At 58.5% G+C, this 56502-nt stretch carries 58 protein-coding genes (2 of these 58 running past the window's edge); 39 read left to right on the top strand and 19 right to left on the bottom strand.

Annotated elements, in window-relative coordinates; all coding sequences use genetic code 11:
• Window positions 1-224 carry the 5' portion of an ABC transporter ATP-binding protein gene (locus tag QP990_RS06580; RefSeq protein WP_284798748.1) on the bottom strand. 1666 nt of this gene lie to the left of the window's left edge, so 224 of the gene's 1890 nt are visible here — the first part of the coding sequence; its start codon is at window positions 222-224; its stop codon lies off the left edge, out of view.
• A 181-nt stretch (window positions 225-405) separates the two neighbouring features.
• Here QP990_RS06580 and QP990_RS06585 point away from each other — a divergent pair, with 181 nt between their 5' ends.
• Together QP990_RS06585 and idi are read left to right on the top strand one after the other, a co-directional pair.
• Entirely contained in the window at window positions 406-954 is a 549-nt protein-coding gene (locus QP990_RS06585; protein WP_239205090.1) for a hypothetical protein, read from the top strand.
• Window positions 951-1487 carry an isopentenyl-diphosphate Delta-isomerase gene (gene idi / locus QP990_RS06590; protein WP_239205092.1) on the top strand — a complete coding sequence of 179 codons (537 nt, stop codon included), beginning with the start codon at window positions 951-953 and terminating at the stop codon, window positions 1485-1487. The genes QP990_RS06585 and idi overlap by 4 nt, the downstream gene beginning before the upstream one ends.
• Here the strand turns inward: idi and QP990_RS06595 are convergent, their stop codons facing one another.
• The gene (locus QP990_RS06595) at window positions 1488-2786 is read right to left on the bottom strand and encodes a carboxylesterase family protein (RefSeq protein ID WP_239207882.1); all 1299 of its coding nucleotides are present in this window, start codon (window positions 2784-2786) and stop codon (window positions 1488-1490) included. It lies immediately after the preceding gene.
• A gap of 38 nt (window positions 2787-2824) precedes the next feature.
• On the opposite strand from QP990_RS06595, the gene QP990_RS06600 reads away from it, so the two are divergent.
• Window positions 2825-3040, top strand: coding sequence for a hypothetical protein (locus QP990_RS06600; RefSeq protein WP_200288770.1), 216 nt, complete (start codon window positions 2825-2827; stop codon window positions 3038-3040).
• The gene (locus QP990_RS06605; RefSeq protein WP_086588323.1) at window positions 3033-3272 is read left to right on the top strand and encodes a hypothetical protein; all 240 of its coding nucleotides are present in this window, start codon (window positions 3033-3035) and stop codon (window positions 3270-3272) included. Before QP990_RS06600 ends, QP990_RS06605 begins: the two co-directional genes overlap by 8 nt.
• Before the next feature lie 50 nt (window positions 3273-3322).
• Here QP990_RS06605 and malQ read toward each other — a convergent pair whose 3' ends face one another.
• Entirely contained in the window at window positions 3323-5446 is a 2124-nt protein-coding gene (gene malQ, locus QP990_RS06610) for a 4-alpha-glucanotransferase (protein WP_239207881.1), read from the bottom strand.
• A 94-nt stretch (window positions 5447-5540) separates the two neighbouring features.
• Here malQ and QP990_RS06615 point away from each other — a divergent pair, with 94 nt between their 5' ends.
• The 4 genes from QP990_RS06615 to QP990_RS06630 all read left to right on the top strand — a co-directional run bounded on the left by QP990_RS06615 (window position 5541) and on the right by QP990_RS06630 (window position 10173).
• Window positions 5541-7373: a long-chain fatty acid--CoA ligase gene (locus QP990_RS06615; RefSeq protein ID WP_239207880.1), complete on the top strand. Its 1833-nt coding sequence runs from the start codon at window positions 5541-5543 to the stop codon at window positions 7371-7373.
• A gap of 251 nt (window positions 7374-7624) precedes the next feature.
• Window positions 7625-8305, top strand: a complete 681-nt coding sequence (locus QP990_RS06620) for a hypothetical protein (protein ID WP_086588326.1) — start codon at window positions 7625-7627, stop codon at window positions 8303-8305.
• 366 nt (window positions 8306-8671) lie between these two features.
• A complete protein-coding gene (locus tag QP990_RS06625; protein ID WP_284798749.1) occupies window positions 8672-9037 on the top strand; it encodes a hypothetical protein in 366 nt (121 codons plus the stop codon).
• The gene (locus tag QP990_RS06630; RefSeq protein WP_284798750.1) at window positions 9034-10173 is read left to right on the top strand and encodes a hypothetical protein; all 1140 of its coding nucleotides are present in this window, start codon (window positions 9034-9036) and stop codon (window positions 10171-10173) included. The genes QP990_RS06625 and QP990_RS06630 overlap by 4 nt, the downstream gene beginning before the upstream one ends.
• A 240-nt stretch (window positions 10174-10413) precedes the next feature.
• On the opposite strand, the gene QP990_RS06635 is transcribed toward QP990_RS06630, so the two are convergent.
• From QP990_RS06635 to QP990_RS06645, 3 genes are all read right to left on the bottom strand, one after another.
• Window positions 10414-11286: a hypothetical protein gene (locus QP990_RS06635; RefSeq protein WP_284798751.1), complete on the bottom strand. Its 873-nt coding sequence runs from the start codon at window positions 11284-11286 to the stop codon at window positions 10414-10416.
• A gap of 219 nt (window positions 11287-11505) precedes the next feature.
• The gene (locus tag QP990_RS06640) at window positions 11506-12564 is read right to left on the bottom strand and encodes a CNNM domain-containing protein (protein WP_284798752.1); all 1059 of its coding nucleotides are present in this window, start codon (window positions 12562-12564) and stop codon (window positions 11506-11508) included.
• A complete protein-coding gene (locus tag QP990_RS06645; protein ID WP_239207877.1) occupies window positions 12564-13958 on the bottom strand; it encodes a hemolysin family protein in 1395 nt (464 codons plus the stop codon). The genes QP990_RS06640 and QP990_RS06645 overlap by 1 nt, the downstream gene beginning before the upstream one ends.
• Before the next feature lie 147 nt (window positions 13959-14105).
• Between QP990_RS06645 and hemW the strand changes: the two genes are divergently transcribed.
• From hemW to QP990_RS06685, 8 genes are all read left to right on the top strand, one after another.
• Window positions 14106-15245: a radical SAM family heme chaperone HemW gene (gene hemW, locus QP990_RS06650; protein WP_200288777.1), complete on the top strand. Its 1140-nt coding sequence runs from the start codon at window positions 14106-14108 to the stop codon at window positions 15243-15245.
• 59 nt (window positions 15246-15304) lie between these two features.
• Complete coding sequence (gene hrcA / locus QP990_RS06655) at window positions 15305-16354, top strand: heat-inducible transcriptional repressor HrcA (RefSeq protein WP_200288778.1); 1050 nt, start codon at window positions 15305-15307, stop codon at window positions 16352-16354.
• 69 nt (window positions 16355-16423) lie between these two features.
• Window positions 16424-17575, top strand: coding sequence for a molecular chaperone DnaJ (dnaJ, locus tag QP990_RS06660; RefSeq protein WP_200288779.1), 1152 nt, complete (start codon window positions 16424-16426; stop codon window positions 17573-17575).
• Window positions 17575-18336, top strand: a complete 762-nt coding sequence (locus QP990_RS06665) for a 16S rRNA (uracil(1498)-N(3))-methyltransferase (protein WP_284798753.1) — start codon at window positions 17575-17577, stop codon at window positions 18334-18336. The genes dnaJ and QP990_RS06665 overlap by 1 nt, the downstream gene beginning before the upstream one ends.
• A gap of 23 nt (window positions 18337-18359) precedes the next feature.
• Window positions 18360-19340 (top strand): PhoH family protein, encoded by a 981-nt coding sequence (locus QP990_RS06670; RefSeq protein ID WP_200288781.1) that lies wholly within the window; start codon window positions 18360-18362, stop codon window positions 19338-19340.
• A complete protein-coding gene (gene ybeY, locus QP990_RS06675; protein ID WP_200288782.1) occupies window positions 19337-19954 on the top strand; it encodes an rRNA maturation RNase YbeY in 618 nt (205 codons plus the stop codon). The genes QP990_RS06670 and ybeY overlap by 4 nt, the downstream gene beginning before the upstream one ends.
• A gap of 51 nt (window positions 19955-20005) precedes the next feature.
• Complete coding sequence (pdxY, locus tag QP990_RS06680; protein WP_200288783.1) at window positions 20006-20854, top strand: pyridoxal kinase PdxY; 849 nt, start codon at window positions 20006-20008, stop codon at window positions 20852-20854.
• A gap of 276 nt (window positions 20855-21130) precedes the next feature.
• A complete protein-coding gene (locus tag QP990_RS06685; RefSeq protein ID WP_200288784.1) occupies window positions 21131-22147 on the top strand; it encodes a formamidase in 1017 nt (338 codons plus the stop codon).
• Window positions 22148-22231: 84 nt separating this feature from the next.
• On the opposite strand, the gene QP990_RS06690 is transcribed toward QP990_RS06685, so the two are convergent.
• Window positions 22232-22612, bottom strand: coding sequence for a hypothetical protein (locus QP990_RS06690; RefSeq protein ID WP_284798754.1), 381 nt, complete (start codon window positions 22610-22612; stop codon window positions 22232-22234).
• Here QP990_RS06690 and QP990_RS06695 point away from each other — a divergent pair.
• The 4 genes from QP990_RS06695 (at window position 22611) to QP990_RS06710 (ending at window position 25464) form a co-directional block, all read left to right on the top strand.
• Window positions 22611-22757 carry a hypothetical protein gene (locus QP990_RS06695; RefSeq protein ID WP_234288166.1) on the top strand — a complete coding sequence of 49 codons (147 nt, stop codon included), beginning with the start codon at window positions 22611-22613 and terminating at the stop codon, window positions 22755-22757. The genes QP990_RS06690 and QP990_RS06695 overlap by 2 nt on opposite strands.
• 180 nt (window positions 22758-22937) lie before the next feature.
• Window positions 22938-23975: a GTPase Era gene (era, locus tag QP990_RS06700; protein ID WP_284798755.1), complete on the top strand. Its 1038-nt coding sequence runs from the start codon at window positions 22938-22940 to the stop codon at window positions 23973-23975.
• Window positions 23976-23981: 6 nt separating this feature from the next.
• A complete protein-coding gene (gene recO / locus QP990_RS06705; protein ID WP_284798756.1) occupies window positions 23982-24698 on the top strand; it encodes a DNA repair protein RecO in 717 nt (238 codons plus the stop codon).
• 10 nt (window positions 24699-24708) lie between these two features.
• Window positions 24709-25464, top strand: coding sequence for an isoprenyl transferase (locus QP990_RS06710; protein ID WP_200288787.1), 756 nt, complete (start codon window positions 24709-24711; stop codon window positions 25462-25464).
• Window positions 25465-25490: 26 nt separating this feature from the next.
• Here QP990_RS06710 and QP990_RS06715 read toward each other — a convergent pair whose 3' ends face one another.
• On the bottom strand, window positions 25491-25685 hold the full coding sequence (locus tag QP990_RS06715) for a helix-turn-helix transcriptional regulator (RefSeq protein WP_259825550.1): 195 nt from the start codon (window positions 25683-25685) through the stop codon (window positions 25491-25493).
• A 3-nt stretch (window positions 25686-25688) separates the two neighbouring features.
• On the bottom strand, window positions 25689-26138 hold the full coding sequence (locus QP990_RS06720) for a hypothetical protein (protein ID WP_284798757.1): 450 nt from the start codon (window positions 26136-26138) through the stop codon (window positions 25689-25691).
• Between the two features lie 138 nt (window positions 26139-26276).
• On the opposite strand from QP990_RS06720, the gene QP990_RS06725 reads away from it, so the two are divergent.
• Window positions 26277-26939: a CPBP family intramembrane glutamic endopeptidase gene (locus QP990_RS06725; protein ID WP_239205126.1), complete on the top strand. Its 663-nt coding sequence runs from the start codon at window positions 26277-26279 to the stop codon at window positions 26937-26939.
• 110 nt (window positions 26940-27049) lie between these two features.
• Here the strand turns inward: QP990_RS06725 and QP990_RS06730 are convergent, their stop codons facing one another.
• Both QP990_RS06730 and QP990_RS06735 read right to left on the bottom strand, forming a co-directional pair.
• Window positions 27050-27469, bottom strand: a complete 420-nt coding sequence (locus QP990_RS06730; protein ID WP_284798758.1) for a Fur family transcriptional regulator — start codon at window positions 27467-27469, stop codon at window positions 27050-27052.
• 70 nt (window positions 27470-27539) lie between these two features.
• Window positions 27540-27830, bottom strand: coding sequence for a helix-turn-helix transcriptional regulator (locus tag QP990_RS06735; protein ID WP_200288791.1), 291 nt, complete (start codon window positions 27828-27830; stop codon window positions 27540-27542).
• Window positions 27831-28013: 183 nt separating this feature from the next.
• On the opposite strand from QP990_RS06735, the gene QP990_RS06740 reads away from it, so the two are divergent.
• From QP990_RS06740 to QP990_RS06750, 3 genes are read left to right on the top strand one after another with little or no spacing between them, the layout of a single operon-like run.
• Entirely contained in the window at window positions 28014-29393 is a 1380-nt protein-coding gene (locus QP990_RS06740; protein WP_200288792.1) for a glycine--tRNA ligase, read from the top strand.
• Between the two features lie 2 nt (window positions 29394-29395).
• A complete protein-coding gene (locus QP990_RS06745) occupies window positions 29396-29905 on the top strand; it encodes a hypothetical protein (RefSeq protein ID WP_239207874.1) in 510 nt (169 codons plus the stop codon).
• Window positions 29905-30351 carry a hypothetical protein gene (locus QP990_RS06750; RefSeq protein ID WP_200288794.1) on the top strand — a complete coding sequence of 149 codons (447 nt, stop codon included), beginning with the start codon at window positions 29905-29907 and terminating at the stop codon, window positions 30349-30351. Before QP990_RS06745 ends, QP990_RS06750 begins: the two co-directional genes overlap by 1 nt.
• A 60-nt stretch (window positions 30352-30411) precedes the next feature.
• On the opposite strand, the gene QP990_RS06755 is transcribed toward QP990_RS06750, so the two are convergent.
• A complete protein-coding gene (locus QP990_RS06755; protein ID WP_284798759.1) occupies window positions 30412-32445 on the bottom strand; it encodes a TPM domain-containing protein in 2034 nt (677 codons plus the stop codon).
• A gap of 54 nt (window positions 32446-32499) precedes the next feature.
• On the opposite strand from QP990_RS06755, the gene QP990_RS06760 reads away from it, so the two are divergent.
• From QP990_RS06760 to QP990_RS06770, 4 genes are all read left to right on the top strand, one after another.
• Complete coding sequence (locus QP990_RS06760; RefSeq protein WP_284798760.1) at window positions 32500-33087, top strand: YdcF family protein; 588 nt, start codon at window positions 32500-32502, stop codon at window positions 33085-33087.
• Between the two features lie 202 nt (window positions 33088-33289).
• Window positions 33290-33862, top strand: a complete 573-nt coding sequence (locus QP990_RS12340) for an ABC transporter ATP-binding protein (RefSeq protein WP_349839670.1) — start codon at window positions 33290-33292, stop codon at window positions 33860-33862.
• On the top strand, window positions 33859-35622 hold the full coding sequence (locus QP990_RS06765) for an FtsX-like permease family protein (protein ID WP_248099617.1): 1764 nt from the start codon (window positions 33859-33861) through the stop codon (window positions 35620-35622). The genes QP990_RS12340 and QP990_RS06765 overlap by 4 nt, the downstream gene beginning before the upstream one ends.
• Window positions 35623-35672: 50 nt before the next feature.
• Window positions 35673-36965, top strand: a complete 1293-nt coding sequence (locus tag QP990_RS06770; protein ID WP_284798761.1) for a deoxyguanosinetriphosphate triphosphohydrolase — start codon at window positions 35673-35675, stop codon at window positions 36963-36965.
• Between the two features lie 150 nt (window positions 36966-37115).
• Here QP990_RS06770 and QP990_RS06775 read toward each other — a convergent pair whose 3' ends face one another.
• On the bottom strand, window positions 37116-37349 hold the full coding sequence (locus QP990_RS06775) for a barstar family protein (protein ID WP_023021008.1): 234 nt from the start codon (window positions 37347-37349) through the stop codon (window positions 37116-37118).
• 2 nt (window positions 37350-37351) lie between these two features.
• Window positions 37352-37813, bottom strand: coding sequence for a ribonuclease domain-containing protein (locus tag QP990_RS06780; protein ID WP_284798762.1), 462 nt, complete (start codon window positions 37811-37813; stop codon window positions 37352-37354).
• Between the two features lie 211 nt (window positions 37814-38024).
• Between QP990_RS06780 and dnaG the strand changes: the two genes are divergently transcribed.
• Complete coding sequence (gene dnaG / locus QP990_RS06785) at window positions 38025-39947, top strand: DNA primase (protein ID WP_200288799.1); 1923 nt, start codon at window positions 38025-38027, stop codon at window positions 39945-39947.
• A gap of 66 nt (window positions 39948-40013) precedes the next feature.
• Here dnaG and QP990_RS06790 read toward each other — a convergent pair whose 3' ends face one another.
• On the bottom strand, window positions 40014-40295 hold the full coding sequence (locus QP990_RS06790; RefSeq protein WP_023021011.1) for a hypothetical protein: 282 nt from the start codon (window positions 40293-40295) through the stop codon (window positions 40014-40016).
• Between the two features lie 432 nt (window positions 40296-40727).
• Between QP990_RS06790 and QP990_RS06795 the strand changes: the two genes are divergently transcribed.
• The 3 genes from QP990_RS06795 to QP990_RS06805 all read left to right on the top strand — a co-directional run bounded on the left by QP990_RS06795 (window position 40728) and on the right by QP990_RS06805 (window position 43977).
• Complete coding sequence (locus QP990_RS06795; protein ID WP_284798763.1) at window positions 40728-42008, top strand: phosphatase PAP2 family protein; 1281 nt, start codon at window positions 40728-40730, stop codon at window positions 42006-42008.
• 84 nt (window positions 42009-42092) lie between these two features.
• Window positions 42093-43307, top strand: coding sequence for a non-hydrolyzing UDP-N-acetylglucosamine 2-epimerase (gene wecB, locus QP990_RS06800; protein ID WP_284798764.1), 1215 nt, complete (start codon window positions 42093-42095; stop codon window positions 43305-43307).
• A 4-nt stretch (window positions 43308-43311) separates the two neighbouring features.
• Window positions 43312-43977 (top strand): DUF1707 domain-containing protein, encoded by a 666-nt coding sequence (locus QP990_RS06805; RefSeq protein WP_284798765.1) that lies wholly within the window; start codon window positions 43312-43314, stop codon window positions 43975-43977.
• Between the two features lie 55 nt (window positions 43978-44032).
• Here QP990_RS06805 and QP990_RS06810 read toward each other — a convergent pair whose 3' ends face one another.
• Window positions 44033-45250 carry an acetyl-CoA C-acetyltransferase gene (locus QP990_RS06810; RefSeq protein ID WP_284798766.1) on the bottom strand — a complete coding sequence of 406 codons (1218 nt, stop codon included), beginning with the start codon at window positions 45248-45250 and terminating at the stop codon, window positions 44033-44035.
• A 12-nt stretch (window positions 45251-45262) separates the two neighbouring features.
• The gene (locus tag QP990_RS06815; RefSeq protein ID WP_284798767.1) at window positions 45263-46033 is read right to left on the bottom strand and encodes an IclR family transcriptional regulator C-terminal domain-containing protein; all 771 of its coding nucleotides are present in this window, start codon (window positions 46031-46033) and stop codon (window positions 45263-45265) included.
• 115 nt (window positions 46034-46148) lie between these two features.
• Between QP990_RS06815 and QP990_RS06820 the strand changes: the two genes are divergently transcribed.
• Both QP990_RS06820 and QP990_RS06825 read left to right on the top strand, forming a co-directional pair.
• Window positions 46149-46892 carry a CoA transferase subunit A gene (locus QP990_RS06820; protein WP_023021017.1) on the top strand — a complete coding sequence of 248 codons (744 nt, stop codon included), beginning with the start codon at window positions 46149-46151 and terminating at the stop codon, window positions 46890-46892.
• On the top strand, window positions 46893-47534 hold the full coding sequence (locus QP990_RS06825) for a 3-oxoacid CoA-transferase subunit B (protein WP_086589098.1): 642 nt from the start codon (window positions 46893-46895) through the stop codon (window positions 47532-47534). It abuts the gene before it with no gap.
• 160 nt (window positions 47535-47694) lie between these two features.
• Here QP990_RS06825 and QP990_RS06830 read toward each other — a convergent pair whose 3' ends face one another.
• Complete coding sequence (locus QP990_RS06830; protein WP_284798768.1) at window positions 47695-49047, bottom strand: MFS transporter; 1353 nt, start codon at window positions 49045-49047, stop codon at window positions 47695-47697.
• Between the two features lie 398 nt (window positions 49048-49445).
• Here QP990_RS06830 and QP990_RS06835 point away from each other — a divergent pair, with 398 nt between their 5' ends.
• From QP990_RS06835 to QP990_RS06850, 4 genes are all read left to right on the top strand, one after another.
• Window positions 49446-51005 (top strand): pyruvate carboxylase, encoded by a 1560-nt coding sequence (locus QP990_RS06835; RefSeq protein WP_284798769.1) that lies wholly within the window; start codon window positions 49446-49448, stop codon window positions 51003-51005.
• Window positions 51006-51007: 2 nt separating this feature from the next.
• On the top strand, window positions 51008-51559 hold the full coding sequence (gene accB, locus QP990_RS06840) for an acetyl-CoA carboxylase biotin carboxyl carrier protein (protein ID WP_023021021.1): 552 nt from the start codon (window positions 51008-51010) through the stop codon (window positions 51557-51559).
• Between the two features lie 33 nt (window positions 51560-51592).
• Window positions 51593-52966: an acetyl-CoA carboxylase biotin carboxylase subunit gene (accC, locus tag QP990_RS06845; protein WP_284798770.1), complete on the top strand. Its 1374-nt coding sequence runs from the start codon at window positions 51593-51595 to the stop codon at window positions 52964-52966.
• 167 nt (window positions 52967-53133) lie between these two features.
• Complete coding sequence (locus tag QP990_RS06850; protein ID WP_284798771.1) at window positions 53134-54057, top strand: DMT family transporter; 924 nt, start codon at window positions 53134-53136, stop codon at window positions 54055-54057.
• Window positions 54058-54068: 11 nt separating this feature from the next.
• On the opposite strand, the gene QP990_RS06855 is transcribed toward QP990_RS06850, so the two are convergent.
• Complete coding sequence (locus tag QP990_RS06855) at window positions 54069-55136, bottom strand: PDR/VanB family oxidoreductase (protein WP_284798772.1); 1068 nt, start codon at window positions 55134-55136, stop codon at window positions 54069-54071.
• 465 nt (window positions 55137-55601) lie between these two features.
• Here QP990_RS06855 and QP990_RS06860 point away from each other — a divergent pair, with 465 nt between their 5' ends.
• Window positions 55602-56502 carry the 5' portion of an oxygenase MpaB family protein gene (locus tag QP990_RS06860; protein ID WP_284798773.1) on the top strand. 467 nt of this gene lie beyond the right edge of the window, so only the first 901 of its 1368 coding nucleotides appear in the window; it begins with the start codon at window positions 55602-55604; its stop codon lies beyond the right edge, outside the window.

Genomic DNA, 56502 nt, shown 5'->3' on the forward strand with positions numbered 1-56502 from the left:
GCGTCGGCAAGAAAAAGCGCCACAGCCAATAACAACACGGTGCGCAGCGCATCGCCGGCCGGGGCGTCCGTCTGCAGCGCCTCTACGATCGTATCGGTAGCGTGGCGCGTCAAAAAGGGCGATATCAGTGCTAGGACTGCGGTGACCGTGGCAGCTAGTAGCACGCCCAAGTAATAGGACCACAGGGCAGAAGCACTGCGAGTAATGCGCAAGATGGAATTCATAAAACCACACTCAATTCAAAAAGGCGGGTAGTGCGCGATTTTAAGGGAGGAGAGATTTAAGCGACTGCCTAGTATGCCACATGCGGGGTTCACGGGAGTAAATGCCTAAGTTCCGGAAAGATTAGGCTAAGGTACTTGTGCAGAAATACAACAATCTTCGCGTGCAAAGGATCCATCCACGGTGAAAAAATCTCACATACTCGGCGCAGGCGTGGTCAGCGCTCTCGCCGTGACCCTGACCGGATGTAGTGTTCTCCAGCCGGAAGAAACAGGGCTCGGGGACAATATCACCGTCTCCAGCTCCGAAGAAGCCCCGTACGAGGCCAAGGACACCGATGACAAAGAGGTCACTTCTAACCTTGCCGAGCCGGTAAAGGATAAGGGCTTGGGCGTGAGCTGGGAACTGCAGGGAGTGTATTCCGATAACAATTCCGGCGGCTCCGTAGTGACCATCCTGCTGAAGAATGAAAACGACGTTCCCTTGCCGGTCGACGCCTTTGAAGATCCCACCCTCGAACGCGCCGACGGCAATGGTGGCTGGGCCAAGATTAATTCCTTGCCCTATGACGAGCAGTCTGCCCCGGATGTGGAGCCACCAGGACTCGACCACCCGTTGGGAGCGGGTGCCTCGGTGAATCTGCAATACCGCTACGACGTCACTCCTGGCAACCTGTGGAATGCGCGCCTCCACGTAGGCAACGTGACCTGGGTAGGAGACCTTAATCTATGACGGAACTTGTAGTCTTGGCCTCTGCCGCGGGCGAACCCATCGGCACCGCTCCCAAGGCCGAAGTTCATACCTCCGATACCCCGCTGCACTTTGCCTTCTCCGCCTGGCTAACCTGCGGCGGCAAAGTGCTAGTCACGCGCCGCGCGCTGAGCAAACTCACCTGGCCTGGCGTGTGGACCAATGCTTTTTGCGGCCACCCCGCTCCCGGCGAGGAGAATACGGCTGCAGTACTGCGCCGCGCCTCCTTTGAGCTAGGCATCGCGCCTTCAGATCTATCCGCCCCGCGGCTTATCCTGCCGGATTTTTCTTATCGCGCGGTGGATTCTTCAGGCACGGTAGAAAACGAAATCTGCCCGGTATTTACCGTCGAGCTTGCCCCCGATGCGCAGTGGGAGCCCAATCCCGAGGAAGTAGATTCCTACCAGTGGGTCGAGCCGGCCCGGCTTTTTGCTGCCGCCGATGCCATGCCTGGCGTCTTTAGCCCGTGGATGATTGATGAGCTAGCGGACGAAAAGCTGCGTGCTGCGCTGTAATTACAGCTCCTCGTCGTTATAAAAGGCCGCGGCCACATAGTCCAAGGTGGCATAGGCTAGGCGACGCTCGCCCGTATCGAGGTCAAATTCCAGCACCTGGTGGTCATCGCCATATCTGGGGAATCCGGGCTCACCCGTGGTGGCAAAATGGCGTAGCCACTCGTTGAGCTCTTCGGCGGGGGCGTTGTTTTCCCCTTCGCTACCATTGCCGCCAAAAAGTGGGCCGAGCTCGGCGCAGTGCACTGCGGGGGCATTAGTGCGGGTAAATTCCATCATCCACGTAGGTCCTGGAGCATACTCGGCTACCTGGGCGGTCCAACGTCGCACTGCGGCATCACCGATAAGCCGGCCCATCGGCCGCTGCGGATCCACATAATGCGCCAGTTGCCGCCACTGCTTGAAGCGCCCCTGCGAAATCCCAAACTTGGGCGAAAGATAGCTGGTAATAAAGCCCGCCAGGGCCATCTTGTCAATGCGCTGGGCTGTGGGCATGTCATAGAACTCATCGCGGGTAGATGTCACCACGATAGGGATATCCGCCAGTTCTTCGGCCCGCAGTGGCGCGGGGCCCAACGCGACATCGAAGCGATATTTCTTGCGGAATTTGGCATACCCTTTGGCCAGCGATTCTGGGTCCATTTTTTCTAAAGCCTGGCGCGTGACCGGCACACCTAGAGCCTTGCGCAGGTCGGTGACGCGGTGCTCGAAGCGGTCGCGTGGGAATGCCGGCGAGAGCGCCAGCACGCGGCGGAAACCGCCCCGGAAGTGATCGCGGCGTGCGAGCCACAAGCTTATCGCCGCCCCAGCGGATTGGCCTACCAAGGTGATATTGGTTTTATCGCCACCAAAGGCCTCGATATTGTGCTGCAGCCACTCCAAAGCTAGGAGGCAGTCATCGATGGCGCGGTAGCGGTCCGCCTCATCGCCGTCAAAGCGCACGAAACCAGCCAACCCCACCCGATAACCGACGTTGACTTGGATTACACCGTGACGGGCATTCTTTGTCCCCGAAAGCCGCGGATCCTCGTGCGATCCGTGCTCGTAGCGCCCGCCGTGAACATAGACCACCACAGGGCAGTCGTTGGCATCGGCAGGAGTGGTAATGGACAAAGCAATATCTTCTGGGTGCGGCTCGCGGGCATCCTGATCGACGCTGCGATCATATGGCTCGGCAGGAGAGTAGGGGCTGGGGATGTTGCAATAGCGCACCGAATGGAAATAGTGCAGGCCATCTCGGCGCACGCCGGTGATCCGGCCGGAAGCGGTGGCGACGGTAACAGGAATCTGGGCGCTCGACATGTCAGCCAGACTACCGCGAGCAAGTAGGATAAGTAGCCATGGAGTGGTTGACGAGCTTGGGCAGCACGCTATCGCAATTGTTGGTGCAGGCGCCCGTGTGGATTCAAATGGTCATCGTGGTGGCCATCGCCGTGCCGCTCATGGTGGTCGTAGCGTGGTGCCTGATGTGGGTGGTCGACTACATAGCCAACCGAGGCAAACGCATGATTTCCCAGCAACGCAGCCACAGCACTAAAATAGACCACCATGGCTGAGGAAAATAACGAGCGCGCACGGCAAGAGCGCGCCGAGCTGCGCGCTAACCCCCGCGAGGGCCTTTGGGACCCCGAAGCCAAGCGCGCCGGCCAGTCTTCTACCTCGGCGGCCACGCCTGGTGCACAGCCCGTTAAACGCAAGCGCGCTCTGCCCAAATCCCGTGTCACGCTCACGTTGTGGACGATGATCGCGCTGGTGATAGTCGTCGCACTGATCGGCCTGTGGACCTAAACCTGCTCCACCCCGCACCAGCGCCTAGGCCCGGCGTTAGGCCTTCCGCTTTATGCTTTCCGGCTGGTGGCCTCTAAGCGCTGGAAGAATTCCAGACTAGGAAGATCCTCAATGAGCAGGGGAGCGCCGTTGGTATCACATAGCGGCACGCACCAATTGGGATAAAGATCGTGCGTGGTACCCGGCTGATTTTGTGCGCGCACATCACCCACCATGTCCACCAAGCTGGTGCACGCAAGAGCCGAAGGTGTACCTACGATATAGCGATGCAGCGCTTCGCTTATATCCTCCTCCGCGCCGCGAGAAGCGCGCTCTGCCGGATCTACGAGGTAATCGCGCTGTGGCAAGAGGCCACGGTCCGCCACGGTTGCGAGTACGCGGGCCTGCCACTCGATGTCATCGCGCTGCTCTTCTTCCACCGAGCGGGTAAGCACGCCTAGGTGCGCGCGTAGCGAAATATGATCGCCGCGCAGGTAGGCCAAGGTGGGCGGCAGATCATGCGTATTGACTGAGGACAGCGCCAGCTGGCGGTATTTCTCCTGCGGCAGCGGGGAGTAGTCATCATCGTCGCGTTCAAACCACACGATGGACGTACCCAGCACCGCCTTCTGAGCGAGCACATCTTGTACCCACGGCTCTACGGTGCCGAGGTCTTCACCAATGACCACGGCACCAGCGCGTTGCGCCTCCAGAGCCAAGATGCCCACCATGGCCTCAAAATCATAAGAGACATACGTGCCCGTCAGCGGGCTGGCCATGCGCGGGATCCAGTACAGGCGGAAAAGCCCTAAGATGTGGTCCACACGCACACCGCCGGCATGGCGCAGCACGGTGGAGAGCATCTCCCTCCACGGGGCGTAGCCGGCGGTGGCCAAGCGCTGCGGGTGCCACGGCGGCTGCGACCAATCCTGGCCTTGCTGGTTATAGTCATCCGGCGGGGCACCCACCGAGCACTGCGGTGCCAAGTATTCGGTGAGATTTACCGCATCGGCGCCACCTGGGTGCACGCCCACCGCCAGGTCAGTGACCAGGCCCAGGCGCATGCCGGCATCGAGCGCACGCTGCTGCGCGGCGGCTAGCTGCTCATCGCAGAGGAACTGCAACCAGGAATAAAAACGCGTGAGCTTGTCCATATCCAAGCCCTCGGCATGGCGCTGGCCCGATTGCGCCGCGGCATCGCGCTGCGCGCACCAGGCAGCGAAATCGCGCAGCCCGCGGCCCTCTTCGCGGGCATAGCTTACGAAAGCCTCTTCGCGCTCCGGAGTGGGCTGGTAATTAAAAAGCTCGCGCAGCACCTGCAGCTTGGCTTCAAAAATGGTGTCGCGCTCAATTTCATCTGCGCTGCGGTTGCGCTGGCGAAACTCTTCGGCCAGTTCGCGCACATCATCTTGTAAGTCCTCCGGCAACAGCTTGAGCTCCGGGATGGATTCGATGTGCAGGTAGAGCGGGTTGATAAAACGCCGCGTGGTGGGAAGATAGGGAGAATCCTCAATCGGCGGTAGCGGCTCGGCTGCATGCAGCGGGTTGACCAGCAAAAAATCCGCATGCGGGGCGAGTGTTTCAGCCAGCTGCCCCAAATCCTGGAAATCACCTATTCCCCAAGAAGACTCCGAGCGCACCGAATAAAGCTGCGCCATCACGCCGCTAATCGGGTGCTCGACAAACTCATCGGCCGTGGTGAGGTGCGCCGGGGTGATAATCAGCGAGCAGGCATGCTTGCCGATGCCCTCTGACTCCAGCACCAGCTCGTGGTAGCCCAGCGGCAGATCGCCAGGGATATGGAAGCTGGCCTCGCCCCATAGCGTGCCATCGACGTCTGCGTCTGGGGCGTCGTTGCGATCTTGGTAGACCTCGCGGGTGCCGCCTTCTTCCAATTCGATGTGTACGTTGGCGGTGTCGCCGGCATGTACATGCACAACGAACCCGCGCTCCTGACCCTGGGGTGCGACGACGCAGTGGGGAAGGGGCTGGGAGGAGCGGGTGAGGTAGTCGTCGTAAAGCAGCTGCGTCAGGGCTGCATCGTCTGGGTTATCTTCGATGGCCACGCCCAAGGCGCGCAGGGTATAGGTAATAGTGTCTTCAGCAACGTGGACGGGGAAACCAGACTGGGAGGCATAGCTGGTGGCCACGCCGTGGCGCTGAGCGAGTTCTTCAAGCAAGTCGCGGGTAGTCACAGGCCACATTGTGCCACGGGGACAACGCGCCTGCTGGGAAACAGATTGGTACAGTAGGCGGAGATTAATAAATAGCTGTTCGAAAGGACACCGCGTGACCCTGCAAGAAGTGCATACCCCGGCGCAATTTACTATCGAGCCGGGCGAAACCTGCCTGACCGCCCTGATGGACACCGCGAAGAAGCGTCCGCACGGCGTCATGTTTACCCGCCCAGCAAATTACGAGTGGGTCAATGTAACGGGCAAAGAATTCATCGATGAGGTCTTTGAAGTAGCCCAAGGGCTTATCGCCCTTGGCGTGCAGCAGGGGGACCGCGTCGCTCTCATCTCTGCTACCCGCTATGAGTGGTCCCTTTTGGATTTTGCCATCTGGGCCGCGGGAGCCGCCTCCGTGCCGGTCTACCCATCTTCCTCCGCCTCCCAGGTGCGTTGGATTATTGAGGACTCCGGCGCAGTGCTGGCCATTACAGAAACCCGCGAGCACTCCGAACTGGTAGAAAACCTGGTTTTGCAAGAAGATGGCGAGCCCAACCTCAAGGGCTCTCCTTCGCAGCTGCGCCGCGTATTGGAAATCAACTCCTCTGCCATTGACACCCTCAAGTTCGAGGGCCGCGGCGTGGCCGCGGAGGAGGTCTACGCCCGCATCAAGGCCACTTCCACCGATGACCTGGCCTCCCTGGTTTATACCTCGGGTACCACCGGCCGCCCCAAGGGCTGCATCCTCACCCACCGCAATTGGCTGGCCCAGACCCGCGGCCTGTGCACCAATCCCATTGGTATCTTTGCCGTCCCGGGCAGCCATACCTTGACCTTCCTGCCACTGGCGCACGTCTTTGCCCGCGCGGTATCCATTGCGGTGGCCATGCGCGGTGCCTCCCAGAACCACTGGTCGGACTTTTCCACCATTTCCATCGAGTTCGCCCGCTCCCGCCCGAACGTCATTTTGGGTGTGCCGCGCGTCTTTGAAAAGGTGCGCAATTCTGCCGCTGCTAAGGCCGCCGATTCTGCCATCAAGACCCTGCTCTTTGAGCAGTCCGAAAAGGTCGCCATCGAATACTCCAAGGCTTTGGACAAGCCGGAGGGGCCAGATCGCCTGCTGAAGGCCAAGCACAAGGTCTTTGACAAGCTGGTCTATTCCACCATCCGTAAGGGCGTGGGCGGCAACGTGAACTACTGCATTACCGGCGGCTCCGCCATGGGCCACGACCTGCTGCACTGGTACCGCGGCATCGGTATCCCGGTCTATGAGGGCTACGGCCTCACCGAGGTTGCCGCCGCGGCCGCGGTGGACTTTGTGGACCAGTCCATCGGCACCGTCGGCCCGCCCATGGGCGGCGTAACCTTCCGCATTAACGATGAAGGCGAAATCTGCATCAAGGGCGATATCGTCTTCCACGGTTACTGGAATAACCCGGAGGCAACGGCCGAAGCCCTCGAGGATGGTTGGTACAACACCGGTGACTTGGGTGAGATTGATGAGGACGGCAAGCTCGTTATCACCGGCCGCAAGAAGGATCTGATTGTTACGGCCGGCGGCAAGAATGTTTCGCCCGGCCCGATGGAGGATATCCTGCGCGGCCACCCGCTTATCTCCCAGGCCATGGTGGTAGGCGATGGTAAGCCCTTCGTGGGAGTGCTGCTGACGCTGGATCCGGATATTTTGAAGCGTTGGAAGCTGGACCACAATATTCCGGAAAATCGCTCTATGCGAGAGCTGGCCACCGATCCCACCCTGCGCGCGGAGCTGCAGGATGCCATCAACCAGGTCAATGCCACCGTCTCCCACGCGGAGGGCATCAAGAAGTTCTACATCCTTGAGTCTGACCTTACTGAGGAAGAAAATGAGCTGACCCCCACCATGAAGGTCAAGCGCAACGTGGTAGCGCAGCGTTATGCTGCGGCCATTGAGCATTTGTACAAGCGCTAGTCTGCGCGATGGGTACACCCGAGGACATGTCCTCGGGTGTTTCTTTTTGCCCTGCTTGGCGACGCCCCTTGTGCAGCTCAACCCGCCGCCCTCTGCTCTGGGCGGTCGAACCTGCCATAAACCTGTGAATGGCTTCGGAGTGTCGCGCGCCCGTGGCGGCGGATCTCGCATAGAGTCGTGAAGCGTTACAGCAAACCTCAACCTCTACTAGAGGTTAGAAATGGGACCGTGGAAGGAGTGGCTCGAAGCCAATGCACAAAATCGCCGCCGAGCTGCGCCACCGCGAGCTTACGCAAGAGATTTATAATATCGGCGACGAAGTCGCAGAATATCTCGAGCACCTCATTGAAGCCATCGAGGATTGGGACGAAGAGCTGTGCATGGATTGCCTGGCCGAGCTAGGCGATATCGTCGAAGATGCTCGCGTTGACTCCGGCCGCTGCGTGGGCGAGCTGATGGGCCTGCGCCAAGCTTTGGTTTCCGGCGTGCGCTCCGGCACGATTTCCGCCGCTTCTTCCGGTGTGAACGACGTGGAAGAGCCGGAACAACTCACCCCGCGCCTGCTGGATGAACGATTCCCCATCTCCAAGCCCATCGTGGTGCACGAGCTGGCCCAGTCCCTGCGTTACCGTACCCAGGCCGTGGCGGATTACCTGCGCGAGGTAGTCGAGTACGTGCTTGCGCAAACCGACGCCGTGGCCCGCAACCTCGACATGGTCTCCCTGCCGCACCTGTACAAGCGCACCGGCGAGTCTGCTCTCATTGCAGTCCAAGCGTGGAAGCACACGGTGCTTGATACCCACCCCGCCTATGTGCGCACGATGCGAGGGCATAACCCGCCGCAGTTCTTGGAGGAGCGTGCCCGCGTAGCGGCGGTGGTGGAAAAGGTTCGCGCTAAGCGTGAAGCGGCTCGCCGGGCTACTACTGCATAAATTATTGAGGCTTCCTTGTTTTAGACAAGGGGATGTTCACGGCCACCGAGATTCCCTCTCTCGGTGGCCGTTGAAGTTTCCAGTGGATTTATGCGTGGATTTCCGGAGGGATCTGCCCCAATTCGGGTAGAAATTTAGGAAAATTTTAGGTTAACAGCCGTTTCAGATGGTCCACGTTATGCCTGTTCAGCTGATTAGATCCTGTAGCCAGCGATGTTGTTGCCAGGTCACCCTTAAAATTTAAGTAGAAAATACTCTTAGAGCGCTGTAGGGTATTTTCCGTCCACGCGAACGCCGTGCCCTAGCATCATCTACACGCGGCGCGCGCAATTAAATTCTTCAACCATATCTACAGGGAGTCAAACCATGGGCGCACGCCGAACTTCTCGCCTCATTGCCAGCGCAGTGGCCGTAGTCACCTTCTCTTCCATTACCGTTGTTCCTACCGCCGTCGCTGCCGAGGACACTACCTTCGTCGAAGAAAAGACCACCGACGATACCGTAAGCCTCAATGGCATCGAATTCGATGAAGAAGGCAACCTGCTCGAGGAAAACAACGCCGGTGATAAGGCGATGAAAGAACTCGACGCGGAAGACGATGCCGCCGATTCCATCACCCCATATGCTGTAGATGGTGCTGAGGAAGCCACCGAGACTCCGGCCCCGAGAAGCCTGCAAAGCCGACCTCTCTTGATGAGCTCGCACAGACCGAGGCCTCCAATGACGACGTGAACGTCAAGGTGGTTAAAGACGAAAAGAAGGACCAGCTGGTCTGTGAGGTGACTGATGCCCCTGAAAAGGAAGGCAACCTGCTCGACCTCAAGCTTGCCCTAGCTAAGGCGTTCTACGATGGCGGCGAGAAGATTATCAAGACCGTCTGGGAAATCATTCCGGTAGTCGGTGACCTGGTTCCGGCCGATTTCATCGATAAGATTTCCGGTAAGACCTGGGATGGCATTGCCAAGCTGGTCAAGGAAGGCGAGAAGGACAAGACCGTTACCTGGGACCTTTCCCGTGCCCAGGGCATGGCCATCGGACGTATCGATAATGCCGATGCCGATGTTGATATGAATAACCCGGATGCCGCAAAGAAGACCGTATCCGGCCTGCTCAAGTTCGCAGACGGTACCTTTGGCAAGGGAACCAAGGTTATCTTGAAGCTCTTTAATGCAGCCGTTACCATCGCTGGCTTGGTTCCAGGTGCGAACGTCGCTGGCGACCTGAAGCTGAGCAAGGATCAGCAGAAGAGCATCGAAGACTCCCTGAACAATATCTCTACGGCGGCCTCCGACCTGGCAGCCGTCAACGCTCCGGCCGGCCAGCTGTGCTCCGATATGCTCAACGGCAAGAAGACCAAGGATCAGCCTGCTGAGGTCGATCCTTCCGAGGAACCTTCCTCCGAGGAAACCACTCCTGAGGAGTCCACCGAGCCTTCTACCAGCGAGGCTGTCGTTGTTCCCGGCAAGGATGGCCAGGATGGCGTAGATGGCCAGGACGGCCGCGACGGCCGCGACGGTCGCGACGGTCGCGATGGTAAGGACGGCGAGAACGGCCGCGACGGTCGCGATGGCCAGGACGGCGAGAACGGCCGCGACGGTCGCGATGGCAAGGACGGCCGCGACGGTGAAGATGGCCAGGACGGCAAGGACGGCCGCGACGGTCGCGACGGCCGTGACGGACGCGATGGTCGCGACGGTATCAACGGCAAGGATGGCAAGGACGCGGACCTATCTTCCGTGGCCGGCTTCTCCTTCCTTGCAGCCCTGGTAGGTGGCGGCACGGTACTGGGCATTCTGTCTGCCGTTGACTACCTCTACACCCATGGCATGCTGCCGAAGAACAGCGTCCCATGGCGCATCAACCAGTAAGACCATTCCTTAGGTCTTTAGCTGGAATCGGTAAAGCCTCCACGAGCATGTTCTCGGGGAGGCTCTTTCGATTTGTAGTCACTGTTGCGTCGCATCCCGAGAAATATTCTCACACCCTCCCTTCGCGCTCACCGGCGCGGCAGATTTCGTCGCGAAAGTGCTGCCGGTGAGCGCGAATGGCAGGGGAGGGAAAGATAGGGGAGAGGAAGTCAGATGTGGCGGCAGGTAGAAACCGCGGACTTAAGCGGAACGGGCGGCCTTCTGCCCAGCGGAGACGGTGGCGGTAAGGTCGGACAGAAAACGGTCGGGGTGGTCGACGAGCTGTCTCGGGGAATAACAAAGGACGGTGAATCCCGCCTTTCGTAGGAGCTGGTGACGCTCGCGTAGGTGGGGCAGCGCCTTCGCAGAGACGATGTCAACGAGATAGGCGTTGTTGATACACAGAGCGGTCGTGATGTCGGGAAGAGCTTTGAACTGTGCTTTGAAGAAAATAGGCCACGGGAAATCAGCCTCAATGATAAGGGCGCGGGCAAAGGACTCATATGGAGAACGGGAAAGCTCAGAGGCATGGTGGATCACAGCGCGGACGATGCGGCTATTGCGTACTCTTCCCATGCGGGCGAATTCTTGAGTGAGTTCTTCCCGGCTTACTCCGGCGCGTAGTGCCGAGTCGGCGGCGATGAGGCCATCGCGAAAGCCGTGGTAGCGGGCGATATCGATAACCGCGCGGGCTTTGGAAACACAGCGGGCGCCGTCCACGAGGACAGGTTCAGGCAGGGAAGCCTTGCGGTAGATGCGCTCGGGGTGGCGGCGGTCTTTGTGGGGGAGCGTATTGGTGGGAAGTGCCATCTCAATCTGTTCCTCGGCCGTGGCGATGACCCACAGGCCATGTACTCGGGCGGCGGATTTGGAGATGAGTACTGCGGTATAGGCACTGCGAGCGGCGGCAATGGCGCGCAGGCGCAGTTGGGACGGGAAATCGAGGCAATGATAGTGATCGCGCCGGACAGCGATGCGCGGTGCGAGCTTAAGGTAGGTGCCGTTTTTCAGGTCGGTCCAAAAGGTGGGGTGGTTAGCGCGGATGGAATCTTTATTGGTCAGTGGTGTTGTCATGCCTTTAAGCAAAGGACACGCTTCTGGCCGGCGCGAGGAAGTAACGGCCGGGCTTGTGGATAACGAGGAGGCTGAGATGGTCAAGTGCTCAAAGTGGCTGCTGGGGTAAGCAGGGGCGAACTTGTCCACAAGGTGGAGAGGCTGCACTTGCGCGAGGGCGGGAAATAGGAAAGGCCGCGCCGGCAAAAAGGGGCGGGCGCGGGCGGGGACGAGCGGGACTTAGACGGCCGGGGGAGGGGTGACCTTGTCTAGCTGCTCGGTAATCTGCGGCCACAGCTGGCCCATGATGTCATCCCAGGTAAGGATCCACACGGCATTGTCCTTATCGGCCTTACCCACCATGACGAGCTGCTCGTTGCGGGCCCGCATATGGTCCAAGGTCTTTTGCACGGTAGTAGAAGAAGACACGGACAGGGCAGGGCGGGAGAACTCGAGGACCGGGGTCTCCGGAGCTGCCAGCAAGGTATCGCGCACGTGGACTACGCGGGGAACGCGGGAGTCCTTAGGAAAGACCAGTACGCGCATGATGTTCTTGCGCACGACGAGGTCCTGGAGATCGTCCACGGTGGCGTCGGAAGGCAGGGGCACTACCTCGGAGCCATGGGCGCGGGCCATGGCGCCAACGGTGGAGTTTTCCAACTCGATGACATCGGAAATCTGGTTGGCGGAGTCATCATCCAATGCGCCGGTTTCGCGGGAATGCTCGACCAAGGTACGCAGGGTCTCGGCGTCGTAGCCGGCTGCACCGGCACGATCGACGGGCTCTTCGCCAGCTATGGCCACGAGCTTATTGGCCATGACATTGATCCATTTCAGCAGCGGGCGGAAGATCCACACGAAGCCGCGCGCGGGTACCGCGATGACCTGCAGTGCGGTTTCTGGGTGGGCGATCGCCCAAGATTTCGGCGCCATCTCACCCAGCACTAAGTGAAGGAAGGTGACGATGAAGAGGGCGAGGATAAAGCTAGCGACATCGGCAATGCCCAGTGGTAGGCCTGCAGCTTCGAGCGGGGCCATGAGCAGGTGGTGGACCCACGGTTTGGTCACGGCACCCAGCACGAAGGTAGCGGCGGTAATGCCCAGCTGCGCGCCGGCAAGCATGATGGTCAGTTCATTGAGCGAGCGCAGGCCGGCCCGGGCAGTACGGGAATTTTCCGCATACTCTTCCAAACGGTGACGGCGAGCGCCCATCAAGGAGAACTCGATAATCACAAAGAAGCCGGAAGCGGCGATGATAAGTAGGGTAACGAGGAGGTTAAACCACCAAGATTCGGTCATTATGCATCCTCCTTCTCGTCGTCATCATCGGACTGGTCGGGGTAATCCTCCACCAGCTCGATGGCAAGGACGGAGGGCACGTGGCGGTCCACCTCTTGCACGCGCAGGCGGATAGAGCGCACGGGCGCCTCATCGTGGTCCACCCAATCATCGGGCTCGGCCTCGAGCTGAATGGCGTGTTCCTCACCGACCTCTGGCAACGCGCCGGAGTGGGCGATGACGAGGCCAGCGACGGTTTCGAAGTCGCCCTCAGGCAGGTCGTGGCCGATGGCCCGCTCGATTTCATCAATGGGCGTATCGCCATCTACCACCCAGTGGGAATCGTCCTGCTCCGTGATTTCCTCGGTTTCTTCGATATCGTGCTCATCGGTGACATCACCCAAGATTTCCTCGGCCAAGTCCTCCATGGTCACGATGCCCACAAAGCCACCGTATTCATCGATAACACAGGCCATCTTCTGGTCGCTATCGCGCAGCTCCTCTACCACATCCGGCAGCGGCATCAGCTCAGGAACCACGACGGGTTCCTGCATGATGCTGGTGGCCTTGGTGGCGGCGGGAAGGTCGCTTCCCAGGACGTCGATAAGATGCACCACGCCCACCGGGTTATGTTCGTCATCGATGACGGGGTAGCGGGTGTGATCGGACGACATCATCTCGCGAACCTCACCAAGGGTGGTGTCCGGGTCAATGACGTCCACGCGGGAGCGCGGGATCATGGCATGCTCTACGTCGTGCTCAGGGAAATCCAGCAGGCGGTCGAGCACCATATAAGTATTCTCATCCAGATCGCCGGCCTCATGGGAGGAATCCACGATGGATTCCAAGTCATCGGCGGTGGCGGAGGAGTCCACGTCTTCTACCGGTTCAATGCCAAAAACCTTGAGGATGGCATTGGAAGAGTACTCAAAGAAGTGGATGAGCCAGCCGAATAGCCGCAGGTAAAGCTGCGTGGAGGAGGCCAGCCAGCGCGCCGTCTTCATAGGGGCGGCGATGGTGTAGTTCTTGGGGAAAAGCTCCGCGAAGAGCATGGTTGCAATCGTGGAGATGAAAAGCGCCAGGATGGTGCCCACGGTAATAGACACTGCGCTCGGCACACCAACGCCGCCGAGCAGGACGCCCAGTCCTTGGCCCACGAGCGGCTCGGCCACATAGCCGATGAGCAGGCCGGTAATAGTAATGCCGAGCTGCGCGCCGGAGAGCATGAAGGAGGTCTGCTGGGTAATAGCCAGCGCGCGCTGCGCCGTCTTATCCCCCTCAGCAGCCTGGGACCGCAGCTGTGTGCGGTCCACGGACATAAAAGAAAATTCCTGGGCCACGAAGTATGCATTCGCGACGATGATGAGGCCGATGACTACAAATCCGGCCAGGATCATCAAAATAGCCGATAACATGATTTACTCCCCACCGCCTAGAAGGAGGTAGGGACATCGACTGGGAGGTTCCACTGAGGGTGCCTTTCTACTTGGGAAGATGCAAACATACTACATGCTTAACCCCCCTTTCGGCCATTTTGTTCCCGCCCTATTAGGGTTTTATCCATGACTGAACCCTTCGGGCTGTATATCCACGTTCCTTTCTGTGCCACTCGTTGCGGGTATTGCGATTTCAACACCTATACCCCAGGAGAGCTCGGCAGCCCGCGCGATCTCACCGGGCCTTATCTGGATGCCTTGGACCGCGAGCTGGAGTTGGCGGCCGCGCGCGTAGGCCGCCCGGCCGAGACCGTCTTCATTGGCGGCGGCACGCCTTCTTTGCTGGGCGGGCAGGGGCTGACCCGGATCCTCAACACCGTCCGCTCCACCTTCGGCTTGGCGCCCGGAGCGGAGGTCACCACCGAATCCAACCCGGAGTCCACCTCACCGGAGTATTTCGCCCAGCTTGCCGACGCCGGCTATACCCGCATCAGCCTCGGCATGCAGTCCGCTTCCCCCGGCGTTCTCCAAGTCCTAGAACGCGCCCATACCCCTGGACGCGCCTTCGCCGCCGCTCGCGAGGCTCGCGCCGCCGGCTTCGAGCACGTCAACCTGGACATGATTTATGGCACGCCCACCGAAACGGATGACAATGTGCGCGAAACACTAGACCGCGTGCTGGAGACCGGCGTGGACCACGTCAGCGCTTACTCGCTCATCGTCGAAGACGGCACCCGCATGGCTCGTAAGGTCAACAAAGGCATCTTGCCCGCCCCTGATGAGGACGTGCTGGCCCGGCGCTACGAGATGATTTCTTCCACCCTCGAAGCGGAAGGATTTGAGTGGTACGAGGTCTCCAATTGGTCCAAGCCTGGTGGCGAGTGCGAGCACAACCGCATCTACTGGGTAGATGGCAATTGGTGGGGCGCAGGCCCCGGCGCCCACTCGCACTTAGGCAACGAGCGTTTCTTTAACGTCAAGCACCCCTCGCGCTATATCGACGCCCTTGGCCGCGGTGAGCTGCCCATTAAGGAAACCGAAGCGCTCACTGAGGCCGACCGCCACATGGAAAAGGTTATGCTTGGCCTGCGCCTGCGCGAAGGTATCCCGGAGGCTTGGATCGATACCCATGCCACTCCCGCCCTCGAGCGCTTCATAGGCCGCGGCCTGCTCGAGCGCGCCGGCGAACGCGTACGCATCACTAAGCCCGGCCGCTTGCTGGCCGATGGCATCATCACCGATCTCCTCGTCGCTGAAGAAACCTAATCTTCGTCCCGTCTACACTCGAAAGCACGTGAAAGAGCCAAGCGAATAGGAGCGACATAGTGTCTACCTCAACCGATGCCCGCCGCAAGGAAGTCCTGCGCGCCATCGTGGCGGACTATATTGCCTCCCAAGAACCGGTCGGTTCTAAAACGCTGCTGGAGCGCTACCAGTTAGGTGTTTCTTCGGCCACGATCCGCAATGATATGGCCGTGCTGGAATCCCAGGGCCTTATCGCCCAACAGCACGCCAGCTCCGGCCGCGTGCCCACCCAGCAGGGCTACCGCCATTTTGTCGACTCCCTCCATGAGGTCAAGCCGCTTTCGACCCCGGAGCGCCGCGCGATGCTCAGTTTTTTGGAAGGCGGCGTGGACTTGGAAGACGTGCTGCGTCGCTCGGTGCAGCTATTGGCGCAGGTGACAAAGCAGGCGGCCGTCGTCCAGCTGCCCAACCTTAAGGTCTCGCGCGTAAAGCACTGCGAGGTTGTGGCGCTGTCCCCAGTGCGCCTGCTGCTGGTGCTTATTACCGATAACGGCCGCGTGGACCAGCGCAACGTGGAGCTCGATGAAATCATTGACCAGGATCAGACCTTCCGCCTGCGTGACATCGTCAATAGTGCGCTGGTAGGCAAGACGCTTAGCGACGCCTCCGTGGAACTTGCCCACCTCGTCGACGAGGCTCCCTTGGATATCCGCCACCATGTGCTCAAGGTGGCCACCACGCTCATCGAGACCCTAGTGGAGCAGCCCTCCGACCGGCTGATTATGGCCGGTGCCTCCAACCTGACGCGCGTGGCCCGCGAGTTCCCAGAAGGTTTACCCAAGATTATTGAGGCGTTGGAAGAACAGGTCGTCGTCCTCAAGCTGCTTGCCCGTGTGCCGGATCTAGGCAACGTCTCCGTGGTCATCGGCGAGGAAAACGAAGAAGACCAGTTGCGCCAAGCCTCCGTTGTGGCCACGGGCTATGGTCTCGGCACCGGCGATGAGGTGGCCACGCTCGGCGGCCTTGGCGTGGTGGGGCCTACCTTTATGGATTACTCGGGAACAATCTCTAAGGTCTCTGCCGTTGCACGGTATGTGAGCGAAATTTTGGCCGGCGAGCAGTGCGAGTAAACTAGCTGGCCGCGCATTATTTTTTCAAGTTAACCCCAACAAGACGAATTAGAAGGAATATCTCTTACAGTGGCTCGTGACTATTACGGCATCCTCGGTGTTGATAAAAACGCAACTGACCAGGAGATTAAGAAGGCCTACCGCAAAATGGCCCGCAAGTATCACCCGGATCTAAACCCGGATGATGAAACCGCGGCTGAGAAGTTCCGCGATGCCGCGCTGGCTCAGGAGGTCCTACTGGATCCGCAAAAGCGCCAGATCGTGGACATGGGCGGCGACCCCATGGAACAAGGCGGCGGTGGCGCCGGTGCGGGTGGATTTGGCGGCTTCGGTGGCGGCGGCCTGGGCGATATCTTCGCCGAGTTCTTTGGCGGCGGTGCTGGCGGCTCCCGCGGCCCGAAGTCCCGCGTCCAACCGGGCAATGATGCCCTGCTGCGCACTCGCATTACCTTGGAAGAGGCCTATACCGGCTTGAAGAAGAAGGTCACCGTGGATACCGCCGTGCTGTGTGATACCTGCGGCGGCACCGGCTCTGAGTCCAAGTCCAAGCCGGTTACCTGCGATAATTGCAATGGCATGGGCGAAATCCAGGAGATGCAGCGCAGCTTCTTGGGCAACGTGATGACCACCCGCCCGTGCCCGAAGTGCCAGGGCTTTGGCGAGGTCATCACCGATCCATGCAACCACTGCGCCGGCGACGGCCGCGTGAAGAAGCGTCGCGATATTACCGTTAATATCCCGGCCGGCATCAACGACGGCATGCGCATCCGCATGGCGTCCCAGGGCGAGGTCGGCCACGGCGGCGGCCCAGCCGGTGACCTCTATGTTGAGGTCCACACGGAGGAGCACCCCGTCTTCCAGCGCAACGCCGATGATTTGAACCTCACCGTGCGCGTGCCGATGATTGACGCCGCCTTGGGCACCAACTTCACCATCGACCAGCTCAATGGCGAAGAGCTCACGATCGATATCGAACCGGGCACCCAGCCGGGTGAGTCCATCAAGGTCGACGGTGCCGGCATGCCGCGCCTGCGCACCGATGGCTTTGGCAACCTCTTTGCCCACGTGGACGTCGTCGTGCCAAAGGACCTGGACCGCAAGACCCGCGAGTCCCTGGAGAAGATTCGCAACTCCCGCGACGAGGGCGCGCGCGTGCGCACCACCGGCGACGGTCAAGAGGAATCCTTCTTCAGCCGCATCCGCGATAAGTTCCGCCGCTAATGTCGCTCCCCGTCTTCATCCACCCGGACCTTTCCGTCGCGCGCACCGGCGAGGCCTTCAGCCTCTCTGGCCCGGAGGCCCGCCACGCCGTGACGGTCAAGCGCATGGGGGAGGGCGAGCGCCTCGAGCTTATCGACGGCACCGGTATCCGCCTCACCCTCACCATCACCGCCGCCACGGGCAAGGACTCCCTAGAGGGCATGGTTGAGTCCATCGTCACCACGCCTGAGCCCACCCCGCGGGTGACCGTGGTGCAGGCCATCCCGAAGTCCGAGCGTGCCGAGCTCGCCGTGGATCTGGCCACCCAAGCCGGCGCCGATGAGATTATCGCCTGGCAGGCAGACCGCTGCGTGGCCAAATGGGACGGCAAGAAGGCACCAAAAGCGGTGGCCAAGTGGCAGGCGGCCGCAGATTCTGCGGCCAAGCAATCCCGCCGCGCCCGCATCCCCCAGGTGCGCGGCCCGCTGACCACCCCGCAGCTCGTCCAAGAACTCAGCCGCGACCGTGCCGCCGGTGATGCGGCGGCTGCACCCACCGTGCTTGTCCTGCATGAAGAAGCCACCGCCTCCATCAAGGATGTCACGCTCGCAGACGATGTCGTTCTGCTCGTCGGCCCCGAGGGCGGCATCGGTGACGCCGAGCTCGATCGCCTCAAGGAGGCCGGCGCCACGCCTATCAAGCTCGGCCCGGAGGTGCTGCGCACAGCCAGCGCGGCAATGGTGGCGCTGGCGGCAATCGGCATGCGCACCCAGCGGTGGTAGCCGGCGCTGGTAGCCTAAAGCACGTGCCTATCATCACGAAGAAATGTGAGCTAGATTCCGCCTACGTCAGCATCGTGCTGGGTAGCGCGGACGATAACTTGCGCGTGCTCAATAACCGCCTGGATGCGGACCTTTTTGCCCGCGGCAATGTCGTTACTATCACCGGTCCCGATTATGAGGTGGCCCGCGCCGCGAAGATCCTCGACGAGCTCGAAGCCATCGCCCGCCGTGGCCACGCCGTATCCACCGATACGGTCAAGCACACGATGGACATGGTGGCGGTAGAGGCGCCGCAGTCGGTTTCGGCGGCGCTGGCGGCGGACATCGTCAAGCGCCGTGGCAAGGCCGTCCGCCCAAAGACGGTGGGCCAGTCTGAATACGTGCAGGCCATCGACGATAATACGGTGGTCTTTGGTATCGGACCAGCCGGCTCCGGCAAGACCTACCTCGCGGTAGCCAAGGCGGTGCAGGCTCTGCAAACCAAGCAGGTCTCGCGCATTATTCTCACCCGCCCGGCTGTGGAGGCAGGGGAGAAGCTGGGCTTTTTGCCGGGCACGCTCAATGACAAGATTGATCCGTACCTGCGCCCGCTATACGACGCCCTGCGGGACATGCTCGATCCAGAGATGATCCCTAAGCTCATGGAGGCCGGCATCATCGAGGTCGCCCCGCTAGCTTATATGCGCGGCCGCACATTGAACGATGCGTTTGTCATCCTTGACGAAGCCCAAAACACCACGCCCGCGCAGATGAAGATGTTCCTCACCCGCCTGGGCTTTGGCTCCAAGATCGTGGTCACCGGCGACGTCTCCCAGGTAGACCTCCCGCATGGCCAGGTCTCCGGCCTGCGCATCGTGCGCCGCATCCTGCGCAACGTGGAGGATATTCACTTCGCGGACCTAGGCGCGAAAGACGTGGTGCGCCATCAGCTGGTCGGGCGCATTGTCAATGCCTATGAGACCTTTGATAATAAGAAAGCCGCAGAATACGAGGGAATGGAATGAGTATCGAGTTTCTCAATGAGTCCGGCTTCGAAGGCGTCAATGAGGAGATGCTGATTGACGTCGCCTCTTATGCCTTCGGCGCCATGGACATCAACCCCGATGCCGAGTGCACAATTACCTGCGTGGATTTGAAGACCATCGAGGATCTCCACGTGCGCTGGATGGACCTGGAAGGCCCTACCGATGTCATGAGCTTCCCCATGGATGAGCTCACCCCCGGTGCGATTGCTGGTGGCGGCCGCCCGGATGCCGCCGATCCAGGCCCGGCCATGTTGGGCGATATTGTGTTGTGCCCCGAATTCGCATTGCGCCAGGCCGATGCCGCTGGGCACTCCCTAGGTCACGAGCTTGCCCTGCTTACGGTCCACGGCTGCCTGCACCTGCTGGGCTATGACCACTCCACTCCGGCCGAGGAAAAGGAAATGTTCGGCCGCCAAAACGAGCTGCTTGCGGATTGGTACGACGATGTGGCCGATCGTGGCGTGGCTTATCAGCCCAAGCCTTCCGGGCCGAAGGCTTTTCCCGATGCCGCCGAACGCGCCAACCTGGACAAGCAGGTTCCCGGTGGGGGAATACCTGCGGTGGGAGAACCACAAGATCGCCCGGAAGAATAATTTTTCGCTTTCTTTTGTGAGCGCGTGCGCCGCATAGCACAATGGAAACCTATGACTATCCTTTCCATCCAGTCCCACGTCACCTACGGCCACGTTGGCAACTCTGCGGCCGTCTTTCCTCTGCAGCGCGCCGGCCATGAAGTATGGCCGGTCCACACGGTGAATTTCTCCAACCACACTGGCTACGGTGACTGGGGCGGGCCGATGATTCCGGCCAGCGATGTCACCTCCATTATCGATGGCATTGAAAAGCGCGGTGCCTTCCCACAGATTGACGCCATTCTGTCTGGCTACCAGGGCGGCGCCGACATTGCCGACGCCATCGTGGAAACCGTCCGCCGCATTAAGGCCGCTAACCCCAAGGCGCTTTACGCCTGCGATCCTGTAATGGGCAATGCTAAGTCCGGTTGCTTTGTCTCCGATGAGATCCCGCCGCTGCTGCGTGACCGCGTTGTGCCCGTTGCCGATATCATCACCCCCAACCAATTTGAGCTGGGCTACCTCACCGATTCCGAGGTCGGTACCCTCGATCAGACCCTCGCCGCGGTGAAGAAGGCGCAGGAAATCGGTCCAAAGACCGTTCTGGTTACCTCCGTCAAACGTCCCGAAACTCCAGAGGGCCAGATTGAGATGCTCGCCGTTGACGGCGACCGCGCCTTCCTAGTGTCCACGCCACTATTGCCGTTTAAGCGTAACGGCTCCGGCGATGTCACCGCCGCCTTGTTTACCGGCCACTACACCGAGACCAGCGACGTTAAGGAGTCCTTGCGCCGCACCGCCTCCTCTGTCTACGACCTGCTGGAAAACACCTATGAGGCCGAGACTGCTGAGCTTCAGCTCATCCAGTCTCAGGATGTATTCGCACACCCGCGCATGCAGTTCCACGCGGAGGAGCTTTAGGCCTGGGCAATCTCTACGGAAAGCCCATTGTTGCGGACCCTATCCAGTGAGAGGTTAGGTTGCCTAGCGCAGCACTGCGGCGTAATGCCACGCTAGGTCTAGCTTGATTTGGCCGAGCTGAGGATGCAGCCTCAGCTCGGCTTTCTTTATCTGCTCCTTGTATTACTTTCCGAGTCTCTCATATGAGACACCCACGCCTGCTTAAAAGTGGTATGGCGCACCATGCCCTATTAATATGGCGGCAGTCACGTTCTCATCAAGTAGAAGGAGCTCACCATGTCTAGTACCGGAAGCATCAGCGCCTCTCCCGACGGCCTTTTGATGGCACTCATTCAGTACCCCGTCCCCGTGGTTAACACCCCAGAGGACGTCCAAGCCAGCGTGGATGAAATCTGCCGCATGGTTGCCTCCACCAAGGCGGGCTACCCAGATCTCGATCTCATTGTCTTCCCGGAATATTCTTCCTCCGGTCTCAACACCAAGATTTGGTCCTATGATGAATTCCTCATTGGTCTCGATGATCCCAAGGTAGATCAGTTCAAGCAGGCTTGTAAGGAAAATGACGTTTGGGGCGTCTTCTCCATCATGGAGCCCAACCATGAGGAAGGAAAGCCGCCATTTAATACCGCCATCATCATCAACTCCGATGGCGAAATTGCGCTGCACTACCGCAAGCTCCAGCCATGGACTCCTATCGAACCGTGGTACCCAGGCGATTTGGGTATGCCGGTATGTGACGGTCCCAAGGGTTCCAAGCTCGCCGTGAATATCTGCCACGATGGCATGTTCCCCGAGCTGGCACGCGAGGCCGCTTATAAGGGCGCCAATGTCTATATCCGCATTTCTGGCTACTCCACGCAGACCCAGGATCAGTGGATCATGACCAATAAGACCAATGCCTTCCAGAACCTCATGTTCACTGCTTCGGTGAACCTGGCTGGCTATGACAACACCTTCTACTACTTCGGTGAGGGCAACGTCTGCAACTACGATGGCCACATGATTTCTGAGGGTCACCGCAACCCCGGTGAAATCGTCACCGCCGAAATCTTCCCAGAATTGGCCGATAAGGCTCGCATCAACTGGGGCCTTGAAAACAACATCTTCAACCTGGGTAACCGCGGCTACGTTGGCTACCCCGGCGGCAAGACCGAAAACTATCTCACCTGGGTCGAGGACCTAGCCAAGGGCGAGTACAAGCTCCCTTGGGCCGATGACGTCCGCATCAAGGACGGCTGGAAGTACTACCCAGACGGCCCGCAGCTTGGACCGCTGCCGGACGAGTTTAAGTAAGCTTCACTAATTTAGCGGCAAGCCCTGCACCCGTTTCGACGGGCGCAGGGCTTTGGTGTTGTCCAGCGTGCGGTCTTTTTGCTGCTAATACTCGTCGCCTTCTACCGCACCTGTATCGGCATCGGTTGGCGTATCTAACACTGCTTCAGACTCTGGTGTGTATCCGGCATCTACGTCGCCATAGTCATTAAGCGAATCTGAAGGCGGAAGGCCTCCATTGCACAGCTCGGCCCATTCTTCGGGGTACTTATATTGTCCGCCTGGACCACCGCAGACTTCTTCAGCCCGAACAGCTCTTTGTAGCTCTGGAGTGTTGCAGAGCTCAGTTGGGTGCCAAGAGCCATCGGAAAAATGGCCAAACGCGCCTAGCCCGTCATCGCAATACAGCAACTCTGGCTCCGCAGCTGCAGCCTCGGCCTGGGTCTCTGGCTCTGCAGCAACGCTATTTGCAGGTTCTTCAGGCATGCTCTCTTCGCCGCTGCTGGTAGCAGCAGAAGAGGCCGTACTCGAAGAGCTGGTGGCGGACGAAGAAGAGGTCGTCGCAGAGGTAGTGCTCGTCTCTGCTGATGGCTCGGAATCGGGGAGGAGCAGGCGGAGAGGAAGAGGGTAAGAGCAGCGCTCAAAATGAGCGCAGGAGAGGTGCGGGGCATGGAGGAGCCTTTCGGGGAGGCAGCACGGTTTGTGCTGGGGAGAGAGGTTTCTCCATAGATTAGTCCTATTCTGTGCCGCTGGTAGAAATTGGACGTGAACTAATCGGAGATTTTGGCTCTGTGGGCTATTATTGCGGGTAATGAGTTCTGATTTTGATGCACAGTTTGATGCGGCATTCGAGGGTCTTCCAGAAGACCCCGATGATGCCGTGCCGGAAGGCGCCGAGAATACGGCCGCCCCGCTTGATTATTCGCAGTACACCGACACCCCCGAAGGATTCCGTTCCGGCTTCGTGTCCTTTGTCGGCCGCCCGAATACCGGTAAATCGACGCTGACCAATGCCCTGGTAGGTCAGAAGATTGCGATTACGGCTGACCAGCCGGAGACCACCCGCCACACCATCCGTGGCTTGGTGCACCGCGAAGACGCCCAAGTTATCGTCGTGGATACGCCGGGCCTGCACCGCCCGCGCACCCTGTTGGGCGAGCGCCTCAATGAGGTAGTCAAGGATACCTACGCCGATGTGGATGTCATTGGCCTGACCATCCCGGCCGATGAAAAGATTGGCCCGGGTGACCGCTGGATCTTGGATAATGTGCGCTCCATTGCGCCGAAGACGCCGATCATCGGCATCGTCACCAAACTGGATAAGGCCAGCAAAGACCAGGTAGGCGCACAGCTTTTGGCCCTGCACGAACTGCTTACCCAGGAGGATCCGAATGCGGTAGTCATCCCTGTTTCCTCCAAGGAAGGTGTACAGCTTGATGAGCTGGTGCAGGTCATCGTGGATCACCTGCCAGAAGGCCCGAAGTTCTACCCGGATGATCACATCACTGATGAAGGCCAGGAAAAGCGCATCGAGGAACTCATTCGTGAGGCTGCATTATCCGGATTGAAGGCGGAGCTGCCGCACTCGGTGGCGGTGCAGGTCGATGAGATGTTGCCATCGCGCACCCGGGAGGGCGTGCTGGATATCCACGCCATTTTGTATTTGGAGCGGCCTGGACAAAAGCGCATTATCGAAGGCAAGGATGGCCTGCGCTTCCGCCGCATCGTGGGCAATGCCCGCAAAGAAATCATCGAGTTGCTGGGCCAGAACGTATACCTAGACTTGCGCATTAAGGTGCTGAAAAATTGGCAGTCCGACCCGAAGTCGCTGGGTAGGCTCGGGTTTTAAACCACTATGCGCGAGAACTATCGTGACCGCGCAGTGGTCATCCGCATCTACGATTTTGGTGAGGCCGATCGCGTCATTGTCCTACTCACCCGCGATCACGGCCTCGTGCGCGCGGTGGCCAAGGGCGTGCGCCGTGCCAAGTCGCGCTTTGGCTCGCGCCTGCAGCTCTTCGTTAACCTTGATGTTCAGCTGTACGTGGGCAAGAACCTAGCCACCATTTCCCAAGCGGATACGGTGGATTACTTTGGCGCGCGCCTCATCGAGGACTATGAGCGTTACACGGCGGCCTGCGCGGTGCTGGAGTCAGCCGAGCGCCTGGCTTTTGCCGATGCAGCCCATGACCCCTACCTCTACGAATCCGTCACCGCGACCTTGGAGCGGCTGCAAACTGCGGACCCAACCATGACTCTGGATGCCTTCTTGCTGCAGGCGATGGCGCATGCCGGTTGGGCGCCGAGCCTTTTCAACTGTGCCCAGTGCAACCGGCCCGGCCCGCACCACGCCTTTCACCCGGCAGTCGGCGGGGCGGCGTGCCACGAATGCCGGCCGCCGGGTGCAGCCGAGGTGGATCCGGAAACGCTGCATCACCTGTGGCTTTTAGCGCATAACTACCCGACGAATCCCACGAATGCGCAAAAGCAGGAGGGGCATCGCCTAGCGCGGGCGCACCTGCAGTGGCACATGGAGCGCAATGTTTCCGCATTGCAGGTAATGGAGCAGTAGAATATAGCCCGTGATTACGCCAGACCCGAACCGCACTTTGACCCCGCCGAATATCCCGGATGAGTTCATGCCGCGCCATATTGCGCTGGTTATGGACGGCAATGGCCGCTGGGCCCAAGAGAAGGGCATGAAGCGCACCGAGGGGCATAGGCGCGGCGAAGCCGTGCTTCTTGACGTCGTCGATGCCTGCCTGGCCGCCGGCGTTCCTTATCTTTCGGCATATGCCTTCTCTACGGAGAATTGGCGCCGCAGCCCCGAGGAGGTCCGCTTCCTTATGGGCTTTAACCGCGATGTGCTGCGCCGCCAGCGTGAGTGGCTCAATGAGCGCGGTGTGCGCGTGGTGTGGGCTGGGCGCCGCCCGCGCCTATGGCGCTCGGTTATTAAGGAGCTTGAGGCTGCCCAGGAGCTGACCAAGGATAACACCAAGATGACCTTGGCCATGTGCGTGAACTACGGCGGTAGGGCAGAGCTGGTGGATGGTTTCCGGGACATTGCCAAGCAAGTTGCAGCCGGCGAGCTCAACCCGCGCGATATTAAGGAAGAAACCATAGCGCAGCATCTCTATGATCCGGGCATGCCGGATGTGGATCTCTTCCTGCGCCCGTCCGGGGAGAAGCGCACCTCGAATTTCCTGCTGTGGCAGTCGGCTTATGCGGAGATGATTTACCAGGATAAGCTCTTCCCAGATTTCACCCCGGAGGATCTCTTCGCCGCCATCGAGGAATATGCGCGGCGCGACCGCCGCTTCGGTGGCGTCAAGAAGTAAATGCCAAGCGGCGAAGCGGTGTGCGTTTATAGCTCGGGGATAAAGATATCCTCGATGCGGCAGGAAAAGTGGCGTGCGATTTGAAATGCGAGGGGGAGCGAAGGATCGTAGCGCCCTTTTTCAATGCTGATTATCGTTTGGCGCGATACGCCTAGCTCGGTGGCCAATCCTTGCTGCGAGAGACCTTGGCTCTCGCGAATCTCTTTGAGCCGGTTGTCCATGGTTTAACTCGCTGCCCGCTTGTGGGCAAAGTAGCTAATGCCAAAGGTTCCGGTGACAAAGACTCCTAGGATGAGCGTGAGCATGGAGCCCGAAACGTGGAAATCCCAAAAAGTAGAGACAACGCCCAAGCCACCGATGCCCAGGAGCATGGCGTGCAAGGTGTTTTCGGAGGCCTGCGAATACCAATGGGATTCGATGGAGTTTTCCGGATCGGGTGTTGCTCCGCGGATGGTGGACCGATCCACCATGAATCCCCAGCTAGCCGCCGTAGCAACAAGAAATAGGCACAGTGCGTACACGGCAAACGCTAGTAGCGGCGAATCATCGTGTACGAATGCGGCCACGATGGCGCCGGCGGCTGCAGCGAGGCCCGCGCCAGCCGCAACGGATAGTGTGAGGAGTTTGGTTTGGGTGCCACCAAACTTGGGGCGGCCAAAGCGGGTGGTCTGCAAGGAGGCCTCCTGAAATAAGTGGTTGTAAAGCGTGCTTGACACTCATCTTATGTGAAGCGTCCTTTACTGTAAAGGGTGGTTTACTTCTTGGGTGAGATTCGTTCTTAAGGATGAGTGGCAGCCTTTTAGGGTGGAGGCATGGCAGAAGACGACATCAGACTAAAAGACGCACTTATCGGAATCGTGGCCATCAGTGCCATGGATGTTTTATTGGTAGTGACAGTTTTTGTCATGATGAAGTCTGGCTTGGCTGCGGGCGGACTGGGCACGATTATGCCCGCTGCGCTTGCTCTTTCGGTGGCGGTGCCGACGGCTGCGTTGGTGTACTACCTCAAGCATCGGGGGATTGGCCTGGGCTTTCTGCCTTTGGGTAGGCGTGGTTGGCACTTGCTGTGGCAGGTGCCCCTTGTGATTCTGGCGGCGGGGGTCGCAGCCGCGATTGTGGGGCCACTGTTGGGGATATCGCCCTCGGACAATACATCTGCAGCTGATGGGCGCGGTGTTATGGTCGTCGTGTCTTTGGCGTGCTATCTCTTGCTGGCGCCGCTGGCGGAAGAGATTGTGTTTCGCCGCTTGCTGATGGGGTATCTAGATCGCAGCGTCCCAGCCTTTGCCAGCGTGATCCTCAGCTCGTTGTTGTTTGGTGTCGCCCATATTGCGCCGCCGGTCATTGTGTATGCGACTTTTCTGGGGATGGGGTGCGCGCTAGTGACCCGCTTCCACAATTCGCTGCGCGCAGGCTTTATTGTGCACTTGGTCAATAATGTGGTCGTGCAGTTGATTGCGGTCTCGGCGCTATAGTCTTGGCGTGGAAGGCGCTGCCACAGTCGGGCCGCGCAAGAAAACCCCAGGCTCCGGAGTGGAGACTGGGGCTAGGGGAGGAGCGGCTTCGCTAGGCGGAGTGGGGATGCTTAGACGGAAGCAGCGCAGTTGCTGCAGATGCCAAATACCTCGGCATCGTGGCCGGTGAGCTCGAAGCCGTACTCCTTGGCCACGGAGGTCGCCCACTTTTCAATGGGGCCGCCGTCGATTTCCTCGGTGCGGCCACACTTGGTGCACACCAAGTGGTGGTGATGGGCGTCAGTCTCGCAATGGCGGTAGAGGGTTTCGCCATTGGGCATGTGGAGCGCGTCCACTGCATCGATATCGGTTAGGGACTGCAGGGTGCGGTACACGGTTGTCAGACCCACCTTTTCCTCCCGCTCCTGAAGTTCGTGATAGATCTCCTTGGCGGAGGCGAATTTCTCCATATCCCGCAGCACCTCGACGACTGCGGTGCGCTGCTTGGTATTGCGCGCTCCTAGTTTGGGAATACTGTCGTGTAAAGCCATGACCTTTATATTATCAATTCTTTTTCAACAACTGCATAGTCAGGCGGCTTTATATGCAAGGAGGGGAGGGCTAGGAGGCGATCCTGGCGGCGTCGGCAAGCAAGTCCAATACCTGCGGCGCAATGAGTGAGTAGGTCACCTCGCGCCCGCTGCGCTCGGAGTCAACAATGCCCGCTTGCTTGAGAACGCGCAGGTGCTGGCTAATGAGCGGCTGAGACTTGCCGGTGGCTTTGACGATCTCGTGTACAAAGTGATCGCGTTCGGCCAGGCGGGAGATGATGGCGATGCGTAGGGGCGAATCGAGGGCAGCGATCACGCCGGCGGCCGCAGAACTATTAATCGCCGTATCAGTGGTCGTCATAGGGAATGTCACTTTCAATTAAATACCTATTACCTGTCGGGCACCCTTATATTACCCGATGTGTTCAATAACTCGTATGTATTTCAAATTAAATTCATGCCCTAATCCACCGCCGGCAAGCGCTTAGGGTTAGACTGAACGAGATTGTCAAGACTGTCCCCTACCAGAGGAGTCCGAAAACTTATGGCATCCGTCATCGATACCGTTGTAAACCTGTGTAAGCGCCGCGGCTTGGTCTACCAGGCAGGTGAAATTTACGGCGGTTCCCGCTCCGCGTGGGACTACGGCCCTCTTGGTGTAGAGCTCAAGGAAAACATCAAGCGTCAGTGGTGGCGCCACATGGTCCAGTCCCGCGCAGACGTCGTGGGTGTCGATACCTCCGTCATCCAGCCACGCCAGGTCTGGGTATCTTCCGGTCACGTTGAAGTATTCTCCGACCCGCTGGTGGAATCCCGCCACACCGGTAAGCGCTACCGTGCCGACCACCTCATTGAGGCCTACGAGGAAAAGCACGGCCACGAGCCAGAAAACGGCCTGGCAGATATCAATGACCCGGAAACCGGCCAGCCGGGTGACTGGACCGAACCGAAGGCTTTCTCCGGCCTGCTCAAGACCTTCCTTGGCCCAGTCGATGATGAGCAGGGCCTGCACTACCTGCGTCCGGAGACCGCACAGGGCATCTTCGTTAACTTCAAGAACGTGATGACCTCCTCGCGCATGAAGCCGCCGTTTGGCATTGCGAATATTGGCAAGTCCTTCCGCAATGAAATTACCCCAGGTAACTTCATCTTCCGCACCCGCGAGTTCGAGCAGATGGAGATGGAGTTCTTCGTTAAGCCAGGCGAGGACGAAGAGTGGCACCAGTACTGGATCGATGACCGCTATAACTGGTACGTGGACCTGGGCATCAAGGAAGAAAACCTGCGCCTTTACGAGCACCCGAAGGAAAAGCTCTCCCACTACTCCAAGCGCACCGTGGACGTGGAGTACGCCTTTGGCTTCAAGGGCTCCAAGTGGGGCGAGCTGGAAGGCGTGGCTAACCGCACCGACTATGACCTGTCCGTACACGCCAAGGGCTCGGGCGAGGACCTGTCCTACTATGACCAGGCCAATGACGAGCGCTGGATCCCGTACGTCATCGAGCCGGCCGCCGGATTGGGCCGTTCCATGATGGCCTTCCTGGTTGATGCCTACGACGAGGAAGAAGCTCCCAACGCCAAGGGTGGTACCGATAAGCGCGTGGTCCTGCGCCTGGACCGCCGCCTGGCCCCCATCAAGGTAGCCGTGCTTCCGCTTTCCAAGAAGGAAGAGCTCTCTGAGCCTGCCCGCAAGTTGGCCGATAAGCTGCGCGCTTATTGGAACGTGGACTTTGACGTCTCCGGTGCCATCGGCCGCCGCTACCGTCGCCAGGATGAGATTGGCACCCCGTTCTGCGTCACCTTCGACTTCGACACCCTCGAAGACGATGCCGTGACCGTGCGCGAGCGCGACACCATGGAGCAGGAGCGCGTGAAGCTCGATGACCTCGAGGCTTACCTCGCCTCCCGCCTGATTGGGTGCTAGGGATGCATTACACCAGCTGGGATCGCTCTGACCGCGCAAAACCCGTGCTCTTGGCCGAAGACGGCCCGGAGCAGCTGGGCGTATTCTCGGAGCATTCCGCGGAGGTCGACGGCCACTTCTGGCGCACCGAGGTCAGTGACCTTGGCGCCTCTGCCACGCTTGCCGACGGCTCCATCTACCGCCTCGCCGGCCGCCTCGGCCGCGATAAGCGCCTAGAGGCATCGCTCAACGGCCGCACTTTTCACTTCATCAATGAAAACAGCGGCGACTGGATCATCGATGATGTCGATGATGACAAGGTAGGCCAGTTCTCCTCCCGCAACTCTGGGGTGCGCAAGTCCATCCTCGAATTCGAGCACGAAGCCGAAGGACTCACCACCGCCGAAATTGCCGGTTTGAGCTGGTTTACCCGCGTCATCCTTGATGCCAATACCCAAGGCAAGGCTTGGGCGTGGATCATCACCTTGGTCCTCGCTTCCATCGTTGCCATCCTCGCGCTTTTCATCTTCTAATGACTGTGCAGTGGACTTGGGGCGAGGGTGCGCTCAGCAGTGCCGCGGGGGAGCAACTGGCTTCCGTGTGCGACGGTGTGCTCGCCACCGCGGCCGGCGAGCGCCTAACCTTGGAATCTTCGCTGGATTACTCCTCCCCGCGCTTCTTCTTGCGCGCGCAGACCGCGGCGGGCGCGGGCGAGGATTTCTCGGTCTCCCAGGCCGGGATTACCATCACCCGCCTGCGTGCGGCCTGCGGGGAGCGCGAGTACCTGCTAGAACGCCGCAACCCTTTCCGCCGCGAGCGCCGCATCGTAGCTCGCCGCTCGGGCGCCGAGGTTGCCAGCACCGCCCCGGCGGGAAACGGACTGCAGGTGAGCGTGGGTGAGCTGCCGGAGCTCGACGCCATATTCTTGAGCTACGCCTGTGCGCTTCTCGACGCCACCCCGCGCACCCTGCGCACCTAGTCCGGCGCAATCAACGAAGGCGCCGCCCACGGAGAGTGAGACGGGGCGGCCTTTGCTCGGCTAGAAGGAGCCGCCGCGGAAGCCGCCTCCGTCGCCGCCGCCGAGGTCTCCGCCGCCAAAGCTGCCTCCACCAAAGCCGCCGCCTCCGAAACCGCCACCAAAGCCGCGGCCGCCGCCGAGCATTTGGCCCAGGACCATACCGGTGACGATATTGCCGGCCGCGTTGCCCATCTGCTGCCGCTGCTGGCGGCGACGGTGCTCGTCAATGTCATCCTTGGCGCGCTGCAGCGCCGCCTGGGCCGCGGCCACCGCTTCGCGGGAAGACTGCAGGGCGGCGCGGATATCGCTGCGCTCGGTGTGGAGGGCTTGGGCGTGGAGACGTTTGGCGTCGGCAAGCGCGGTGCGTGCGCCCGAGCCGATGATGCGCCCGCGGGAGGAAATGAGGTCCTCCGCAGCCTGGATATTAGATTCCGCCACGGAAATCTGCTGGCGGAAGAGATCAAGTTGGCGCGCGTGGGTGGAGGTCTTTTCCCGCACGCGGTCAAGCGCCTCATCCAGCTGCGTGTCAATAGAAGTAAGTGCGGTGTGCTGGCCCAATGGATCCTGCTGGCCTTGGGCCTTGGCCTCAGTGACTGCGGAGCCAGCGCGACCGAGCAGTTCCTCGAGCGCGTTCCAATCCGCCGTGGTTCCCTGCGCCTTGCCTTGGCGCTCGAGCTCGCGGGCTTCGTCGATTTCGCCTTCGACTTCGGCAATGAGGGACTCGAGGTTAGCGCGGGCGGTGGCGATATTCTCCTCCGCGTTTTCCACGCCGGAAATTAGGCGATCCGTCATCGCGCAGGCATGTTCACTATCGCGGATGAGCCCCACCAGCGGGCCCTGCTGACCGGCCGGCTGGGCCTGGACCCCGCGGGCCTTTTCTAGCAGTTTTTCTGCCTCATCAAGCGAAGCGGCGGCAAGCTCCGGGTTATCGGCAATGGAGGACAAAACGTGCTCGTCATAGTTGCCCTTCAACCGAGCCAACGTGGATTCGGCCTCCGGCAGGCGGGCGCGCAGGCCCACGGTGCGCTGGGTGAGCTCGTCCAGTTTCTCAGCGGAGTGGATAAGTAGGTCGCGCATCTGGGCAAATTCAGCGGCCTGGGCATCCAGGGCATCGTCGGCCTGACCACAGGAAGAGACGATGTCCACGAGCATCTGGCGTCGTTCGGCCGGGGACTCCGGAACGGCATCATCTAGGCGTTGGCGTAGGTGGAAAGCCTTTTGCAGGGTAGAAGTAGAGTGGTTCATCGCCTTGGTAAACGGGCGCACGCGCTCTGGACCAAACTCCGAAAGCGCGATATTGAGCTCCTCCTTGCCGCGGCGAATGGACTCATCGGTAGAGACCAACTCTTCCTGCGCCAACTGGTCCAAGGTCTCAAGTGACAAACGGTTGAGCTGACCGGTATCGCCCGGGGCGATTTCGCGGGCCGACTCGAGCGTTTGCGCCTTATTCTTCTTAGTATTGCGGCGGGAGTAGTACATGATTCCGCCACCGGCGGCGACAATGGCGGCCGCGCCACCGCCCAGCCACGCTAGGCCGGAAGAATCGGAGGAGCCAGAAGAGCTGGAGGCACTAGGGTTGCCCAGGGCGGCGTCGGCAAGCGCGAGGGCGGAAGCACCGTATTCATCGCTGGCCAGCTTGTCATAGGCAGCGTCATACATCTGGTCGAGCCGGCCTTTGGGCCAAGCTTTGCCGGTCTGCACGCCCATTTTGCGGTCATCGACGGACAGGACATACACCGCAGAGTTTTCCCCCTTGTCCTTGACCACTTGGGCAGCAAAGCTTTCCGGATCCGCATCTAGCTTATTGGTGATGTAGACAAAGAGGACCCGGTGCTCATCCTTTTGTAGCTGGCCAATCTTTTCTCTCAGCTCGGCCTTTTCTTGGGTGCTTAAAACGCCCGCGTCATCGGTAACCTTCTCCTTAAGGGTGGTCGTACCGGTGCCCTGCGCCACGGTGGTGGTTTCAGCGGCAAAGGCAGACCCCGCACCGATGGAGGTGCAGCCCAAAATGAAAGCGGCGACGGCCGCGCGGCCCAAACGTGCACTCAAATTCATGCCCACCACTTTACCGGCTCCACTTAGCTCTTCGGCGGGTAGTGTAATGGGGCAGTGAAGTACGTAATTGTTTTAGGCACTGCCCAATATGACGGCCGGCCCTCCCGCATCCTTGCCGGACGCCTGCGCCATGCCGGCGAGCTAGCCACCGCCGAGGGCCTGGAAGTTATTACCGTGGGCGGCAAGCTACCCGGCGATAGGTTTACTGAGGCCGGCGTCGGCCGCACCTTTCTGCGCGAGCACTACCCACACCTGACCGTCCACGCGGTGGAGCAGGGGCTAGATACCCGCAGCTCCCTGAAAGCGGCCAAGGAAGCCTTCGCGCTTTCCGACGCCACCATCATCACCGATCCCCTCCACCGCCCGCGCACCGCACTCATCGCCCGCCAGGAAGGACTAAAAGCCACCGTATCCGGCACGCCGTATTACCCGGCCGCGCGCTTTTCCAAACCCTGGTGGCGCTACCTTGCCCACGAAACCGGTGGCGTGGCCTACGCGCTGGTAGCAGGACTTTTGCCCCCGCGCGGTGCCGCCGCACTGCGCAATGGGTTCTACCGCGTGGAGCAGCTCCTGCGCCCGAATCAAAAGCTGCGGCATCAGACGATTGAGCAGGAAGATAGGGATTCTTTTCCCCGGCGATAAGAAGCATCGCATGATATTTTTTAAGCTGCCGATACATTTTTAGGGAAAAAGGGGTTCTTTTCCGTTAAATCAGGAAGTAACACCGAGCCATGTCGGCCAGCGCTGAAATGCTACGAAGCCTCAGGAGGAAAGCGTGTTAAAACTGGAGAACCTGTCTGTAAAGCTAAGCAGGAAAAGTAGCCCGCTATTCTCTATCGACTCTGTGCATGAGCCAGGCACCCTCACTTGGATTCGAGGCGCCTCTGGGTCCGGCAAATCCACGCTGCTTCGCGTTATCTCTGGACTCCAGAAGCCAACATCAGGAACCGTCAGTATTTTCGGACATGACTTATGGAGCTCTTCTGCTCGAAATAGAGATAGGCTTCGAGCTAAATCGATGGGAATAGTGTTTCAAGATTCCGGCGTAGTGCCCTGTTTGACAATCGACGAAAACCTTTCCTTCGCACAAGGGCTAAGCGGAGCCACTGCGGACTCGGACGCTAATAGCTCTTTGCTAGCTCAACTCAATATGAGTGAATACGGAGCCTCTCTACCGCACGAGCTTTCAGGGGGACAACGCCAACGCGCGGCCATAGCAACGGCAATGTCCAAAAAGCCCCAACTCGTTTTCGCAGACGAACCGACGAGTGCCTTGGATGAGGACAACACATATTCAGTGTTGCGATATCTGCATAATTACACAGTAAGAAACCACGCAATCGCCTTGGTAGTTTCCCACGATGATCGTTTAGCGCAGTTTTGTGATCAGGTTTTGGAAATCGGGGTAAACCAATGAATTTTCGCGCTGTGGAAGCGAGGATCCGTAAGAGCACTTTTGTGGAGAGTATCCCGTTACTAGCTACCTCGTTTGTGCTCTTCTTCTTTGTCTGTCTGTTAGTCTCCACAGTAGCGGCGGACAAGGTAGCCGAATCTATGTCAATGGGGCTGATGTATTCGGCTTTCATATCGATCATTCCCTTTGCTCTGGCGCTCAAATACTGCTTTAGGCATGTGGTGGAGGGGAGGCGCCACCACTATGAGGCGCTTCGTTTATTTGGGTTAACATTAAAACGAATTCGCCGAGTGCTATTCCTTGAGCTACTTACGGTTTATTTTTTCTTTTCAATAGTTAGCGCAGTTCTGGTTCCAGTGCTGATGAAGCCAATCTTCTTGGTTCTGTATTCGGGTTTTGGCATTGATCTCCCTCAAGGACTCCCTTCACCACTACTCGTCGCTGTGATCTCATGGTGCGCTATCGTTTGTCTGAGCTTCGTTCCTTTCCAACAGGAAACGAGAGTTTTGGAGGATTTGAGCCAAGGCCCAACTCGCATAGATCCAACTCCAAGGAATCCGCGGGCTGCAGAACTCCTTCGATATCCGCTGGGGATAGCAGCCTGTGTTGTATTGCTAGTGGGATTTGTGGCGATGCCCCAAGCGGATCCATCTAGTAGGTGGCCGTTTATTTTCGTCTACTGCGTGCCCTTCTTGGTGAGTGCTGCCTCTGTATTTGTCTACGCGGTTGTCTTATATTCCGCCGAATACCTCTCCCTCAAGTTTGGGGGATGGAATCCTCCGATTTTGGGAGTCCGATATGCGCGATCTTTTATCGCCACCACCATATTGCGGGTCTCTTGTATTTTTATCTTGTTTCCCATCATTCCTTTTATTGCGAATGATTCGGCACTCTACTCAGCAAGGGAAGAATTAGCTGACAATGTGAAGAACGTGTATGTAGGGTCGCCGCAGGATGAACAAACTATCAGCACATCCACTGCCCAAAACATTTGTCAGGATCACGCCGCAGATTGCCTAGGAGTTCTTAGCTGGGTGCCTGCTGACCAAGACTCGGAAGAGCTCCAACCTTCCACCATGGAAGAAGGCGCTGTCTTTGCGCTGGTAGAAGATCGGGACGGAACAGTAAGTTCCTTGGTTAATGACCGAGAGGTAGTTGAGACGGAACCCCGATCGCCGTTTGACCAAACGTGGATGCGGCCATGGGATAAAACCTTTAATTCTGAAGCAGATCCTTCTTGGGGAACGGGCGAAAGGCAAGACGAAGGTTATGCTGTAGCCATTTTTTCGAAGCAAGTGGAATTGAGCGACAGCCAAGCGATGGAGGTTGTAGGCGCTCAGCAATGGGCAGAAAACCTACCTTCAACGTTGCTTTACGGTCCAAACGGTACCGGTACAAGCGAATTTATTCCGTTGTTTGCCTACGTGATTGTTGGGGGAGCAGTTCTCATCTTCGGACTGGCCTTAGCACAACAAGGTCGGCTTATCCGCTTCACTAAAACCATTTGGGAACAAGGCGTCTCAGTTGCAGAAGCGCACAGAAACAGGAAATTGGCCAATTGTTTGCCTTCGGCTTTTGCGTTGGCTTTGTCGCTAGGAGCAGCTGCTCTACTGAGCACGTATATGGACTCTTATATAGCGCATAAACTTGTATTGCACTTTCCGGATGTCCCATTTGGACTCATACTTTTCTTGGTGGTGGTTGTGGGCCTGGCAGCGGTGGGCAGCAACTTTGTGAAAGGCCCGCGGCCTGCTAAAAACTAGGCGGCCACGTTGCTCACCCAAAAGGCCAGTTCACGGAATATGCTTGGGTCGTGTCCTATTCTTATTCCGCCGCCGACTTCGCCCGCCTGGCCGATGAAAAGCCGAAGGGCTCAGCCTTCCATACCGTGGAAGAACATCGCGGCGTCTTTGCCCGTGACCGCGCCCGCGTGCTGCACTCGGCAGCCTTGCGGCGTCTGGCCGATAAAACTCAGGTCGTCGGGCCGCGCGATGGCGATACTCCACGCACCCGTCTGACCCACTCGCTGGAGGTGGGCCAAATTGCGCGGAGCATCGGTGCTGGACTTGGACTCGATCCTGATCTGTGCGACATGGCAGGGCTGACCCATGACATCGGCCACCCGCCCTACGGGCACAATGGCGAAAACGCACTCAATGAGGTCGCCCTCAATGGTTTTGAAGGCAACGCGCAGACCCTGCGCATCCTCACCCGCCTAGAGCCCAAGGTCATCGTGGACGATGCCAGCGGCGTGCCGCAAAGCTTCGGCCTCAACCTCACCCGTGCCGCCCTCGACGGTGCCTGCAAATACCCCTGGACCAAGACCAATCTCGATGGCAGCACCAACCGCAAATACGGCGCCTATGACGAGGACGCGGATCTGCTCGAGTGGCTGCGCGAGGGCCATAGCGATAATCGCAAATGCATCGAAGCCCAAGTCATGGACTGGTCCGATGACATCGCCTACTCCGTGCATGATGTGGAAGACGGCATTATTTCCCGGCGCATCTCCCTCAATGTCCTTTGGGACCTAGTTGAGCTAGCCCAGCTGGCAGAAAAGGGCGCTAAAGCCTTTGGCGGCACGGCCGATGAGCTCTTGGAGGCGGCCGATAGCCTGCGCAACTTAAGCGTCATCAACGCCATCGGCGATTTCGACTACTCCCTGCGCGACTATGCCAATTTGAAGAAGATGACCTCTGAGCTCGTAGGCCGCTATGTCGGCGCGACCGTCGGTGCCACCAGCGAAGCCAATGCCGAGCTCATCGCCTCCAATACCCTTGGCCGCATGCACGGTGACCTCGTTGTGCCCAAGCAAGCCGAGGCGGAGGTCAAACTGCTTAAAACCATCGCGGTCCTTTACGTCATGGATGAGCCCGCCCACTTAGCCCGCCAAGACCGCCAACGCGAGCGCATCTACCGTGTCTACGATTACCTCGTCGCCGGCGCCCCCGGCTCTTTGGATGCCACCTTCCGGCTGTGGTGGGAGCAGGCCGATTCTGATGCCGCTCGTGACCGCGCCATCATCGACCAAATTGCGTCCATGACCGAGTCCCGCCTCGAGCGCTTGGCCCGCCGGAGTGCGGAGCTGTCTGGGTTCCTCAGCTAAACCTGGCTTGCCCACCACCGCGCTAGAGTTAGGTCGAGAGTCATCAGGCCGATCTGAGCGCGAAAAGGCCGAATTGAGAGCTCAAAACCCTCAATTCGGCCTCATATCTATGGACCTAACGCCTCAGCTCCAACCCCAGGGCCCGAGTCGCTAGCGCACCAACGCGACACCTTGGTCCTCGAGCACGCTAGCTACCGCCGCTAGGTCCTCGCCTTCGATATCCATATTGGAGGCAACGATGACGCTGGTGCGCTGCTCGCGCAGGAAATCCGCTAGGTCATCGAGGTTGCGCGGTCCGCAGTCTTCGCAGCCGCGGGTGCGGCCGAGTGCGTTAAAGAAGTCCGCGCGAGTGCGGATGTGTTCAGTGATGAGGATGCGTCGCATGATTACTCCTCTGCGTCCGGGATAGAACAGAAGCTTTCATAGTGGTCGTCGGTGTAGTACCACACGTCTGGGTCGGTCTCGCTGCCGCCACCGGTGATGATGCGGCGGGCACCGCGGTTGTGTCTGCCGGGGGTTTCTACCGTGTATTCGCGGTAGTAATTCTTGTCCTGCTGGGGCAGCCGGCCCTCGTAATTGCCAAAGCGGGCGTTGTCATTATCCGGGTAGTCGTAGGGGCCACCGGTCAAGATATCGTCTGCGGTGTCTTTGGCCTCGGCGGGTAGGGAAGACATCGTGCAGGTATCGGCGTCGCCAGTCGCGGCCGCTTGGGTCGACTCAGAAGTGGAGGAAGCAGCGGAATCACCATCGCCGCCGAGATCGAAGCCGAAGTAGCCTGCCACGACGGCGAGCGCAAGGCCGCCGAGGGCAACGGGGAGCGATTTCTTGGACGCTTTGGACTTGGGCATACCTTTATTGTTGCAGGTGCGGCGCTAAAAGTGGAAATTGGCCCGAGACAATGGCGAGGTCAAAAATTGCCCCGTCACGGGGGTAGGTAACAGTATGTGGAAAGTACCCCAACAGAGGGTAATTTGCGTCCAAACTGTGAACCCTGTTCAACGTCACCATCCTGCCCTAGCTATTTGAACATTCCCACCGCGCGCGGGGTAGTCTGTACGCATGGCAAAAGGCAGAATTCCGGACAGCGATATCCAAGCTATCCGTGAACGCGCGCCTTTAGAAGAAATCGTCGGCGAGTACGTGCAGCTCAAGCCCGCCGGGCACGATTCGCTTAAGGGCCTTAGCCCCTTCAAGGATGAAAAGACTCCGTCCTTTCACGTGCGCCCGCAGCGCGGCTACTACCACTGCTTTTCCACCGGCAAGGGTGGCGATGTATTCAGCTTCCTGATGGAAATGGAGCAGGTCTCCTTCCCAGAAGCGGTTGAAGCGGTAGCGCAGAAGATCGGCTATCACATCAACTACCAGGGCGGTTCTACGGGCGCGCGCAATGAGAAGCCGGGCACGCGGCAGCGCCTCATCGCTGCCAATAAAGCCGCCCACGAGTTTTACCGCCAGCAGTTGGAGACCCCACAAGCGGCTACAGCCCGCGATTTCCTGCTGGATCGCGGTTTTTCCCGCGAGGTCATCTATGACTTCGAGTGCGGCTATGCCCCAGAGGGATGGGATACGGCTACCAAACACCTGCTGCGCCTAGGCTTTTCCTTTGAAGAGCTGGAAGCAGCTGGCATTTCCAAGATGGGCAAGCGTGGTCCCATCGACCGCTTCCATCGTCGTTTGCTGTGGCCGATTAAGGACCTTTCCGGCAACGTCATTGGCTTTGGCGCCCGCAAGCTTTTCGACGACGACAAGCTCGGCAAGTACATGAACACCTCTGAGACCATGCTCTACCGCAAGTCCAAGGTGCTCTTTGGCCTCGATTTGGCCAAGCGCAATATCGCCGAAAACCACCAAGCCGTGGTGGTAGAAGGCTACACGGATGTCATGGCCATGTATGCCGCAGGCGTCAAGACCGCTGTTGCTTCCTGTGGTACCGCCTTTGGCGGCGAGCATCTGCAGGTGCTGCGCCGACTCATGCTGGATGATTCCTACTTCAATGGCGAGCTCATCTATACCTTTGACGGCGATGAGGCAGGGCAGAAGGCCGCCATGCGCGCCTTTGACGGCGAGCAAAAGTTCACCGGTCAATCCTTTGTCTCCGTAGCGCCCGACGGCATGGATCCGTGCGATCTGCGTCTGCACAAAGGCGATGCCGCCGTGCGCGAGCTCATCGCGGACCGCATCCCCATGTTCGAGTTCGTTATCCAGTCCGTCATCGCGGAATACAGCATTGACAGCGCCGAGGGGCGCCTGCAGGCCCTGCGCCGCGCGGTACCCGTGGTCGCACAGATCCGTGATCAACCTTTGCAGCGTGAATATGCCCGGCGTCTAGCAGGTTGGGTGGGCTGGCCGGATCCGGAAGAGGTTCTCCGGCAGGTGCGCGCGGAGGCACGCAAGCCCAAGAAAGCCGAAAAGCCCACCATTCGTCGCTTCGACAATGCGAAGCAGCAGCCGGCACAGCAGGACGTGCCGATGATCCATCCGCCGAGCCCGAAGGAGACCCACCTGTGGCCTCAGCGCGAGGCCCTCAAGCTGGCCTTGCAGATGCCGCAGGTGGCAGGTTCCTATTTCGATGGCATTACTGCCGACGCCTATACCAACGACGCCTACCGCCTCGTGCGCCAAGCCATTTCTACCGTGGGTGGCGCAGCTCAGGGCGCCACCATGCCGGCCGTGGAGTGGATCGCCGCGGTGGCCGGCGAAATGCAGGACCTTACCGGCCGCAACTTCGTCTCGGAGCTTGCCGTAGAGGCCATTTTGCCAACCGACGTCGGTCCCGAAAAATACGCCGACTCCGTGCTCTCCCGATTGCAAGAGACGGTGGTGGGCGATCAAATCGCCCAGTTGAAGGCTCGTCTTGGCCGCATGCGTCCCTCCGATGATGAGGCTAGCTATAACTCGCTTTTTGCTGACCTCGTCGCTTTAGAACAAGCCCGCCGCGAGCTCAATGACCGCGCCTTCCGCGGCACGCCTCCCCAAGGTTAAAAATATCCCCTCGCCCTGTCACCGATTTAGGTGCGCAGCGAGGGGAGGGAAGAGGCTGAAACTAATTTAGTCCTCATCAGGTTCATAAATGCGGTCCGCGTTGTCTACCTGGGAGCCGCGCAGCCGGCCTTTGCCCTTGCGCTTGGAGGAGAGATCGCGAACCTCGCGCATGCGCGGTTCCGGATCCAAGCGGTTGGCTACTGCCTTGCGTGCAGAAGTGACGGCAGATTTGGTCACGGGGGAGTTGATAGCCTTCTCGTAGGCGCCCTTGATCTGGTGGTAGCGCTTGCGGCCTGCTTTGGTGCCAAAAACGTATCCTGCTGCGGCGCCGAAGACGAATTGGATCATTATTTAGCGTGTCCCCTTATTCCAGTACGAGTAAAAGTTCTCCACCAGCCTACCGCGAAGGCCCGTCGCTCGCTGCTAGCCACCGTTAAGGGGTAAAGCTCGATTTGCTGTAGAACAGCTCTTTTCATAAACAGGAATTCGCGCTAGTTTAAAGAGGTGGACATAAACGCGCGTAGGGACTCGGCCGCGGCCTCAGCAGTAGCGCTGGCCGCGCTATTTACCGCGAGTATTTCGGCAGAATCGAGTAACCAGAACACCGGTGTTGCTACTACGCAGAAAGCTTCAGCTTGGTCCGAGGATTGCTAGATAGTACCGGGAAGGTGTAGTCACCGTCCCAGCTTTGTGCATGCGGGTTTAGCGTCACGTTCACCTTTTTGTAACTTTAGCTAGATATTATGCGTGGGAATTCGTTACTAGTGAAAGGTTTCCACGTTGAACTATCGGAATAAACTCCGCCCGGCAGTTCGCGCACTCGCCTTGTGCGCGGCCACCGGACTGACCATAACGCTGGCACCGGCTGCCAGCGCCGCCCTCCCCGTGGCCGTGCCACAGCTCCGCGAGCCTGTTACCCAGCAGACCACCGGCGCTCCTCCGGTCCAGCACCCCGGTGCCCCGGTTCCAGAGCCGTTTAGCACGGACTATATCGCGGGCTTTGAATCCGATGTTTCCTCTTATCAATTTGGCAACTACTGGCAGGTAGTCCAGCTTTTTGATCACATCAAGGCTCAGCCAGAAATCCGCCAAGAAAATATGGACAAGGCCGTGGCCATCAATAACGCCGCAGCCGGTGACCCCGCTTTGATCCGCCGCGCGCAGGCCGATGCCAAGGCCAGCTCGACGAGCGTGCTCAACGCCGTTTCTGACTCGATGGGCAAGAACCTAGGCGATGCCTTCCGCGCTGCCTTGGCCGAGCACCGCCTGCCCAAGACCGAATACCTCCTAGGAAATGGCTATGCGGCCCGCGCAGGCGGACTGGCCAATTCCACGATGTCGGAGAAGTACTACTTCAACTATCAACGCCCGTACCAGCGCGCGCCGCAGGCGATTAAGCGCTATGACGATGGCTCCAAGGATCTCTATCCCACCTCTCCAGCCTTCCCTTCGGGCCATACCAATCAGGCAACGTGGATTACCACGCTGATGTCCTTCATGCTGCCTGAGGTAGGCCCACAGCTCATGCTGCGCGGCGCGGAGGCCGGCAACCACCGCGTAGTACTGGGCGTGCATTACCCGCTGGATGTCATCGGTGGGCGCATGACAGGCCAGGCCGCCGCGGCTGACCGCTTGAATGACAAGCGCATGCGCAATGCCCTGTGGCAAGCCTCGATGGAAGTGCGCAAGGAAATTAAGTGGCGCACCGGCAAGACGGTAGAAGAACTGGTGGCCCAGGATAGGGAAGAGGGCACCGACTATCGGTCCACGGCGGATGCGGTAGAACAATACTCCACATTCATGGACTATGACTTCGCCCCGCGCTACCGAACCGACGCCCCGATGGTCGTCCCGCAGGCCGCTCCAGTGCTGCTAGCAGCGTCCCACCCAGAGCTGACCTGGTATCAGCGCGCCGAGGTGCTGCGCCAGACCGCGCGTCCAGCCGGCAACCCATTGGATTGGCAAGCAGAGGGAGGCTCGTGGCAGCGTCTCGATCTAGCCCGCGCCATGGCGGCCAGGGTGACCATCGCCCCAGACGGCGGCGTGAGCGTCAGCGGCTAGCAGGTTCTGCAACCTGTGGGGGTACAGATCTCCAGACCATGGTTCAATTTAGAAATATCTCCGTCACTCTAAAGGAAAAGATTAGTGACTAAGCCCAAGATAATGACCGTTTACGGCACCCGGCCGGAGGCCATTAAGGTCGCCCCCGTCGTTAAGGCGCTGGATAAAGATGAGCGCTTTGAATCCATCCCGGTCTCTACCGGTCAGCATAAAGAGATGCTGGAGCAGGTCAACACCATGTTTGGCATCCAGCCGAAGCACGGCCTGGGGCTCATGAAACAGGGACAGGGACTCAATGAGCTTGTCTCCCGCGCAATTGCGGGTCTGGATTCCATCATTGAAGAAGAAAAGCCGGACGTCATTATCTCCCAGGGCGATACCTCTACGGCTATGGCTGCAGCACTTGCCGGTTTCCATCGCGGGGTCAAGATCGTTCACCTCGAAGCCGGTTTGCGTACCGGCGATATCCACTCGCCGTTCCCAGAAGAAGCTAACCGTAAGCTCATTGGCCAGGTAGCCGAGCTGCATCTGGCTCCAACCGCAGGCTCGATGGAGAACCTGCGCCGCGAGAATGTGCGTTCCAAGGACATTGTGGTCACCGGTAATACCGTCATTGACGCTCTGCTGGAAGCAGCATCGTGGGACACGAAGTTCGCAGACCCTGCCCTGCAGGAAGCCGCAGAGTCCGATAAGCGGCTTGTCGTAGTTACCACCCACCGCCGCGAGAACCTTGAGGCGATGAAGGAAATCGGTGGTGCAGTTAAGGACTTGGCAGAAGCCTATCCGGAGATTAACTTCGCATTGCCGCTGCACCTCAACCCCAAGGTGCGCCAGGCGGTCCTGCCGGAGGTCGAGCACCTGCCAAATATCATCATCACGGATCCGCTGCCTTATGACCAGTTCACGCAGCTACAAAACCGTGCCACCATCATCTTGACTGACTCCGGCGGAGTCCAGGAGGAGGCACCAGCATTGGGCAAGCCAGTGCTAGTCATGCGCCAAAACACCGAGCGCCCCGAAGCCGTGGTCGCCGGCACGGTTAAGCTGGTGGGCACTAATCGCGAGCTCATTGTGGCAGAGGCAAAGCTTTTGCTTTCCGACGCCGCCGCATTTGACGCCATGGCCAACGCCGTCAATCCTTATGGTGACGGCAAGGGCGCGCAGCGCGCTATTGCGGCTATCGCAGAGTTGACCGGGGTAGGCGAGCGCGTAGAGGATTTTCTGCCGGAGGCAGGTTCCTCTAAGGGGCCCAAGGCGAGGAATAACTCGCGCGCCTGCCGGAGAAAGCGGATATATTAAAGGTATGAAACCGCTGGATATCCGCTGTAACCACCGAGAGCGCATGAAAGCTGCAGACATTTTAGGAGATGCGCTTTCGGCAGGGCAGATTGACCTCGATGATTTTGAAAAACGCTCGGCCGCCTGCGTTAATGCAACGACTCGCGCTGAGCTCATCGAGCCGCTGGCTGACCTTGTAGAGGACCCAGAAGTTCTCCTTTTTAGGCAGGAACGAAAAATCGGAAAGGCCTATGTGGGCCAGCAAGAATCCAAAGCCATCGCCAAGGTGGAGCAGGCTATCCGCCAGGTACAGCCGAGCGTGCAGGAGACCCGCTCCCTTGCGGTGGGGATCTTCGGCGGGTCTACTGTCAGCGGCGGGGCAGTAGCTCGTTCTCTGACGGCGTTGGGCTTTTTCGGTGGCGTGGACATCGATCTCACGGGCGTCGCCCTGCACAGTCGTACTACCACCATCAACGCGGCGGGCGCCTTTGGTGGCGTCGATGTTTATATTCCCGAAGGCTTCCGCGTCCACGTCAGCGGCGTTGGACTCTTTGGCGGACATGACCTCAAGGTAGAGAACGGCGCCATCCATCCGAATGACCTCCCGGTAGACGCGCCAGAAATTATTGTGAACTGCTATAGCCTCTTCGGCGGCGTAGACGTTCACGTGGGGCGCCGCTACGGCGAGTAACCAAGCGCGATTGTAGTGCAAGCAACCACTTGCACTAATGAGCGTGGGCCAGTGCTTAGTCGGCCTCGATGATCGCTGCTAGACCTTGTCCGCCTCCAATACACATGGTAACCAGCGCGAGCTTACCGCCGGTGCGGTGAAGGTGATGCGCGGCGGTGACGACGATGCGGGCACCGGTAGCACCCACGGGATGGCCGAGCGAAATGCCAGAACCGTGCGGGTTGAAGCGCGGATCATCTGCCGAAATGTCCCATTCTTTGAGTACAGCCAGCGCTTGGGCGGCAAAGGCCTCATTGAGCTCAATGAGGTCAAGATCATCGAAGGTGATGCCGAGGCGATCCATAACCTTGCGGGAAGCCTCCACCGGGCCGATACCCATGCGTTCCGGATCCACGCCGGCTAGGGCCCATCCCTTGAGCGTGACCATTGGGGTAAGACCCAGCTCCTCGGCTTTTTCACGGGTAGTCACTAGGACGGCCGCGGCACCATCGTTTTGGCCCGAGGCATTACCGGCGGTAACCGTTGCCTCTTCGTCCTCCTTGCGCATGACCGCGAGCAGTTTAGATAGCTTGTCTGTACTGGAATCTGGGCGGACATGTTCATCCTTGTCTACGACGATAGGCTCCCCCTTGCGCTGGGGGACGGTGACGGGGATGATTTCGGCGTCGAAAAGCGATTGTTCCTGTGCAGCGGCGGCATTGCGGTGGGAACGTGCAGCGAGCTCGTCTTGGGCGACGCGCTCGATGGAGTATTCGCGGCGGAGATTTTCGGCGGTCTCAATCATGCCGCCGGCAATCGGGTGGTGCTTTCCGCCGGCGGCCTCGCGGGCTTCTTGGAGGCGATCGCGAAAGATCATATTTCCTCCCTTTGCTCCCCAGCGTACATCCGCATCAACGGTGTATTCGGTGCGGGACATAGACTCCGCGCCGCCGGCGATGATGACATCGGCAGCGCCAGTAGCAATGTGGGCACCTGCGGTAATAATGGCCTGCAGACCCGATCCGCAGCGGCGATCGAGCTGCATACCCGGCACGGTGGTGGGCAGGCCAGCGTCTAAGGCAGCCACGCGGCCCAAAGCGGGTGCGGCACCATTAGGGGAGCCTTGGCCCAAGATGACGTCATCGATTTTGGTGGGGTCGATACCGGACTCTTCCACAATGGTCTTGACCACGAGGCTAGCTAATTCTTGGACGGGGACGGACTTTAGCGCGCCACCATAACGGCCGACAGGGGTGCGCTTGGGGTAGCAAAGGACTACGTCGCGGGTGTGCATGATAATTCTCCTTTAAGAAAGTTCGGTGGTGGCAAGGTCATGGGAGATTGCCTTGCAGGTTGCGATGAGCTCCGGCAGGATGCGCGTGGTGAGATCCTCAGTGGAATAGACGGATGTTTGGGTTGAGACATTGATGGCTGCAGCAGTGCGGCCCGAACCATCGCGAATAGGAACTGCAATGGAACGCAGGCCCTTCTCCAGCTCTTGGTCTACGATGACCCAACCGCGTTTCCGGATCTCCGCTAGGCGCGCCCGAAGATCCGCGGGTGCGGTGAGCGTGTGAGGGGTGACTTTCTCCAGCGACGCCGTTTCTAGGAATTCGTCCAACTGCGATGGAGTGAGATCCGCTAACAGTACCTGTCCCATTGAGGTCGCGTGCGCGGGAAAGCGGGTGCCGATGGTGATATTGGTGGCCATGATGCGGTGTGCAGCGGCGCGGGCAATATAAACCACGGTGTCCCTATCCAACACACTGACAGAGCAGGATTCATCGAGTTTGGTGGATAACTCCCTCAAATGGGGCTGGGCAATATCGGGAAGACCCAAACTCGATAGGTAGGAATAGCCCAGTTCCAAAACCCGGGGGGTAAGCCAAAACTCAGAGCCATCCGTGCGCGCGTACCCCTCCGTTACCAAGGTGTGCAAAAAACGACGTGCAGTGGCACGTGCTAGCCCTGTGACCTCGGCAACCTGGGCCAGAGTCTGGCGTGGGCGCTCGCCATTAAAAGAGTGCAAAACGGCTAATCCGCGGGCGAGTGACTGCACCGTGGGGGTGTCGTTCAAGGTGTGGTCTCCGATTCTAAAAATTGATGAAGTGGCCTACGTCTCGTAATTGTATCCAAAAGTGTTCGCACTGTGAACCCTTGTGCAATATATGAACCACACGTAGGCTGAAGCCATGTTAGATAAAGTCATCGACTCAGTAGAAAATGCCGTAGCAGATATTCCAGACGGCGCTTCCATTGCGGTGGGCGGATTCGGGCTCGTGGGAATTCCGGCGCGTCTAATTGATGCTCTGCGTGAACTCGGCTCTGGAGACCTCACCATCATTTCCAATAATCTTGGTACCGACGATTTCGGGCTCGGGCTCTTGCTTAAAGATCATCGCATTTCCCGCTCTATTGGTTCCTATCTCGGAACGAATAAGGAGTACGCCCGCCAGTATCTCGAAGGAGAACTGACTGTGGAATTTACCCCGCAGGGAACGTTGGCAGAGCGTATGCGTGCCGGCGGTGCTGGCATTCCCGCCTTCTATACCAAGGCCGGCGTGGGAACCCCGCTTGCGGAAGGGGATATCCCCACCCGCTATAACCCGGATGGGTCCATAGCGCAGACTTCTAAGCCGAAGGAAACTCGTGAGTTTAACGGCGAGCTCTACGTGCTGGAGGAGGCACTGACCCCTGATTTTGCCTTCGTTCATGCCGCTCGCGCAGATCGATACGGCAACCTAGCTTTTGCCAAGACTGCGCAGAACTTTAACCCGGATGCCGCTCGTTGCGCTGATATCACCATTGTGCAGGCAGAAGAATTGGTGGAGGCGATTCCTCCGGCCGAGGTTGACGTGCCGGGCATCTACGTCGATCGCGTCGTAGAAGTGGGAAAGCAAGAAACTGGAATCGAATTTAGGACGGTGAGCAAGTAAATGACCTGGTCACGTGAAGAAATGGCGGCTCGGGCCGCACAGGAATTGAAAAACGGCGACTACGTCAACCTAGGAATTGGCATGCCAACGTTGATTCCTGGATTCCTACCAGAGGGCCTCGAAGTGGTGCTTCATTCTGAAAATGGCATCTTGGGCGTAGGTCCGTACCCGGCCGAAGATAAGGTGGACCCGGAACTTATCAATGCTGGCAAAGAGACCATCACTGCTGCTCCCGGAGCTTCATTCTTTTCTTCTTCGGAATCCTTTGGAATGATTCGATCACGCGCTATCGACGTAGCGGTACTTGGTGCCATGGAAGTATCCCAATTCGGAGACCTTGCCAATTGGATGATTCCGGGCAAGATGGTCAAAGGTATGGGCGGTGCCATGGATTTGGTTCATGGCGCCAAACGCATCGTGGTGATGATGCAGCACGTGTCCAAACATGGCAAGTCCAAAATCCTTTCAGAATGCCAACTGCCGCTCACCGGCGCGCGCTGCGTGGATCTTATTATTACGGACCGCGCCGTCTTCGAGGTTGATGAGTTAGAAGGTCTGACCTTAGTTCAGATGGCTGAGGGCGAGACTGAGGACTCCATCCGCGAGGTTACTGATGCCCCATTCACGCTGGACCTGTCTTAGTCCTGAACTGTTCCCGAAAGCCCGCCTTCTAGCACCCGGAAGGCGGGCTTTCTTTTTCATTTCTAATGAGTGGGGTTCTTTGGTGCTGAATTAGCTAAAGGCTGGGCCGAAATGATTCATGCTTCGGCCCAGCCCTAGGTGGGAATGAGAGAGGTACTAGTTAGACATCGCGTAGGTCTACACCCTTGGTTTCAGGGAGAATGTACATGCTAATGATGGTGAGGACGCATAGGGCGATGACATAAAAGCCAGAGGCCCACGCCAGATCGTGCGCGACAAACCACTGGTAGATATAGGGCGCGGTTCCGCCAAAGACAGCTACAGAGAGGGAGTATGCAAGACCGATACTATGCGTGCGCTGGGCGGTAGGGAAGACCTCGGACATGATGGAAGATAGCAGCGCACCACCGGCGGCGACGATAATCACGCCTACAGTAGAAGCGACGAGCAGGGTCCACGGACGGGAATCGATCAACGCCATGAGTGGGATTTGCAAAACGGCCATACCTACCGCGCAGATATAGATGACGGGTTTGCGCCCAATCTTGTCCGAGAGACTGCCCCACAGCGGTAGAGCGATAAGGCCAGCAACTTGAGCAACCACCGTGACCCAGTACGCGCCTTGTGTGGTCATTCCTTCGTGGCTAATGGCATAGGTAGAAACGTAGGAGGTCCACGTGTAGTGCGCTGAAGTAACGCCGGAGACCATGCCGATAACGAGCAGGATATTGATCCAAGCCGGACGAGTAGCGGAGGCAGATTGAGGGATTGCTGCGCGCTCCTTGCGCGCTGGGGTGTCTACGCTGGGCTCGGAACTGTCAATTTCCTTGAAGTGATCAGACTCTTTCATGTGGCGGCGTAGGTATAGCGCTACACAGGCAGAGAGCGCGCAGAGGAAGAAGGGGATGCGCCAACCCCATGAGGCAAGTTGTTCATCATTGAGTACGAGGGAGATTAGGCCGCCGAGCACGTAGGCGATGACGGAGCCACCGAAAATGGAAACGTAGACCATAGAGCCCCATTTACCGCGGTGGGCGTTGGGGGCGATTTCTGGGATATAGCTATTGGCGGCAGCTGATTCACCGCCGTGGGCGAAGCCCTGCAGGTTACGGATCACCAAAAGACCCACAGAGGACCAAATGCCGATCTGCTCATAGGTGGGCATGACTCCGATGATCGCGGAGGCGATGGCCATCATGATGATGGTCATCATAAGTACGGATTTTCGGCCGCGCTTATCTGCTACGCGGCCGAAGACGATTCCTCCGAGTGGACGCACCAGGAAACCAACGGCAAAAACGCCGAAGGTAGCTAAAAGGGCGGAGGTGGAGTCGCCCTTATTGAACATTGCGGTGGCAATGAATGGGGCAAAGACTGCATAGGAGCTCCACTCATACCACTCTAGGATTTGCCCGGTAAGGCTGGCTCCTAGGGATTTGATGTCGGTGGTAGAAGCTGCGTTTTTGCCGGATTCGGTATCTGGTGGCGATGTCGGTTTGGTGGTGGATGTCATGAGTTCTCCTTGTAGTGGGACCGGGACGGTTGGGAAAAATATTACCTAGATCACACAAATGGGCGGCGAGGATCCAAAGTATTGAGATCGTCTGACGCTATTGATGTTGTTTACCGCGTGAGAAACTGCACGTGATGAACCCCTTTCGGGGACAACCTGTGGTTAGATTTATGGTTCGCATTGTGAACTTGGGTGCGCATTGTGACCCCACTTGGGGGTAGTTGGGTAAATGTCTAGCGTTTCTGAGCTTGGATAACGGCGGGAAAGCCTTCCTTAGGTAAAAGTTTTAGGTTCACAGTGGTGGACACTGGTGTAGCGTGTGACATATGACACGGACGGAAAGGTATGAGTCCTAAGCCACCCGAGTCTTGTCGGAGCCACACCCTAAGGAGGGATTTATGACTGCTCTTAGTCCCGAGGAATTGAGCACAGAAAGCCTCGCCGAAGTCATGGCCGCGGGCGGACGCCCAGTCGATAGCGAGCGTGAAATTAAGATCATCGATACCACCCTGCGCGATGCGCACCAGAGTATCTGGGCCACCCGCATGACCACGGAACACATCCTTTCTCTGCTGGATGACATCACCAATGCCGGGTTCGAGCACGTTGACCTAGTTGCCCCCATTCAGTTCGACGTGGCCGTGCGGTATCTCAAAGAGGATCCGTGGGAACGTGTGCGCCTCGTCCACGAGCATGCCGCCCCCGGTACAAAGTTCCGCGCGCTGATTCGCTCCAAGAATCTAGCATCCTTTGACTTCCTGCCGGATGATGCCATCCTTAACTGGACTGAACGCCTTTATGCCAACGGCTTCCGTGTCATTGGTTCTTTTGATGGGCTCAATGACATCGACAACATTGACAAGGGCCTCAAGCTTGCCAAGGAACTTGGCGCTGAGACCTTTGGTGCGCTGTCCTACTGCCTTAGCCCAGTGCACACCGATGAGCTCTACAAGCAAAAGGCGGAGGAGCTGCTTGAACGCACCGACGTCGACCGCATCATGCTGAAGGACGCCGGCGGATTGCTCACTCCGGACCGCATGAGAACCCTTATCCCGGCTATCCGCAGCTCCATTGGAGAAGATATCCCGCTGGAGGTACACACCCACTCCCTGACCGGCTTGTCCCCATTGACCTATCTCTTTGGCGCGGAGTTGGGCGTGGATTCCATTCACACCTCCATCGCTCCGCTTGCCAACGGCCCCGGTCAGCCTGCGACCCAGGCCTTGGTACGAGATCTGCGGGCGCTCGGCTATACCGTCAACGTTGACGATGATCGCATCGCCTCTGCCAGCGACCGGATCCAAGAAATCGCCGATACTGAGGATAAGCCGGTGGGGGTGCCGCGTGCTTTCGACGGCCTCCACTACATGCACCAGCTGCCAGGCGGCATGCTGACGAACTTCGAATCTCAGCTGGAAACTGCGGGCCTAGGAGACCGATTTGAGGAGCTTCTCTATGAGGTGGCTCGCGTGCGAGAAGAGCTGGCATACCCCATCATGATTACGCCATTTGCCCAGTTCGTGGGTACACAGGCCGTCATGAATGTGATGACTGGTGAGCGCTACTCCGTGGTCCCAAATGAGATTAAGAAGTATGCCCTGGGTTACTACGGTGAACCTCTGGCCCCGCTGGACCCAGAGGTATTGGAAAAGATCCTGGCCAACGGTTCCTCCGAAATCACCGAGGAAATCCCAGAACTCAAGCCGGTACTGCCGGGCCTGAAAGAGGCGCATCCGGACGAGGACATCGACACCCTGCTTTTGCGCGTTATGTTCGCCGGCAGCCAAGTCGATGAAATGAAGCGCTTCGTAGCTGAGGGCCGCGCCGGCGAGGGCGAAGGCGTCAAAGGAGGCGTCTTGACCTCCCTCGTCCAGCAAATCTACAACTCTTCCGATACCACCGACTTCCACCTCAAGACCTCTGACCTGGAAATTAACCTCACTAAAGGAGAAAAGTAATCATGACTGATACCACCAACCTGCAGGATCTGAAGGCCCTCCTGAAGTGGGCCAACCTTTCCGATGATATCCAGGAGCTGCAGATCAAGTATGGCGACATCGAACTCGCCATGTCCCGCACGCCTGGCGGCCTCGACCGCCCAGCCCCGGCTCCGGCACCAGCTGCCGCGCCTGCAGCTGCTCCATCCGCATCCCCAGCAGAGCAAGCTCCCGTACAGCAGGCGCCGGCCCAAGCGGAGCCTGCACCAGCTCCCGCTGCACAAGAACCCGCTGCTCAGGAGGAGCCAAAGGCTTCCGGAGCTCCGGCAGCAGAGGGCGAGACCGTCACCGCTCCTATGGTCGGTACCTACTATGCTTCCCCGAAGCCGGGCGCGGACCCATTCGTCAAAGTTGGCGATGAGGTCGAGGTAGGACAGGTGCTGTGCATCGTCGAGGTTATGAAGCTGATGAACAATATTGAGGCCAAGTTTGCCGGAACTGTCAAGGAAATCCTCGTGGACAACGAGGATGCCGTTGAGCACGGCCAGCCACTAATGATCATCGAACCAAAGTAAACCCCGTTCCCACACACCGATCTGGAGGAAAACATGTCAGATCTCTTAAATAGCGTTCTGATTGCCAACCGCGGCGAGATCGCCTTGCGCGTTATCCGCGCCTGCAAGGAGCTGGGGATAAAATCCATCCTCGTCTACTCCGAGGGTGATAAGGATTCCTTGCCTGTCAAACTAGCTGATAAGGCGGTCTGCATCGGCCCAGCCAACGCCGCGAAAAGCTATAACAGCCCCGAGCTCATCCTTTCTGCGGCCATGGCTTTTAAGGTTGACGCCATCCATCCCGGCTACGGATTCCTATCTGAAAAGCCCGACTTTGTACGCATGGTGGAAGAAGAAAACATCGGCTTTGTCGGTCCCTCTGCCGAACACATCGGTTTGATGGGGGATAAGATCGAGGCAAAGCGCATCGCGCAAGCTGCCGGGGTGCCCACCGTGCCCGGCTCCGATGGAGTAGTCACCGAAATTGATGAGGCGATGGAAGTCGCCCGCAACACAGGCTTCCCTCTGCTTATTAAGGCTGCGGCCGGCGGTGGCGGTCGCGGCATGCGCGTGGTTGAATCCGAGGAAACGCTGGAAAAGGATCTCAATGAGATCATGAACGAGGCCGAATCCGCATTCAACGATCCCTCGGTGTACATCGAGCGCTATCTCACCGATATTAGGCACATTGAGATCCAGGTGCTTTCGGATGGAGAGAACGTCGTGGCCTTGGGAGAGCGTGACTGTACCTCCCAGCGCCGTAACCAGAAGCTTATTGAGGAAGGCCCGTCCCCGGTCCTGACCGAGGAACTCCGAGCGGGGATGCAGGAAGCTGCCATCAACCTGTGCAAGGAAGTTAAATACAAAAACGCCGGTACCATCGAGTTCGTGTTCGACAACACGGAAAACAAGTACTACTTCATCGAGATGAATACCCGTATCCAAGTCGAGCACCCGGTTACGGAAATGATTACCGGTGTGGACCTTATCAAGGAGCAGCTACGCATTGCCTCCGGACAGAAGTTGTCCATCAGGCAGGATGATATTGAGATACGCGGCCACGCTATTGAATGCCGCATCAATGCTGAGGACCCGAACCAAAACTTCGCTCCTCGCCCCGGCAAGATCGAACACTATCGCGTTCCAGGCGGCTTTGGTGTACGCATGGATACCCACATCGAAACCGGCTACACGATCCCACCTTTCTATGATTCTATGGTCGGCAAACTTATCGTGTGGGCAGAAGATCGCGATGAAGCCATCGCTCGAATGCTGCGCGCTATCGATGAGCTAGAGGTGGAGGGCGTGGTGACGACTGCGCCGTTCCAGGCGATGTTGCTCGATAGCGAAAAGTTCCGCAGCGGTGAGTTCAATACCGGTTATGTGGCCAAGCTACTGGAGAACACTGACTCCATTCCCACGGATTAATAAATCTTCTGGTAGCTAGCCCGCACCATCTCATGGCAGTGCTGCCGCCTCTCCGAGAGTGCAGGTCCCACAACCCTGGGCCTGCACTTTCAGTGTTTCTGCATTGTGCAATGTGGCAGAAGCCATGCTTGGCGATGCCCCCAGCTGCCTATAAGAAAGGACGCCCTATGTTGGTCATTGCCGCCCTGCTGGTCGGCGCCATAGTGCCGGTACAGACGGCCATTAATACGCGGTTTCGTGAAAGTGTTGGCTCCCCAATTGTGGCGGGATTCTTTTCCTTTATTATTGGCTTGTTCGTTTCTGCGCTTATTGCTCTTGCGCTCACCGGTCACCTAATTCCGGATTTAGCCACCGCTGCGCAACAGCCCTGGTGGGTGTGGCTCGGCGGGTTTATGGGAGTTTCCTTCATCGTGGGAAATATTCTGCTTTTCCCTCGCATCGGCAGTGTGGAGACCGTTATCTTGCCTATCTTGGGGCAGGTAACAATGGGTCTGCTTTGCGATACCACCGGCATATTCAATTCCCCACACGTTGGAGTCGGCCCGCTGCGCATCCTCGGAGTGGCCGTGGTGTTGGTCGGAATCGCGTTGGTATTGGAAATCGGGCGCGGTGCCGCTACTACGCATGCTACAGCCAGTGGTGTGAAGCTGTGGTTGTGGCGGCTTTTTGGGGTTCTTATTGGAATGGGCTCAGCAACCCAAACTGCTGTCAACGGCTTCCTCGGCCGTGCATTGGGCAACCCCCTTCCCGCCGGCGAGGTTTCTCTAGCAGTCGGCGTGCTCTTGCTTGCAGTGCTGTCTATCGCCCCCCGAGGTCCGCGGCGTGCTCTTTTCACCCGTCCCGCCCCTGGTCCGTGGTGGATGTGGTTCGGTGGAGTCCTTGGGGCACTCTTCGTGGTTGGTGGGGCTACGCTTTCTCCCATCTTGGGCACGGGAACGACCGTGATTGGATCGTTGGTGGGATCAATTGTGTGCGGTCAGGTAGTAGAGTCGCTCGGCTGGGGGCATGCGCGCCGGGGACTGCCCCCTATTCACCGCGTAGTGGGACTGGCCTTAGTCATCATTGGGGTCGTGATGGTGCGTTCGCTCTAAAACGTAGTGCCTTAGCGGCGCCAGCGCTCGAGCACCAGGCGTCTATCCAGTGACCGTGAAACGCAGGGCGCAAAGGCGCCGTCTGCATGCATTTGCTCATTAAAGACGGAATCTCGATGATCTGGCTCGCCTTCTATCACTTTCATAACGCAGGTGCTGCAGGTGCCTTCTAAACAACGTGACATCACCGGCAAGTCAGCTTCCTCGAGTGCCTCGAGTACAGTGACATTGGCTGGAACGTGTACGGTTTCCCCACAAAATTCCACGTCGAAAGCGCAATCGCCTGCACTGGCATTTTTCTCTCCGCTAAGCGCTTCCATATCAGGGTGGAAGTTTTCCCAGTGGAAATTCTGGTGGGGCAGGTAGTCCAGCACTACCTCCTTCGCGCCGGACATGAATTCTTGTGGACCGCATACATAAAACACTGTTTCCTGCGGGGCTTGGGATAATAGGTGTCGGTAGATTTCTTCTTGCCGTGCACGGGGTGAGCCAAAAACTTCAATGAGACTATCGCCGCATATGCTGCGCAATTGGGGCAGGAGTACGGCGCGGGTAATGCTAGAGGCAAAGTAAAGCACCATGAAGGGTTTGCCTTGGCGCTGTAGCGATTGGGCCATGGATAGCATAGGCGCAATACCCACACCGGCGCCGACGAGTACATAGTAGCTGGCGGTGTCAACGAGTTCGAAGTTATTGTGCGCTGGGGAGATGAGTAACTCATCGCCCGCGCGAAGTTGCATCATGACAAGGGAGCCACCCCGCGAATTCTCTTCGCGTTTAACGGCGATGCCGTAAGTTAAATGTGCACCGGCGTCACAACTGGAGATCTCCTTGGATGGCATTTCAAAAACGGAGTACTGGCGCACTAATTCCGTTTCTTCTGGCCCAGTGAGCGTGACGTCTACGTGGCAGCCAGGGGAGTAGTCGGGGAGTTTCGCTCCTTTCTTAAAGCAGAATTCCAGCACCATAAGGTCATCAGCGACTGGGGTGACCTGCTGTACTGTGGCCCGCAGCCGCGAACCTTCGCTCCGTTTTGCTGTGCCTCGTGCCGGAGAGTGTTTTAAGGAAGTTTCGTCCATTGTGGCCCCTTTCTGCTCAATGGCGTGGGCGGAGCGAGGGAAGCCTGTGAAGCGTTCTAACGCTGTGCGGCTCATTCGCATCTCGCGGCACCACTTCACGCCATTCAGCTTTTAAAGTAATTGAGGACATAGTAGCCACTAACTGAGTGCTATGTCACTCATGTAGTAACACTGGGCCAGTTAAGCGCATTCTATACACCCACATGGGTGGGTGAAGGCTTCAAATTAAAAGATTTCCTGGCGCATCCTTCTGTCTTATTTCTCATGGTAGGGGGGTGTAATTCAAGCCCTTCTGTCCACTGTTGAAAGTTTAAAGCAGAGCAAAATGGGTAAACCTCCGCGAATTCCATTGCGGTGCGATCTGACTCTCTATACGATGACCACTACGTATTAAAGGTGACATAGAGCACATATTGTTCAACAGTGTGTGGTCTCACACTTGAGTGAAGAAAGGGAGCCACTGCAATGTCAACCCCCACCAAGCCCTTGGCGAGCGAAACCACGCAGCCAGAGATTTTGCCGATGTCCGATAATCCTTATGAGGATTTCCGCTATTTTTACCGCGATGGAATGCCGCTACGCCCGGCGCCTAAGCGGCGCGTAGACAAACCGGGTTGGTCCACGCTTCGCCACAATATTTTTGACAAGTGGCACACTGTCCACGATGACTGGGCCGGGTATGACACACCCCAAACACGACTCCTAGATGACCATATGTGGCAAACGGATGAACAAGGCGCCGCTTTGGCTGAATCCTTCCGTCGCGATGGCGCAAAGAAAGCTCGGGCCGACTTTGAGCAAGCTCTAAATAAGGGCATCGAAACCGTCGAAGAACCGTCCTCAGAACTCGTTGCGTTCTTCGAGCAGGTAGATACTATTCCCGAGTGGATTGATCTGGAGGCCGCTGAGCGGGGGCGCGTGGCTTATTACAATGCCACGCCAAGCGCAGATTTGCTCACCTTCAATTTTGGTTATTGGGCTACCACCATGGAGGATCGCACCTCTGCGGCCACGGGTGAGACCGGCATGTTCGAATTCAAAGCGATGCAGCGCGCGCTAGAGACTTCCAAGTTCTTTGTTGATTTGGGCAAACAGGATGTCTTTGATCGCTTTGGGGAAGGCCGCAAAGCGGCAGTGCACGTTCGCCTTTTGCATGCACAGGCTAATAGGGGACTGGAAAAGCTATGGGGCCCAGAACACTACAACGAGTTCGGACGGCCGATTGGCTCGAGCTTCCTCGTTTCGGGTGAGGGCTGGTTTGCGCTCATGCCACTAGCCATTGACGAGATATTCGGTCGTCCTCACTCTGGACAAGACTGGGATGACGTAGCTCAGTACTGGGCTTATGTCTTGCACATGATGGGTG

The organism is Corynebacterium sp. MSK071, assembly GCF_030232125.1.
GTDB classification, from domain to species: Bacteria; Actinomycetota; Actinomycetes; order Mycobacteriales; family Mycobacteriaceae; genus Corynebacterium; species Corynebacterium kefirresidentii.

What these genes read in the sequence shown, in the direction of transcription:
- QP990_RS06780 (WP_284798762.1), bottom strand. Translation starts at nt 37,813, where the DNA reads ATGCCCAAGTCCAAAGCGTCCAAGAAATCGCTCCCCGTTGCCCTCGGC.
- QP990_RS06775 (WP_023021008.1), bottom strand. Translation starts at nt 37,349, where the DNA reads ATGCGACGCATCCTCATCACTGAACACATCCGCACTCGCGCGGACTTC.
- QP990_RS06600 (WP_200288770.1), top strand. Translation starts at nt 2,825, where the DNA reads ATGGAGTGGTTGACGAGCTTGGGCAGCACGCTATCGCAATTGTTGGTG.
- accB (WP_023021021.1), top strand. Translation starts at nt 51,008, where the DNA reads ATGACTGATACCACCAACCTGCAGGATCTGAAGGCCCTCCTGAAGTGG.
- QP990_RS06820 (WP_023021017.1), top strand. Translation starts at nt 46,149, where the DNA reads ATGTTAGATAAAGTCATCGACTCAGTAGAAAATGCCGTAGCAGATATT.
- QP990_RS06740 (WP_200288792.1), top strand. Translation starts at nt 28,014, where the DNA reads ATGGCATCCGTCATCGATACCGTTGTAAACCTGTGTAAGCGCCGCGGC.
- hemW (WP_200288777.1), top strand. Translation starts at nt 14,106, where the DNA reads ATGACTGAACCCTTCGGGCTGTATATCCACGTTCCTTTCTGTGCCACT.
- QP990_RS06725 (WP_239205126.1), top strand. Translation starts at nt 26,277, where the DNA reads ATGGCAGAAGACGACATCAGACTAAAAGACGCACTTATCGGAATCGTG.
- QP990_RS06640 (WP_284798752.1), bottom strand. Translation starts at nt 12,564, where the DNA reads ATGACCGAATCTTGGTGGTTTAACCTCCTCGTTACCCTACTTATCATC.
- QP990_RS06830 (WP_284798768.1), bottom strand. Translation starts at nt 49,047, where the DNA reads ATGACATCCACCACCAAACCGACATCGCCACCAGATACCGAATCCGGC.
- QP990_RS06595 (WP_239207882.1), bottom strand. Translation starts at nt 2,786, where the DNA reads ATGTCGAGCGCCCAGATTCCTGTTACCGTCGCCACCGCTTCCGGCCGG.
- recO (WP_284798756.1), top strand. Translation starts at nt 23,982, where the DNA reads ATGCGCGAGAACTATCGTGACCGCGCAGTGGTCATCCGCATCTACGAT.
- era (WP_284798755.1), top strand. Translation starts at nt 22,938, where the DNA reads ATGAGTTCTGATTTTGATGCACAGTTTGATGCGGCATTCGAGGGTCTT.
- QP990_RS06855 (WP_284798772.1), bottom strand. Translation starts at nt 55,136, where the DNA reads ATGGACGAAACTTCCTTAAAACACTCTCCGGCACGAGGCACAGCAAAA.
- QP990_RS06645 (WP_239207877.1), bottom strand. Translation starts at nt 13,958, where the DNA reads ATGTTATCGGCTATTTTGATGATCCTGGCCGGATTTGTAGTCATCGGC.
- idi (WP_239205092.1), top strand. Translation starts at nt 951, where the DNA reads ATGACGGAACTTGTAGTCTTGGCCTCTGCCGCGGGCGAACCCATCGGC.
- QP990_RS06790 (WP_023021011.1), bottom strand. Translation starts at nt 40,295, where the DNA reads ATGATCCAATTCGTCTTCGGCGCCGCAGCAGGATACGTTTTTGGCACC.
- QP990_RS06825 (WP_086589098.1), top strand. Translation starts at nt 46,893, where the DNA reads ATGACCTGGTCACGTGAAGAAATGGCGGCTCGGGCCGCACAGGAATTG.
- QP990_RS06605 (WP_086588323.1), top strand. Translation starts at nt 3,033, where the DNA reads ATGGCTGAGGAAAATAACGAGCGCGCACGGCAAGAGCGCGCCGAGCTG.
- QP990_RS06755 (WP_284798759.1), bottom strand. Translation starts at nt 32,445, where the DNA reads ATGAATTTGAGTGCACGTTTGGGCCGCGCGGCCGTCGCCGCTTTCATT.
- QP990_RS06635 (WP_284798751.1), bottom strand. Translation starts at nt 11,286, where the DNA reads ATGACAACACCACTGACCAATAAAGATTCCATCCGCGCTAACCACCCC.
- QP990_RS06765 (WP_248099617.1), top strand. Translation starts at nt 33,859, where the DNA reads ATGAATTTTCGCGCTGTGGAAGCGAGGATCCGTAAGAGCACTTTTGTG.
- QP990_RS06715 (WP_259825550.1), bottom strand. Translation starts at nt 25,685, where the DNA reads ATGGACAACCGGCTCAAAGAGATTCGCGAGAGCCAAGGTCTCTCGCAG.
- QP990_RS06810 (WP_284798766.1), bottom strand. Translation starts at nt 45,250, where the DNA reads ATGCACACCCGCGACGTAGTCCTTTGCTACCCCAAGCGCACCCCTGTC.
- dnaG (WP_200288799.1), top strand. Translation starts at nt 38,025, where the DNA reads ATGGCAAAAGGCAGAATTCCGGACAGCGATATCCAAGCTATCCGTGAA.
- QP990_RS06685 (WP_200288784.1), top strand. Translation starts at nt 21,131, where the DNA reads ATGTCTAGTACCGGAAGCATCAGCGCCTCTCCCGACGGCCTTTTGATG.
- QP990_RS06750 (WP_200288794.1), top strand. Translation starts at nt 29,905, where the DNA reads ATGACTGTGCAGTGGACTTGGGGCGAGGGTGCGCTCAGCAGTGCCGCG.
- accC (WP_284798770.1), top strand. Translation starts at nt 51,593, where the DNA reads ATGTCAGATCTCTTAAATAGCGTTCTGATTGCCAACCGCGGCGAGATC.
- QP990_RS06835 (WP_284798769.1), top strand. Translation starts at nt 49,446, where the DNA reads ATGACTGCTCTTAGTCCCGAGGAATTGAGCACAGAAAGCCTCGCCGAA.
- ybeY (WP_200288782.1), top strand. Translation starts at nt 19,337, where the DNA reads ATGAGTATCGAGTTTCTCAATGAGTCCGGCTTCGAAGGCGTCAATGAG.
- QP990_RS06695 (WP_234288166.1), top strand. Translation starts at nt 22,611, where the DNA reads ATGCTCTCTTCGCCGCTGCTGGTAGCAGCAGAAGAGGCCGTACTCGAA.
- QP990_RS06690 (WP_284798754.1), bottom strand. Translation starts at nt 22,612, where the DNA reads ATGCCTGAAGAACCTGCAAATAGCGTTGCTGCAGAGCCAGAGACCCAG.
- QP990_RS06850 (WP_284798771.1), top strand. Translation starts at nt 53,134, where the DNA reads ATGTTGGTCATTGCCGCCCTGCTGGTCGGCGCCATAGTGCCGGTACAG.
- QP990_RS06620 (WP_086588326.1), top strand. Translation starts at nt 7,625, where the DNA reads ATGCACAAAATCGCCGCCGAGCTGCGCCACCGCGAGCTTACGCAAGAG.
- QP990_RS06625 (WP_284798749.1), top strand. Translation starts at nt 8,672, where the DNA reads ATGGGCGCACGCCGAACTTCTCGCCTCATTGCCAGCGCAGTGGCCGTA.
- pdxY (WP_200288783.1), top strand. Translation starts at nt 20,006, where the DNA reads ATGACTATCCTTTCCATCCAGTCCCACGTCACCTACGGCCACGTTGGC.
- QP990_RS06745 (WP_239207874.1), top strand. Translation starts at nt 29,396, where the DNA reads ATGCATTACACCAGCTGGGATCGCTCTGACCGCGCAAAACCCGTGCTC.
- QP990_RS06730 (WP_284798758.1), bottom strand. Translation starts at nt 27,469, where the DNA reads ATGGCTTTACACGACAGTATTCCCAAACTAGGAGCGCGCAATACCAAG.
- QP990_RS06735 (WP_200288791.1), bottom strand. Translation starts at nt 27,830, where the DNA reads ATGACGACCACTGATACGGCGATTAATAGTTCTGCGGCCGCCGGCGTG.
- QP990_RS06665 (WP_284798753.1), top strand. Translation starts at nt 17,575, where the DNA reads ATGTCGCTCCCCGTCTTCATCCACCCGGACCTTTCCGTCGCGCGCACC.
- QP990_RS06805 (WP_284798765.1), top strand. Translation starts at nt 43,312, where the DNA reads ATGAAACCGCTGGATATCCGCTGTAACCACCGAGAGCGCATGAAAGCT.